Source organism: Leuconostoc suionicum, assembly GCF_001891125.1.
Taxonomy (GTDB): Bacteria; Bacillota; Bacilli; order Lactobacillales; family Lactobacillaceae; genus Leuconostoc; species Leuconostoc suionicum.
In genome coordinates this window covers 1,525,758-1,583,428 of sequence record NZ_CP015247.1, presented here as the reverse complement: position 1 = coordinate 1,583,428, position 57,671 = coordinate 1,525,758, and the positions used below count along the sequence as shown (strand labels likewise).

Sequence of the window (57,671 nt, the reverse complement as noted above, 5' to 3'; positions counted from 1 at the left end):
TTTCGATAGCTAATCATCTTCGAGAGTCTAATCAGTGTCACATTTATTATTTGCAAAATATGCCACCAAATCGTATTACCTATCAAATCCGTAAAAAAGATCCTACCAGTTCTGCTGCTGAAGGATTGCAAATTTTTGATGCTTGTGTAGATTTTTTGCGTCGGGAACAAGTTAACAGAGAAATTTATGAATTATTTACAAACCACACTAACCAAGCAACATAAAGCTAGAGGGCATTTGCAAAATCTTTGTAATTTATTGTGAGCAAAAAAAACCGTTTCTTATTAATTTGGTCAAGCAATTAATAAGAAACGGGTGTTACTACTAAAAAAAATTATGGCGTTTTTTCAGAAATTTCTGATTTGATTTTATCGGGTGTTTCTGGGGTAAACATTGATAATCCACCGTATATAAATAGCGCCGCATTTGTCCAAAAGACCGGTAAAGTACCCAAAGTTCCGCCTAAAGGTCCAGAAATAATTGGCACAGCTACTTGGGCAAATTTATTTACTGCCAAACGAAGACCCAATACTTCGCCGGTCCGGTTTTTAGGAGAAAAATGGTATGCCATTGACATCGATAGTGGTTGACAACAACCTAGTCCTAGCCCCATAACAAATGATAATCCTGCCAGTATGTAAAAGTTTTTAACGAGTGGAATCAAAGCAAAGCCGATTGATGACATTAATAAACAAATACCTAGCAAATGCATTTCACTTAATTTTGCACTTAGTCGAGGCATTACTAACCGAATAATGAAATAAGCGGCAGTGTTAGCACCCAAAATCAAACCAATTAGAGACGTTGAAAGATGAATACTGCGTCCGTACACTGGAAAATAGAACGAGAATAGAAAAACACCTGTTAAGATAATTCCTGAAGTAATAAAAGTTTTGCGTAAATTTCGAGAAGCTAATAAATCAATGAATTTTTCGGATTGTACTTGCGTTTTTTTCTCGTATTTTGGTACTGTGACCAGATTGAATAGAAATACAAGCCCTGAAATGATGGCTAAACTTGCTAAAAAGACATACGTAAAACTGTATCCAATATGATCAATGGCAAATCCAGTCATAACATTACCTAACAGTTCACCAATGGAAGTACCTTGTGATAAAATAGCGTAATTTTTGGAATAATTTTTGGAGTTACTTAAGGCACCTACCAAATTTTGAATAGTGACGATGGTGAAAATTTGAAATAAACCAAATAATGATTGCGAGACTAATAGTATCCAAAGTTGGTTATGGACGATAAATGGTAAGAGGAGAGCAGATCCACAACCAATCATGCCTAATACTAAGGGGAGCTTAAATCCTATTCTGTCAGTGAATTTGCCAGAATATATTGCTAAAAGCATTGGGAATACGGCGCTTAAAGCAACTATGACACCCAAAAAAGCAGAGTGGGCGTGCAAATGCACTGCGTATAGTGTTGTTAAAACAATATTTCCTTGGTAAGCAGTTTGAAACAATAGAGCGAGTAAAACTACTAAGTATATTTGTTTGTTCTTTATCTTTATCACAAAATTGCCTTTCTTAAAAAGAGCCAAATCCACAGGAATTTAGCTCTTAGTTATTACTGAAGGTCTTTAATTCCTTCATATAAGCGGTGAACCAATTCTTCCAAATGTTCTACATCTACGCGTGAAAACGCAATACGTAGATCTGTGTCACCCAGTGCGATTGTACCAACGTTATATTTTTGAAGTAAATGTATTCTGGCTTGATCAGCATTGACACCTTTTACTTTAATGGCAAAGAAGTAACCTGAATTAAAAGGATATAAATCCCATGCATCATCATATTTGCCTGAAGATAGTAACTCATCAATTTTACGAGCGCGCTTTTCCATAATTTCAAATTTATCGGCTTTTTGTTTTGCTAATTGTGGTGATTTGAGGGCATGTAAAATAAAAGTTTGTGATGGGGTTGGCCCGTTAGAAATCGATGTTCTAATGACACCCATTACTTTTTCTTCCAGATATTCATTCATAGCATCACTATTAATTCCAAAGGTTAAAAAACCGACACGAAATCCCCAAGTGTACTCCTCCTTTGTTGCCCCGTCAACTTTGATTGCTAAAACACGTGGATGAATATTGGCTAAACGACCAAATAGTGATTCAGTAATTGAGTCTTTATAAAACAGACCAAAGTAGGCATCATCAGAGATAACGACCACGTTGACACCATATTCAGCAACTTCTTTGATTGCGGCTGCTAATTCGTCTGCTTCATGTGGTAAAGGTGTATATCCCGTAGGATTGTTTGGAAAATTCAGGATAACGATGATTTTTTTCTTATTACGTTGCGATAGCAAAGTTTGTCTAAATGCCTCAGTATCGAAATGGAAATCTTTGTCATACATGGGATAAGTGACCATGTTGGCCTTCTTTGTTTCACTGAATATCATTTTATAGTTTTCCCATTGTTTGTCTGGCAAAATATAAGTGTCCCCCTCATTAACAAATAAGTTAGCAGCCAGATTCAATCCGTGGGTTAGGCCAATTGTTGCAATTGGATTAGAGATCTTTTTATCGTGTAGACTGGGATTTTCCGTATACATTTTTTCTTGCCAAGTGGTACGCAACTCCGGAGAACCCAATGTTGATGAATAGAGGAAGATGTCGGCAGGGTCGTAGTCGGACAGGGTATCAGCCAATAGGGGTAAGTACATTGGTTTGCCGTGCTCGGTAGCGAAACCTGATGTGGCATTGAATTCTTTGGAATACTTTTTAGCATCAGCAATTTGTTTAACGTTCCCGTCTTTTGAAAAGTAAACCTCGCGCCCATAATTTGAAAGCATTTCGTAAACGTAGGGGTTTTCATTCTTTATACCCTCATTTATTTTGACAGCAACTGGATTAAGATTTTGTTGTTCTTTTGTTGTTTCAGTCATATTTTATTTCCTTTTAATCATCTACTTCGATTGTGAAAATGACGTCATTTTCATAAACGACATCGCCTTCTGATAGTTTTATGTCTTTGACAGTCCCAGAAAAGGGTGCTTCCACCGTAAATTCGGCTTTCATTGATTCCAAAACAATCGCCGTTTCCCCAGCGCTAATTTTTTGCCCAAGTGCGATTTCGATTTTCCAAATGGAGCCTGTGATTGGTGAAGTAACGTTATTAATGGTCATATCTTTCTTCCTATATATTATTCTTTAAAAATTCTTTTACAAAGCTGGTATCTAGTTGCCCAAGTTGGTATTTTTCCGAATTTAAAACATCAATTAAAAATGGTATGTTCGTTTTTATGCCAGTAACCTCAAAGTTTTTCAATGCCGTTAATAGTTGTGTAATGGCTTCTTTTCTTGTTGCTGCGTGGGCAATTACTTTGGCCAACATTGGGTCGTAAAACGGAGAAATTGTTGTTCCTTGGGCAAAACCAGTCTCTACTCTAACACCATCGATTTTGGGTATCGAGAATGTTGTTAACTTGCCGGGTGAGGGGAAGAAGGTTTTAGGGTCTTCAGCATAAATTCGGACCTCAATCGCATGCCCTTGATTTTTTATTGGTTTTTGAATGATTTGAGATAGCTCTTCACCAAATGCAGACCTAATTTGTGCTTCGACTAAATCAACACCAGTAATTTCTTCGCTAACACCATGCTCAACCTGCAAGCGAGTATTCATTTCAAGAAAACTATAGTTGCCATGACGATCTCGCAACATTTCTACTGTACCGATGTTATCGTAACCAATATCTGCTAAAATCGTCGTGATTTTATGAGCTAATTGATTTAGTTCGTCACGTTCAATACCGATAGCTGGAGATTCTTCAATTAATTTTTGGTGGCGTCGTTGTATTGAACAATCACGTTCAAAAAAGTGTTGTACATGACCGTGCTGATCGGCCAAAACTTGAAATTCAATGTGTCTTGGGTTTTCAAAATATTTTTCTAAATATAATTCTCCGTCGTCAAAAGCACGTTGCGCCATTGTTCTGGCCTCTTGAACAACCCTTACTAACTCTTCTTCATTGTAGGCCGGTAGCATGCCTATTCCACCACCGCCACCAGCGGGTTTAACTAATACGGGGAATCCTATTTTTTGTCCAGCTTGCTTAATTTTTTCAGGGTCATCAGGCAATGCGCCAGATCCCGTCCCAATTGGCAAGCCATATTCCGCCATGATTGAGCGCGCAACATTTTTATTAGCCATTTTGGCTAACCATTTTGGTGAGGGACCGATAAATTTAGCGCCTGCGTCTTCAACTTTTTGGGCAAAATTGGCGTTCTCTGATAAAAAGCCAAACCCAGGGTGAACTGCGTCAGCACCAGATTTTTTAAGAACATCTAACAAAATGTCTTGATTTAAATAACTTTTTTGAGCTGGTGATGGGCCAATAGGGTATGCTTCTGTAGCTTCTTTAATGTAAGGTAAATCTTGATCTGCTTCTGAGTACACTACTACGGAGGCGATGTTCATTTTTTTCAATGTTTTAAGAACACGACTGGCTGCGTCACCTCGATTAACAATTAATACTTTATTAAACATTTTTGTCTCCTAATCATCTTCTGTATGGTAGTTTATTGAAACGTTTTTTATAAAGATTTCTAGCTTCCTCGATGCTAATATGTTCAAAATGTATTTCGTCACCAGGTCGAGCTTGACCAATCATATCCAAATCAATTAATGGCACAACCCCTATAATGGGATAACCTGCAGTTACCGTTCGACCACGATGTAAGACTACTGCTTGACCAGTTGGAAATATTTCGATTGAGCCGACGCCAACACCACGAGATAATATTTCTGGTGTCTTAAAGTTTTCAACCGCCGGTCCACTTAAGCGAATTCCTACATGGTTACTAACAGGTGAAACACGGTAGGTATTTTTGAAAAATTGTTCGGTGCTTTTGGTAAAAATTTCTGTATCAGGGCCATCACAAACTCTAATGTGCCATGGTGAACCGTAGGAAGGTCGATCTTCTAAATAGGTTGTTTTCATGTTGGTCTTTGTCGGGACGTGTTTTAATTTTAAAGTCATGCCATCTGTTAATTTGGTCCCTAGGTCCAGTATGGTATCTCGAGAAGTGCTCTCTAAAGTTGATTTCGCGTCAATGCCACCTGCAAAGGCGACATAGGCGCGAAGCCCTTTTTTCATCGTGCCAATCGTTAGTTCTTTTCCAGCTGGCAATATGATAGTTTGCCATGGTTTAACAATTCTATGATCAATTTTAAGGTCTGCTTCTGCACCAGTAATTGCGATAGGCACGTCAACAGTCGATGTTAAAGATAAACCAAAAGCCGTAATTTCAATGGCTGGCTCGGCATTATCATTACCGACCAGTTCATTTGCTTTTAGGTAAGCATACATATCGATAGCACCGTTCGCAGAGATGCCATATTGTTCGAAGCCATAGCGTCCGCTGTCTTGAATGTTAGCTAACTTAGCGGAATTAATTGTAATTTGTGCTGTCGTCATTCTTTGACCTCCACATCACTAATCGTCTGTCCTTCGAACTTTGAGTAGTCGTCCTCACCAATAGGATAGAAAGTCATCATATCGCCAGGTTTATAATAAACTGGTGGATTTTGTTCAAATTCCATTTTCATTTGAATGGGTGTTTGACCAAAAATGCGCCAACCTCCGGGAGACTTTTGAATCATAATAGAAATTTGTTCTCCGGCAGCTGTAATTGCTCCAGCGGGTACAGCCGTCCTAGGTGTTTCAAGACGTGCAACTTCTTTTTCAAAATTTGTGCCAAACATCGGACCGCGGTTAACGACCATAATTTGTAATGGCTTTGAACAAAATTGTTCAATTAGTTTTTCGTTGGATAATTGTTGGCTGTCTGCAACATACTCTAAATCAGGACCATACTTGCCACCAAAAACAACTGGAATTTTAAAAATGCGGCCTTCAATTTTTAGATTTTTGTCGTCAATATTTGCTATGTATTGCTCAACTACATGTTGGAGTTTTTCTCGCTTTATGACGAGATAATCATAACTGATAAACAAAGTTGTATAAGTTGGAATGATTCCCAGAATTCCTGGAATATTTTCTTCAAGTAATTGGTTGGCGAGATGGTGCACTTTTTGCCATGCCTGCATTGAGAATACTTTTGAGAATTCAATTAGTACGCTAGCGTCGCCGTAATCACTGAACTTATAGTTTTTTTGGCTCATTAAGAGAACCTCCTGTGAGATTTTTATTATAATTATTAAAGCTTATACTCATGTAACAGGCTTTGTTTTATTTTACTTCACTAAAAGATATCAATAAAATGCAAAAAATCGTTCTAAGATATTGAGAACTTAAATATTAAAATATGGGTTTGAATTGCTTCGGTTAGCAAAACTGCCTAACTTGATGACAAAAAAGAATAATGATAAGATATGAATTAATAGGATTCAATACTTGTTACTTCAACAGTTATTAATGAGAATAATTATAAAAATTAGGGGAATATATTAGATAGACTCAATTGATAAACAAAACAAGATATCTATAATTTTTTCCTTTACCTAACGCAATTTTTGAACACTTAGAAAATATTAAAGGCTGATATATGCAAAACTCAGAATTATTGAATGAATCTATTAATGTATATATGTCAGCATTAAAGAATCTTGAAAAACTAATTTCGCAACCAACGAGCGAATATGGCGCTTCTTTCGAGCAGTGGCTTATTATGGCTGCTGTAGCGGATAGTGATGAGCCACTTACGATGACCAAAATAGCTAAAGATCGCGGTGTAACCAAAGGAGCTGTTGCTCGCCAATTAAAACCATTGTTTGATTGTGGCTACTTAAAACATGTGCCTGATGAAAAAGATCATCGCCGTGTGCTACTAGTTTTGACACCAGAAGGAAGGACTGTTGAAAAGCAGATGACGATGAAAGTGCAACAGCGCTTTCATAAATGGTTGGATATTTTTGGTGTAGAAGAAGGCAAATCCTTCCTTAAAACACTGAAACGCTTCCAAAACTTAATTGTCCAACCAGAGTTAAATAAGAAAAAGATTGAATCTAATCAGGATTTGTGATAGAATATTAACTTGTTTGAAGTCTGCATAAATTACGGATTTCTGTTATAATAAACTATATTATCGGATAAAGAGGATACTAATCATGGCAATCGGCATGAATGATTTAAAGACTGGTTTGACTATCGAATATTCAAACTCAATTTGGCGTGTTTTGGATTTCCAACACGTTAAGCCTGGTAAAGGCGGAGCGTTTGTTCGTTCAAAGTTGAAGAATTTACGTACAGGTGCGGTTAATGAAGTAACGTTCCGTCCTGGTGATAAGTTTGAACAAGCTGATATCACAACACGACCAATGTCTTATTTATATGCTGAAAACGATGGTCGTGTATTCATGGATGTTGAAAGTTATGAACAAATCAATATTCCAGATGAATATTTAAAAAATGCTTTGAAGTTTATGCTTGAAGGTATGGAAGTTAAAATTACGATGTTTGGCAATGAAATTCTTGGTGCTGAATTGCCATCAACTGTTCAACTAAAAGTGACAGAAACACAACCTGGTATTAAGGGTGCAACTGCGACAGGTTCTGGTAAGCCAGCAACTGTTGAAACAGGAGCAACAATCACAGTTCCAGATTTCGTTAATGAAGGTGAAACTATTATTGTTAACTCTGAAGACGGTTCTTATAAGGGCCGTGCTTAATTAAGATGATTGCATGATTGTTACTTACTAAGTTAGAGTAGTATTACTGTGGTAGTGAACGTGTTTATCATAAAAAGTTCCCCCGCGGAACTTTTTATTTTAGAAACTATTTTCGAGGAGCAAATATGGCCAAAGAAATTAAATACAATAAAGCAACTACTAAGAATTTGTTATTAATCACTGAGAGTGAAGTGCCAGGAACCACACAGGTAACGCCAGAGGTGATTGAAGTTATTGCACAAATTGCGGCACAAGAAGTGACTGGTGTTTACTCAATGAGAGGTAAATTAGCAGATCGATTTGCCAGTGTATTTGGATCAACTGCCCGCGGAAAGGGCGTTGAATTACAGCAAACAATTGATGGCTTAGTGATTGAAGCGTATGTTTTTTTGCAATATGGTGTTCCAGTACCAAAAATAGCTTTAAACATTCAGAATGCAATTAAATCTCAAGTTTCGTCAATGACAGATTTAGAAGTAGCGCGTGTTAATGTGCACGTTAGTGGAATTATACCGGAAAAGCCGGATCACACGATTGATCCTGATAATTTATTTGGTGAGAATGAGGTAGCTAATTAATGGCAAACTTAACGCGACATGAGTCACGACAAGCTGCATTTCAAGTTCTTTTTGCGTTAGAAAAAGATCCACAGAGTAATAAAATTGATGATTTATACGAAATTGTGCTAAATGGTAAGGAATTCGATGATTATTTACCACGCTTAGTTAATGGCGTTTTAGGCTCCAAGGCAGATTTGGATGAAAAAATTTCATCACATTTAGCTGAAGGTTGGGCGATTAACCGCATTAATAAAGCTGATTTAGTTATTTTACGATTAGCAATTTACGAATTAACTGCTGTCGAAGCAACTCCATACAAAGTTGCCATCGATGAGGCTATTGAATTAGCAAAAACTTTTGCTGATGAAGATGACCGTAAGTTTGTTAACGGTGTTTTAAAACATTTTGCACGTGATGAAAAAACCGCTTAAGTAGCGGTTTTTTCATTTTAACCGTGTGTATTATTAGTAATGTGCTTATCATGATATACTAAACAAAGAATAATTTATTACTGGAGACTAAAATGGCGATATATGATCCAACTAAAACACCAACAGATAGTTATGATACCCATACACATTTGAATGATGACCAATTATTTCATGATGTGCCAGCGTATATTGGGCGAGCTAATGAGTTTCGTGTAATGGAAATGAATGTGGTGGGATACAATGCACAAAGTAATGAACGTGCATTAGAAATTTCAAACAACCATGATAATATTTATGCAGTTCTTGGTTTTCAACCTGAGGATACAAAAGATTTTGATGATCAGGCGTTTATCACATTGGAACAGCAACTACAACAACCAAAGGTTGTTGGTGTCGGTGAGACGGGGTTGGATTACTATTGGGAAACAACGACTCACGATGTCCAAGTTGCAGCATTTAAAAAGCATCTTGGGTTAGCTAAAAAATTTGATTTACCTGTCATTATCCATAATCGTGATGCTTTTGAAGATGTTTATAAAATACTAAAAGATTCAGGTGTGAAGAAGGGTGTGATGCATAGTTTTTCTGGCACACCAGAGCAGGCTAAGGCATTTATTGATTTAGGAATGCACATTTCTTTTAGTGGTGTTGTAAGTTTTAAAAAAGCCGAAGAAGTTCGTGAGGCAGCAAAAACAATTCCTCTAGATCGTCTCTTGGTTGAGACGGACGCTCCTTATTTGGCTCCCACACCTTATCGTGGCAAAACGAATGAGCCAGCATTAGTTAAGTTTGTCATCGATAGCTTGGCTGAAACATTAGAGATGTCAGCTAAAGACTTATCAGATGTGACACGTGGCAATGCACATCGTTTATTTTTAAATCATGAATGAGTTGCCTAAAATTAACGAAATGGTTGTTGTTGAAGGACGATCAGATACGCAAAATCTTGCGCGTGCAGTTATTGCGGATACTATTGAAACTGGTGGCAGTGCGGTTAATGAAGATGCCATTGAGCGAGCTAAATTAGCAGCTAAAACGCGAGGAATAATTATCTTAACTGACCCAGATTTTAATGGCCAACGTATTCGTCATATGGTTACAGAAGCAGTACCAACAGCTAAACAAGCCTACTTGACGCAGGCAGAAGCACGTGCAACAAAAGATAATCCGCATAAATCATTGGGTGTTGAACACGCAACGCCAGATACGTTGCGAAATGCATTGGCCAATGTTATTGCACCAGTGCACACAATTGGGATAACTTCAGATATTGATCGTTCATTTCTTCTAGATCTAGGACTACTCAGTGGGCCAGAAGCGCGTGTTAAGCGGGCGCTTGTTGGTGAGCAGTTGCATATTGGTTATGCAAACGGAAAACAATTGTTGAAACGATTGCAAGCATTTGGTATTCGACGTACGCAAGTGGAAGATGTATTTAAAGGAAAATATTAAAATGGCACAGACAATTGACATAGCCAATCCAACGAGAACACAGGCTATTTTAAATGAATATGGCTTACGAGCTAAGAAAAAATTTGGTCAAAACTTTTTGACAGATTTAAATGTACTACATAATATTGTCGAAGCAGCCGAAATTACTGCAGAGGATTATGTTATTGAAATCGGCCCAGGAATTGGTGCTTTAACCGAGCAATTAGCTCGCTCAGCTAAAAAGGTGTTGGCTTTTGAAATTGATTCGCAAATGGTTGAAGTTTTAGCTGACACTTTGAAACCTTATGATAATGTTAAGGTAATCGAAAATGATGTGTTAAAGGTCGATTTAGGGACAGTCATTAGCGAAGAGTTCGGTGACAATGCTCATGTAAAAATTGTCGCCAATTTACCATATTATATTACCACTCCTATTCTCATTCAGCTTCTCCGAGCTAATATTAATTGGGATAATATCGTAGTTATGATGCAACGTGAGGTAGCTGACCGATTAAATGCGGTAGTTGGAACGAAAAGTTATGGCGTACTAACGTTAACCATCCAATACTTTGCACAAGCGACGTTAGCAATCAAAGTACCAGCGAGCTCTTTTAACCCATCACCTAATGTTGACAGTGCAGTGGTTAAATTAACTCCACTAAAACCAACCACTGTTGTCGATGATGTTGGTAAACTCTTTGGTGTGATTAAGGGCGGTTTTTCACACCGCCGCAAAAGTTTATGGAACAATATGTTACAAACATATGGTAAAGATGCGAGAACAAAAGAGCAATTAACAGTTGCTTTGAAATCCGCGCAAATTGATCCAGCAATTCGTGCTGAACGACTGAATTTGGAACAGTTTACGCAATTGTATTTGGCATTATGTGATCAAAATCTAATACAATAAACGAATAATTATTCGACAATATGTTTTAATATTCGCAGAAAATTGCAAACATTCCTTATTTGTGGTATAATTTAACTAGCTTTTACACGAAAGGTGGTATAAAAATGCCAAGTAGTTTGCAAGATATTAAAACAAAGATTGACGCTCATGTGGGTCAAGAAGTGACGATTATTGCCCAAGCTGGACGAAAGAAAATCACGGAGCGCTCAGGAATTCTTCGTTCAACATTTCCTTCATTGTTCGTTGTCGAATTAGATGAGGATGCTAATTTTGAACATGCTTCATATAGTTATACAGATATTTTAACAAAGAATATTGACATTACATTCGCTGATGAGTTGCCCGCTTAAGGGCTTTTTTTATAGCGATTACAGATCCTACTTTAGAAACGAATGACATGAATAAACAATCCGTTTATGCAATTTTAACGATTATGTTAATTCCTATTGGAATTCTTTTAGTGTGCGCTAAAATGGTTGGCGACACAACTGAAATACAAGATACTGCTGTGAAAATTACGACAGATAATCCAGCCTATCAACAAATTGCAAAAGCTATTGCCGGTAAAAAAGGGCGTGTTAGCCTGATGTCGGGCAATCTCAAAACAGCACAACAGAAAACAAAATTGAAAAAGTCTGAACTACTTTTGACAGATGATCACACGAGTGCGCTGTTAACAGAAGCTCAAAAGTTACATAGTAGCCCTAAGTTAGTAATTGCGAGTGACTATATTCATACAGACTCGTCGACACAGAAGTATTATCTAAGCCCAAATACAACAGTAGTAATGGCCCAACAAATTATGAATTATTTGAGTGACATGGACCCAAGAAATCGTGATACTTATGTCGAAAACAATAAGCAATTTGTGGAAAAAATAAGCGATTTGACTACGCTTTATACAACCCTAAAAAAAATAAAAGATATTCGGTATGTCGCTACAAACAACTCACAGCATTTGCTTATGACACAGTTGGGATACGCTGCCGAAACAGATGATGTATCTAAATTAACGGATAAGCAAATGTCAGATCTTGAAAGTAAATTAGCTGATAAAAAAATTCAGTTTATTTTTACAACGTCACAGGATACAACTGAAAAGAAACAAAAACTTGTGACTATGGCAAAAAAAGATGATATTCCTGTCGTCACATTTAGTCAATTTACGCCTGACAGTACGAAAATTTGGACTTGGCAATTAACGCAACTCAAAAAAATTCAAAAGGCATTAGATAAATGAATACAATCATTAGCACGAAAGATTTTATGGTTCGGTATGGGGAAAAAGTTATTTTATCGCATATCAACATTGAAGTACTGGCTGGACAGTTTCTGGCTGTTTTAGGAGAAAATGGTGCCGGTAAAACAAGTTTCATTAAAACACTCACTGGACAAAATAAGCAAACAGAAGGCACATTAACGGTAGCGACTAATCATATTGGATATGTTCCACAATTCAGAGATATTTCTCGTGATTATCCTTTAAGTATATCTGAATTTGTCGGACTGAATTTCAATCATGGTAGCCGCTTATGGTTTACTAAAGAAGAAAAGCAGTTAATAACTCAAGCTTTAAAGCGTATGGACTTAAATCACATGAGTGATCAGCGATTAGGACTAGCATCAGGGGGACAAAAACAACGCGCATTTGTAGCTCAAGCCTTAGTAAAAAATCCTGATTTGTTAATTCTAGATGAGTCCACTGCTAGTTTGGATCATGAACACAAAGTGCAATTATTGGAAAATGTCCGTACCTTACAACAAGCCACAAATATGACAGTGCTATTTATTACACATGAAATCAAGCTAGTCACTGATTTTGCGGATGGCTATCTTTCTTTTGAAAATGGTAAAGTACAACAAGGAGATGCTACCCAGTTACAAACACTGACGATGGATATGACGTCTAGGCACAAAGAAGATGAGGTGCGCCATGTTTAGTTATGATTTTATGCAAAATGCTTTCATAGCAGGTACGATTGTCAGCATTGTTGCTGGGGTTATCGGTACATTTGTTGTGGCGCGAAATTATGCTTTTTTAACGCACTCTTTGAGTGAAATAGGTTTTGCCGGTGCAGCTTTTGGCTTATGGATTGGTTGGCCGGCTTTATTGGGTATGATGATTGCAACTTCTGTTGCTTCAGTGGCCATTGGCGCCTTGGAATCAACATATACGAAGCATGATAATGTCACAAGTGCTGTATCTGCATTAGCTATTGGTTTGGGAATATTATTTTTAGCACTGGGTCATACATCATCCAATGCCGCTACTGGCATTCTGTTTGGTTCGGTTCTTGGAATTAGTCATCGTGATTTATACTTGCTCATAATTTTAGCCTTAATTGTATTAATTACGCTACTATTCAATTACCGCTCCTTGCGTCAATTAGCATTTGACGAAGCAGGTATTTTTCTTCAAACATGGAAACAAAAATCAGTGCGCTATACCTTTTTAATCATGATTGCATTATCGATTAGTATTTCATCACAATTGGTAGGATCCTTACTTATATTTGTGCTGGTAACATTACCAGCGGCGAGCGCAAAATATTATGCTAAAACGACGTTGCAACTTATGGGGATGGCCATTGTCTTCGCTTTGTTCGGTACGTGGATTGGCTTGACAATTGCTTATTTAACAAATTTACCAACCAGTTTTTTTATAGCTATTATAGAGGTAATAATTTATCTTGTTTCAATATGGCAATTTAAACGAAATGCCTAGTTTCCGAACAATTAGAAAATAAAAATGGTATAATTAGTCGTAAATATTAATAAAAGTTTAGGAGGAAACGAACTAAAATAACTTTTTTGGTTCGTCACACATCATGAAAACACGTCGTTCTGACCGGTTAGTCGATATGGCGCGCTATATGCTTGAGCGCCCACGCAAATTGATATCTTTATCTTATTTTTCCAAAAGGTATGAATCGGCTAAGTCATCAATTTCTGAGGATCTATCAATACTCAAGCGTACATTCCAAGAACGTGGTACAGGTCTATTGGAGACGGTGCCTGGTGCTGCTGGTGGAGCACGTTTTATTCCTTATATGACTGAGTCCGAAGCAGCAGAGTTTATTGACGATATTTGCCGGTTAGTAAATGATGAGACACGCGTATTGCCTGGGGGGTATGTCTATCTATCTGATTTATTAGGTCGTCCTGATATTTTACGACAAGCTGGGCGTTTAATTGCAACACAATATATACGTGATGATATTGATGCTGTCATGACTGCAGCGACTAAAGGCGTTCCGTTGGCACAAGCTGTTGCTGATCAGTTAAATGTACCATTTGTAATTGTTCGCGACGATGCGAAAGTTACCGAAGGTCCGACTGTGTCTGTCAATTATTTGACTGGATCATCAAAGCGTGTCGAAAAAATGGAATTGTCTCGTCGCTCATTACGTACAGGGTCACGTGTGCTGGTCGTAGATGACTTTATGAAAGCTGGTGGAACAATTCAAGGGATGCAAACCTTGGTCGGTGAATTTGATGGTACGGTGGTTGGTACTGCAGTATTTGCTGAAGGCCGTTCAACAACCAGATTACTTGATCACTTCACATCATTATTGCATGTCGACACAAACTTAAAAAATGGTGATCCAATTTTGGTTACGCCGGGTAATTACTTGAACGAAATATTTAAACATGAGGCTTAATTAAACATGAGCAATATAAACGTATTAATATTGGCAGCAGGAAATGGCTCAAGAATGAAGTCAACAACCCCAAAAGTGTTGCATAGTGTGGCTGGGCAAACGATGATTGACTGGGTACTAGACGCTGTCGAACCACTTAAGACGGATAAGTTAATCACTGTTATTGGGGTTGGCGCTGAACGTGTCCAAGAACATGTCGGTGATCGTAGTTCATTTGTACTTCAATCTCAACAACTTGGTACTGGTCATGCTGTGCGTCAAGCTGAAGCAGCACTTAAAGACAGCGATGGTGTCACCCTAATTATGTCTGGTGACACGCCAATGTTTCGTTCAGAAACCTTACAAGGTTTCATTGCAGAGCATGAACGTTCAAATAACGCTGTGACTGTACTAACTGCCATTGCTGATGATCCTACTGGGTACGGTCGCATTGTTCGCGGAGAAGATGAGACAGTTCAGAAAATTATTGAACAAAAAGATGCTAGTATCACAGAACGTCGTATTAAAGAAATTAATACTGGCGTATATGTATTCAATAATCGTTTATTATTTGAATCACTAGCAAAAGTACAAAATAATAATGCGCAAGGCGAATACTACTTACCTGACACGCTTAACATTCTGCGACGCTCAGGAGAACAGATTGGTGCACACACACTCCAAGACTTTACAGAGTCATTAGGAGTTAATGATCGAGTAGCATTGGCAACAGCTAACCGCGTCATGCACGAAAGAATTAATCATCAATTAATGGTTGATGGCGTTGAACTATTAGATCCAGCGAATACATATATTGATTCAACAGTTAAAATAGGTCCTGACACCTTAATTGAGGGTGGTGTAACTATTTTAGGCAAAACAACCATCGGCGTAAATAATACCATTACACAAGGGTCACGAATCGTAAATAGTGTGGTTGGTGACAATAATGTGATTACATCATCGCACATTGAAGATGCTATCCTACAAAATGGCACGACAGTGGGCCCATACGCACATTTGCGACCGGCTGCTCACTTAGATGATAACGTTCATGTTGGTAATTTCGTTGAAGTCAAGAATGCTAAATTGGGTAAAAACACTAAATCAGGACATCTTACTTACATAGGGAATGCCACTGTTGGTCAAGATGTTAATATTGGAGCAGGTACGATATTTGTTAATTACGATGGGGTGAATAAGTTTAACTCAACTGTAGGAGATCGCGCGTTTATTGGCTCAAATACCAAAATCGTTGCACCAGTTAACATTGCCCAAGAATCTATTACTGCTGCTGGGTCAACAATTACAAATGACATACCAGAACATGCAATGGGGATTGCCCGTACACGTCAGACCAATAAAGAAGATTTCTGGCATCACATGCCACATAAATTTTAAATAAAAAAGAGTTCATTTGAGCTCTTTTTATTTTGGTATTTGTTGTTAATTGTGTTTATAATAGAAAGAAACTTTGAGAAAAATTATTATTACGAAAATAAAAGGGGATTTTTGATGCAAATTACAGGTGAACGTGCATTAGCCAATATCGAAAACGAAACATTCTATACCAAAAGAATAGACGTAGCTGATGACGAAACAATTCCGCTTGATGCGCTTTTTTCAGAAATTGATTCACATATTGAAAATGATGACTTTATACATATTGAGTTGCAGATTAATGGCGGGGTAGAATCCACGGGGACGACATTAAGTGTTGAAACTAATGTCATTAATTTACCCTTACGCTATCAAAACCAATTACGAAAATTGATTTGGCAAGAAAAAGACGCATTAGATGTCAATCTGTATATGATTGCTGAAAATGAATTTGAGAGTCAGTCCCATTTGAAAATTTCATTAGCAAGCTCCGTTGCCACATACATAGATGATTCTGAGAGTGTGAAGGCTAAAATTTCCACATGGTTTAATGACCAACTTGAACATATTGTTGATGAACAAAAACAAGCGGAAAAGGAAGATGTGGTTATTGAGGAATAAGCAACTTTCCTTAGTCGGTCTCAATATAACCAGTTACATGCAAGAGCTTATTATCGTCTAGACAGGTAAAGTCTAAGATATGTTTTGAAACCGTGGTTTTGACATTGTTTAGTTCCCCTAAGTCGTAGGTGTCGATAGTATATTGAGCTAGGTTAGCCTTATCGTTTAAATCAGATATAGGCACAATTAAATCCTCTAAGGCTGTTTTAGTGGGATTAGCAATGCGGTCAATGTATTTTTTTTCAAGCTTCGTTAATTTTATCATGGTTATAATTATAACGATTTGGCTCGTGTGTGTAAACGAAACTACTTGTTTGGTTATACTGAAATAATTAGAATAGTTTTTGACTATTTTATGATTTATTGATATAATTAAAGCATGCGATGAGTCGAAGCGCTTGAAAAATTAGCGCTGATTGCGGCCTACTGTGTTCAATCACAAGTCTCGTATAGATGTAGGTGATGGGTGTTGTTGTGGAACTCGCTCATCTCACTTGACTAACAGTGCTTGCACTGTGGTGACGCGACTTTGTTATTGATGTGACAATCAATAGCCGCCAGCCAGAGCGAATCTGGCATGCCAAACTAACAACTAACTTAGGTTAGTTGTTTTTTTATGCAGATTTTAATGTATAATTGTAGTAGAATTTACATGTTATTGAATTAAGTAGGCTTAAAGGAAAAATGGAAAAAGAACAAAATCAGTACTTAACGGTCAGTGCATTGAGTGCTTATTTAAAAAGAAAATTTGATGCTGATCCGTATTTAGCCAAAGTCTATGTTACCGGTGAAATTTCTAATATGGGTCGCCGTCGCGGCCCACATTTATATTTTTCTATTAAGGATAGTGAAAGCAATGCTGTGATTAATGCATCAATGTTTGGCTATGAACGGCGCATTAAATTTCAGCCTGAAGAGGGAATGAAGATTAATGCGATTGGACGGGTGGAAATATATGAACCACGGGGCTCATATTCCATTATTTTGGAATCAATGACTCCTGACGGCGTTGGTGAACTCTTTTTAGCTTATGAACAACTAAAGCGCAAATTACAGACCGAAGGATTGTTTGATTTGCCCAAAAAACAAATACCGTTATTCCCTAAAAAAATAGCGGTAATTACTTCACCAACTGGGGCAGTTATTGAAGATATTGCTCGTACGGTGCAACGACGTTTTCCAAGTGCTCAGGTTATTTTATTTCCAGCAGTGGTGCAGGGCGAAAAGGCAGCGCCAACAATTATTCGGCAACTCCAACGTATTGATAATATGGATTTTGACACGTTAATTGTTGGACGTGGCGGTGGTTCTATTGAAGATTTGTGGGCTTTTAATGATGAAAATTTGGCGCGAACTGTTGCTAGTATGCAGACTCCGGTGATTAGTTCAGTTGGACATGAGACAGATAATACCTTAGTTGATTTTGTTTCTGATCGACGTGCGGCTACGCCGACGGCCGCAGCTGAATTAGCGACACCGGTAACATTACAACAATTGACCACTCGTTTGCAAGAATTACATTTACGGCAAATATCACGGATTAAACAGATGATTGACATGAGACAACAACGATTAAATCGAGTTGCAACGCATGTTATTTTTCAGCAACCGGATCGTTTATACACGGGGTATAATCAACGAATAGATCAGTTATCGCATTCACTGCAACAGCTAACAAAACAAAAAGTAATTAATGAAGAACACAAATTGTCGGCAATATTGCAACGACAACAACAGTTACAACGTAGTTTATTGCAACCTGTACAAGAAAGATTACAATTATTAAGTACTAAATTAGACTTAGTAAGCCCTTTGAAAATATTATCCAGTGGTTATGCAATTGTTGAGCATAACAATAAAGTAGTTCGTAGCACAACAAGTATTAAATTTAATGATGAAGTCGACATGCGCTTTTCTGATGGGCATGCCACGGCAAAAATAACAGGAGTACAGCATGAGTGAACAACCTACATTTGAAGATAAGTTACAACAATTAGAAAGTATCGTTAGTCAGCTAGAAAAGGGCGATCGTCCCTTGGAAACGGCTTTGGCTGACTTTCAAACCGGCGTTGGTTTAGTTAAAGATTTACAAAAGACATTGAAGGATGCTGAGGATACATTGGCAAAAGTTATAGATAATGATGATGAATTATCAGATTTGGAATTAACTAATGATTGATTTAAAAAGTTTCCAAAAAGAATGGCTCCCAAAAATTAATCAACAATTGGAAGATGATTTATCAATGGCTTCCCTGGATTCCGATTTAGTTGCTATGATGAAGTATGCAGTTTTGAATGGTGGTAAAAGACTCCGGCCATTGCTGACATTAGCAGTTGTTGCAAGTTTTGGAAAATCAATCACACCAAGTATATTGAAGGTAGCAACGGCAATTGAATGGGTTCATTCATATTCCCTTGTTCATGATGATTTGCCGGCAATGGATAATGATATGTTTCGGCGTGGAAAACCCAGCGTTCATGCATTATATGGTGAGGCCAATGCTATTTTAGTCGGTGATGCGTTATTAACTGGTGCCTTTGAAGTCATAGCGACTGCCAATAGTTCATGCAGTGCTGAGGATTGTCTTCCAATTGAAGAACTATTATTAATTACCCAAAACTTAGCTCGCGAAGCAGGTGGATCAGGAATGGTTTTAGGACAACTCCATGATATGGATAATCACACTGAAGAACAAAATGTTAGTCCAAATTGGCTGTTAAATGATGTTTATAGCATGAAGACTGCAGCATTGATAAGATATACAACAACGTTGGGCGCAATAGTGACCCATCAAAATGGCAATGTTGAGGATACTCATTTTGATTCGAAGAAGGCAATGTATGATTTTGGTGAAAAATTTGGATTGGCCTTTCAAATTCAAGATGATTTAGACGATTATCAGCAAGATCAATTAGAAGATGTGAACTCATTGCCACATATAGTGGGTGTTAAAGAGGCACAAAGCATGCTTGACCAATACCTCTTCTCAACACAAGAAATATTAGCTAATATTGTTGAACAAGATCAACAATTTGATCGACGTTTGCTAGATGATTTTGTTAGTTTAATTGGAGATAAAAAATGAGTATTGAAAAAGAACGTGTTGATATATTGCTGGTCCAACAAGGATTGTTTCAGTCACGTGAGCAAGCAAAACGTGCTGTGATGGCTGGTCAGATTCTTGGCAATAACGAAGAACGTTTAGATAAAGCGGGTGAAAAAATTCCCGTGACAACGGAACTACATTTCAAAGGTGAACAGCTAAAATATGTATCCCGTGGGGGATTGAAGTTAGAAAAAGCATTGAATGATTTTGATATTACCGTTGAAAACAAAACGGTGTTAGACATTGGCTCTTCCACGGGCGGTTTTACTGATGTTTCCCTTCAAAATGGTGCTAAACTGGTTTATGCGCTGGATGTGGGTACGAATCAACTAGCGTGGAAGTTGCGAAATGATGATCGTGTGAAAGTTATGGAAAATACAAACTTTCGCTATTCAAAATTAGCTGATTTTAAATACGGGCAACCAGAATTTGCTACAATCGATGTTTCATTTATTTCTTTGGGACTTATTTTACCAGCACTAGCTAATATTATTACTATGAATGGTAATGTTGTGGCCTTAATTAAACCACAGTTTGAAGCTGGACGTGAAAATGTTGGTAAGAACGGTATTATCAAAGATACAGCTGTTCATAAACAAGTTTTACAAAAAGTAACACAAATGATGGTTAATGATGGTTTTAGCATTACGGACTTAACTTACTCGCCAATTAAGGGGGGACAAGGGAATATTGAGTTCTTAGCAGTATTGAAACGATCAAATCAAGCCGAAATTAGCGGACATATTAATATTGACAGGCTACTTGAACGCACTTATGAGCAACTCAATCATAAGGAGAATGATCATGAATAAAAAAGATCGCCAAAAAGCCTTGTTGTTGCTCATTAAAGAGCATCCTGTGGGTCGTCAGGAAGATATTGTTGCGCATTTTGAAAAGATTGGCGAAAAGGTTACCCAAGCAACAATATCGCGTGATATTAATGAGTTAGGATTAATTAAAGTTCCAAATTCCCATGATGGCTTTTTATATCATTTACCAAAATCTGACGACAGGCCATACTTACAGCGATTACGTCGAGCGCTACAGCAATCATTTTTGAATTTGCGTGCGCAGCGTGGAATGATTATGATCAAAGTTCAACCTGGAAATGGTCAATTGGTAGCAAACTTGATTGAGCAAGTGCAGCTACCGGAAATATTTGCAACCATAAGCGATGATGGTTCGGTTCTCGTATTATTAAAAGATGGTATTCCTACGGCAAAAGTGATTAACATTATTCAAAAGTTACTTGAAAAATAACAACGTATAGCATGTACTACGTTGATGGAGTTACTTATGTTAGAAAATCTAATTATAGAAAATTTTGCGATTATTGAAAAAGTGGATCTTCAGTTTGAAGAAGGAATGAGCGTTTTAACCGGTGAAACTGGTGCTGGAAAATCAATTATTATTGATGCACTTTTCATGTTAACTGGTGGTCGTGCGAATTCTGAAATGGTTCGTCATGGCAGTAAAAAAGCTGTTCTACAGGCAGTTTTCAGTGTTCCGGATAATCAAAAGCTAAGAGATCTAATTGCTCGAAGTGGTGTAGCAGGTGATGATAATGAGCTTATTATTTATCGTGAATTAAATCAAAATGGGCGGAGTATTATTCGAATCAATGGTGTTCTTGTCAATTTGAAAACTTTAGCGGCTATTGGTCGTTACTTAGTTGACATCCAAGGACAAAATGACGCACAGCAATTACTAAATCCAGAGGAGCATTTGCCGTTATTGGATGCTTTTGGTGGTGAAAAAATTTCCCAATTTAGAAATGATTACCAAGAACTTTTTCAAAAATTCCGTTCTATCACCACTCGGATTAGAAATATTCAAACGTCACAACAAGAAATTACACAACGTTTAGATCTTTTGAAGTTTCAACAAGAAGAACTGCAGGAAGCCAATTTGCAGCCAAATGAAGAAAATGACTTATTAGATGCACGTGATAAGTTGCGTAATTTCAAAAAAATTGCTGATCGGCTTCAGTTAACGCAGACGGCACTAAGCGGCGAGCAAGGTGGCGCGATAGATTCCCTTGCTGAAGCAGTTCATCAACTACAAGATATTGCAGAATATGATGATCAGTATGCTGAGCTAGCAAAAACGATTTCCGAAGCTTATTACACAGCCCAAGATGTTGGCCGTGATGTTGACGAACAACTGAGTGAGTTAACATATGATGAGGCAGAACTAATTCGCATTGATGACCGGCTTCAGCTAATTCATTCATTAGAACGCAAGTACGGTACGTCGGTTGCAGACGTATTAGATTTTCAAGCCAAAATCGAAAAAGAGCTTTCGCTTATAGATGATGATGAATTTGATGTTGAACGACTGCAGGTCAAACAAAATGACATGCGCCAGTTATTAAGAAAAAAGGCGATTAAATTACGTGAGGCTCGACAAAAAGTAGCCCGAAATTTAGAAAAGAATGTTAATCAGCAACTGAACGATTTATTAATGAGTGGGGCCGAGTTTGCTGTACACTTTGATCCAGTTGAAGGCTATATCTCCTCAGGAATTGATAAAGTTGAATTTTATGTCCAAACTAACGTTGGAGAAGGAATGGCACCCTTGGTCAAGATCGCATCAGGGGGAGAAGCTGCTCGCCTGATGTTAGCATTGAAAACTACATTTGTTAAGCAACAGCATATCATTTCAATTGTTTTTGATGAAGCGGATACAGGTGTTTCCGGTCGTGTGGCTCAGGCAATAGCAAAAAAAATGCTCACAATTTCAACTGATTCACAAGTTTTAGCAATTACGCATTTACCACAAGTTGCAGCAGCTGCAACGCATCATTATTTGATATCGAAGTTAACTGAAAATGATCGTACACTCACCCAAGTGGCACCTTTAGATGAAGATGGTCGAGTTCACGCAATTGCTATGATGTTATCTGGTGACAATATTACTGAAACTGCTCTGGCAAATGCTCGTGATTTACGTCAAAAATTTTAAATTAACAAAATAAAAAAGACGCGAAATTTAAGCGACGTCTTTTTTTGTGTTTCTAATGCGCAATGATCATTAAGAATGCAATGAACATAATCGCTAATACATACATCAGAGGATGTACTTTCTTGATACGACCGGTTGCAATCATTGTGATTGGATATAAGATGAAACCAAGCGCGATACCATCTGATATAGAATAGGTTAGGGGCATACCAATAACAATTAAAAATGCTGGCGCTGCGATAGCTAAATCTTCCCAATCAATTAAGCGTAAGTTTTTGGCCATTAAGACGCCAACTACCACTAACGCTGGTGCTGTGACTTGTGAAGTAACTACAGATAAAAGAGGTGAGAAGAGCAGAGCAAACAAGAAAAATATTCCAGTGAACACGGAAGTTAATCCTGAACGACCACCAACTGCAATACCAGATGACGATTCAACGTAAGCAGAAGTAGGTGAAGTACCAATAACGGCACCTACTGTCATACCAACCGCATCAGCCATTAGGGCACGGCCAGCACGAGGCATTTCATTATTTTTCATGAATCCAGCTTGTGTGGCTAAGCCAATCATTGTACCAGCTGTGTCAAAAAAAGTAACAATCAAGAAGGTGATAACAACTGTGACTAGTTGCAAAGAATTAATATCACCAACATGCATAACGCCGGCACCAAATGTAGGTGCAAGTGAAGGAGCAGGTGAAATAATGGCAGAAGGTAATTTGATTAGACCAGTTAGAATACCAGCAAGGGATGTTAAAACCATACCAATGAATATGGCAGCCGGTGTTTTACGACTGATCAATATAAAAGTAACAATAATTCCAAAAATTGATAATAGCGATGTAGGTGATGATAGATGCCCCAAAGATACCATGGTGTCTTTGTTAGCTACAATCAGCCCTGCGTCATGCAATCCGATAAAAGCAATGAATAGCCCGATTCCTGAAGCAATAGCGAGCTTTAGATTTTGTGGAATAATATTGATGATTTTCTCACGAATTTTGAAAAATGTTAAAACTAAGAAAATCAATGCGGCTACAAACACACCAGCCATAGCAGTTTCCCATTTTACGCCCATACCAATAACAACAGAATAAGCGAAAAAAGCATTTACGCCAAGCCCTGGGGCAATAGCAATAGGGTAGAGTGCAACAACACCCATGAAGATGGTTGCGACAGCTGAAGCAATTGCTGTGGCTGTGAAAACAGCGCCTTTGTCCATACCTGCTGCACCCAAAACGGTAGGGTTAACAAATAGGATGTAAGCCATCGACACAAAAGTAGTTAAACCAGCAATAAACTCAGTTCGAACACTTGTGTTGAGTTCGTCAAGTTTGAAATAATGTGCAATCGTAGACATGATTGCCTCCCAAATATTTAGTTACGAATAACGTACAAATTAATTTTAGCAGTTGTTTACTAATAATTAAATTAAAAATGAGAAAATAAAAGATATTTTCGCGAATAATGGCTAAAAATAATAAGTGAAAGCGCTTAATAAACGAACGCAACATTATAAACGTTCGGAATTTAAAGAAATATGTTGTTCTTTTAACATTTTAACAGTTTTGAGATAAGCTGGAATCATGACCAGAACAGAACCTGTCCAAGCTAACATATTGGCCAAGCTGGCACCGAAAAATCCAAAAGGTCCAACTAAAGTAATTGCTGCTGCTGTTCGCATGACTAATTCAGCAATACCAGCAAAGGTAGGTGTTCTGGAGTCATTAAGTCCTTGCAAAACATATCGTATAATAAATAAAGCGGATAGTATATAGTAGAAGGCACCATTAGCCCAGAAGTACTGTTGCGCTAATGATAATACGCGATGTTGATCAGCACCGACAAACATAGACACGGCAACATGACCAAACGTAATTTCTAAAATACCCATAAACAGACCAAATCCCATGCTCATAAACAGCGCATGTCTTACCCCGATTAAAATGCGTTGATATTGTTTGGCACCATAGTTTTGCGCAGCGAAGGTTGCCATTGTTATACCAAATGACATCATAGGTAGTGTAGCCACTTGATCAATACGCTGCGCAGCCGTGGTTGCTGCAACTGCGTCTGTTCCTAATGTATTCAATGCACCTTGTAAAACTAATGAACCAATCGCTATAATTGAACTCTGAAAGCCCATAGGTAGACCGGCGTGTAAATGAGTGCGAATGTCTTTTGCGTCCCATTTTAAATCATCACGATCAACACGAAGCTGGGGCACAAATCTATAAATGTGCCAAAAGCTTAGAATCGCAGAGACCAATTGTGCGATAACAGTTGCAATAGCCGCTCCAGCAACACCAAAACCAAGACCTAAAATCAACCATAATTCGAGACCAATGTTAACAAACATACCAATAACCAAATAAATTAACGGTGAGCGAGAATCACCCACTGCACGAAGGGCATTAGCGGTGAGATTGTACCCCATCGTAGCAAAAATACCACCTAAGATGATACTAATAAATGTGAATGCTTGATTCAAAATGTCTGGTGGGGTTTGCATGATTTTAAGTAACGGATAGATTAAGAGAAAACTCACCAGGGTAACGATTATAGTGACTATTGCTGATACGATAATTGTTGACGCCATACTTTTGCGCACACCAGCAATATCACGGGCACCATAACGTTGCGCTGTAATAATTGATAATCCGGAAGTGAATCCTTGTACGAATCCTATAACTAGAAACATGATTGAACCAGTTGCTCCAACAGCAGCAAGAGATTTTACACCAAGTGTTTGACCAACAATCAGCGTATCGGAAAAATTATATAATTGTTGGAAAAGATTTCCAATTACGAGTGGAATTGTAAAAAATAAAATTTGCTTTGCGGGAGTTCCCTGAGTTAAATCACGCATATTCTCTCCAATATAGATAAAAATGTCTTGAACATATATTCTAAACGAATAGTGCTAGTTTGACTAGGGTTTTGTTCTAAAATTTATAAGAAAGACATCAGTTTGTAAAAGGCTGGATACACTAGGTTTTTACCAAGAATTTTTTCATGTCTTTTGAATTAAATTCGGAGATAAATTAAAATATCTTCGAGCTGACATCGTCGATAATTGATGTTTCGAATAATGATATAATCATACTAATATTAAAAAATGATCATTTGTGAGCAATCCAATATTTGCTTACGTAGCTTTAAAATGATTGAAACGATATAATGGGAAGAGTATAAAAAAAGGAGTTGCATATGGCTGCTAAACTTGTGTTAGTTCGCCACGGAGAGTCAACAGCAAACCGTGACAATGAATTTACCGGATGGACTGACGTTCCACTGACCTTAAAAGGGGTTAGACAAGCGAACCGTGTTGGTGAAGTTTTGAAGCGACATGGTTTGCAATTTGATGTATCATTTACTTCTTTTTTAAAGCGCGCAATAATAACTGACAATATTATATTAGAAGAAATTGAGCAGTTGTGGTTACCACTCCATAAGGCTTGGCAACTCAATGAGCGGCACTATGGTGCATTACGTGGTTTGAACAAAGATTATGCTCGTCAACAATATGGCGCAAATAAAGTTGCCTTATGGCGACGTAGTTATACGGCTACGCCACCTCTATTAGAACACGTTACTCCAGATAGACGTTACCCAGAAGGCCTAGAACCACGCGGTGAGAGCTTGAAAATGGCCAGCGATCGGCTTGTTCCTTATTGGCATTCAAAAATTTTGCCTCAGATTCAGCAGGGTAAAAACGTCTTAATCGTCGCACATGGTAGCTCCCTACGGGCTTTAGTCAAATATATAGAACATATCAGTGATGAAGACATAGACGGTCTTGAGATTGACAATGGCGAACCAATTTTGTACGAGTATGAAGAAGGATTTAGTGAAAGGATTTATTTAGAATGAATGATAGAACATGGGCTCGTGTAAAAAAGTATACAGAACTACAAGGCACTTCTGGCCAAGAACATGCTATTCGTCAATCTTTCCGTTCTGATTTGGAACCATTGGTTGATACAATCCACCAAGAGGGACTTGGTGGTGTTTACGGTGTTAAAGAGGGACAACAAGGTCCACGTGTAATGTTTTCAGCGCATATGGATGAAGTTGGATTTATTGTGACAGATATTCTGCCTAGTGGTGCACTTAAAGTGGCCGCTCTTGGTGGATGGAATCCAGCAGTAATTAGCTCGCAAAGATTTACTTTGTTCACAAGTAAAGGTAATTATCCTATTATTTCAAGTTCTGTGTCACCGCACTTATTACGCGGCAGCGCTCACGGCCCACAGATGCCAACCGTAGAGGATGTTCTATTTGATGGCGGATTTTTGGACAAGGATGAAGCGTGGTCATTTGGTGTCCGTCCTGGGGACTTTATTGTGCCACAAGTATCAACAGTTATGACAGCGAATAAAAGGCGTGTAATATCTAAATCATGGGATAATCGATTTGGACTTGTGACAATATTAGACGCTTTGGAAGAACTCGAAAATGTTCAAACACCTAATACCTTGATAATGGGTGCCAATGTTCAAGAAGAAGTTGGGCTACGAGGTGCACATGGCGCCGTCAATTTACTGAAACCAGATATTTTTTTCGCAGTTGATTCTAGTGCTGCAGATGATACTTCAGGACAAATTGGACATCAAGGAATCCTAGATCAAGGAACGTTATTACGTGTTTTTGATCCAACTGTTGTTATGCCGCTGCGCTTAAAAGAATTTTTGTTATCTGTGGCTGAAGATAATCATATTCCTTATCAGTACTTTGTTTCCAAGGGGGGAACTGATGCAGCAGCAGCTCAAACTGAGTTAACTGGTGTGCCAGCCGTTGCATTAGGTGTTGCTTCTCGTTACATCCACACCCACCAAACAGTTTGGTCAATTAAGGATTTTGAGGCATCTAAAGCGTTTGTTGTGGCCATTGCCAAAAATTTGGATGATGCAAATCTTAAAACTATTATGGGCGATTAATGTTTAAAAAAATCAGAAAATTAGATTATTGGATTGCGGTACCATTTGCCATACTCAGTTCGTTGGGTGTGGTAATGGTTTTTTCGGCGAGCTTAACGAATTCAGCAATGATAAACTTCTACAAACAACTTCTTTTTGTTTTCATTGGTTGGATTGGTGCGTTTACTTTATTTCATTTTAATATTAACAATTGGCGCAATGAAAAATGGATAAAGGTGATGATGTTTGGTATAATTGGACTTTTAATTATTGCCAGAATAATGCCAGCAGTTAATGGCGCTCATGGTTGGATTCCGCTGGGAATTATTACTTTGCAACCGGCTGAGTTTTTAAAATTAGTTTTGATATTATACTTTGCTGACTTTTTTGCTAAACATCCATGGCAACCACACGTTAAATTATTACAACAGCCAATTGGCCAACTCAATGCTTGGCTTTTACCTTTTTCATCTCTATTTTTGCTATTTATTATGCCAGACAACGGTAATATGATTATTGCTGCCCTCATTATGCTAACCATTGTACTTGCAGCTGGTGTGTCTAAAAAGGTTACCGTTGCCTGGTTTGCTATCGCGGGCATTGGGTTTGGACTTTTACAACCAATCATTAATTTGATGGATAAAGTATTTCACCTGACTGGTAGTACGCATTATGGTATTTTAAGATTAATTAATTTTGTTAATCCTTGGGCTGACCCAGATCAAAGTCGTCAACTACTATATGGTTATTACGCCATAGCTCATGGTGGCATGTTTGGTGTTGGTTTAGGAAATTCTCTCATAAAACCCTATCTACCTGAATCAAATACGGATTTTATTATGGCAGTAATGACAGAGGAATTAGGGGCAGTAGTGACCGTAATTGTGTTAATTTTACTATTAATAATTATTACACGACTTATTATTTTGGGTATTAGACAAAAACGGCAATACCAACGATTAGTTATGTATGGTGTAGCGACCTTATTGTTTATCCAAGCCTTTGTTAATTTAGGTGGTGTTATTGGTGTGTTACCAATAACGGGTGTTGTTTTTCCATTTATTTCTGGTGGTGGATCATCATATATAGCTTTTAGTGCTGCTATTGGCTTAACGTTGAATATTGCTGCGCAACAGAAGAAAAAACCAGTCATTCATCCAAATGATACAGTGGCTAGAAAGGATTATCGATGACATTTCAAATACAACCACGCCGTGCAATTTACATCTATATCAATAATATAAGGCATGTACAACAGCTTAAGAAGTTTGGTCAAATTACTTACATATCTCGCAAGATGATGTTTGTGGGTTTATATGTGAATGATGAAAATGTTGAACAATTAGTTGAAAAAATTAAGCAATACAAGTTTGTAAAAAAAGTCGTTATGTCGCCACGTCCGGAAATTAATCCTGATTTAGACAATTTGCATGATGACATTTTCTTTGAAAATTATGATGAAGGAGGAAATACAAACTAAGGGGTTTGTATATCGTATAATCATGCGGGTAGTATCAGGAAGATTTCGAGGGACACGCCTTGAAGCAGTCAATGGCGACAAAACACGTCCGACAACGGATAAAGTGAAAGAAGCCATGTTTAGCATGTTAATGCCGTATTTAGACGGCGGGAATGTACTTGATTTATATGCAGGTACAGGAGGCCTGAGCATTGAGGCTGTTTCAAGAGGAATGACGCATGCTACGTTAGTAGATCGACAGTTCCAAGCAATTAAGGTCATTCAAGAAAATATTGAGAAGACACATTATGCTGATGAGTTTACGGTCCTAAAGTCGCCAGCGCAACAAGCTTTGCTTAATTTTGTAGCCAATTCAAAAAAATTTGATTTGATTTTTTTGGATCCACCATATGCTAAAGAAACCATTGCTGCAGATATGTCGTTTATGGCAGAAAATGGGTTATTAAACTCGGGTGCCATTATATTGGCTGAAAGCAATGATGAGGCAAATTTACCAAATGAAAGTGATGATTTCTCAATCATTCAACAGAAACATTATGGTATAACCGTAGTGACGATATATCAATATGAGGGCTAAATTATGAGTATAGCAGTATTTCCTGGTAGTTTTGATCCGTTAACCAACGGTCATTTAGACATTATTAAACGTGCTAGTGGCATATTTGAAAAAGTAATCGTAGGTGTTGGTAATAATACAAGCAAAGCAGCGCTGTTTACACCAAAAGAAAAAATGACATTAATTAGTACTGTCGTTAAAGATTTACCAAATGTTGAGGTAGCAATCATGAAGGGACTAACAGTTCAATTCATGAACGAAGTTGGTGCTAAATATATTGTTCGAGGGCTTCGAAATGGTAAAGATTTCGAGTATGAACGTGATATTGCAGGAATGAATAGTGCTCTGGCAGATGTTGAGACCGTTTTACTACTTGCAAAACCGGAAAATCAAAATATTTCCAGTTCTATGGTCAAAGAAATTGGTAGCATGGGTGCTGATAATATGGTAAAGTTTGTCCCAAAGACCATCGTTGAAGCACTAAAGGAGAGGCTGAATGCGCAAAAAAAGTAAAATAATTCTTGCCATTGTATCCCTTTTGGTGATAACTGGAATCGTAGCTGGTGTTTGGCCATTGAGTGGATACATTGAGTCACCCGGTGAAGCCGATGATTTATCGAAATTTGTTAAAATTGACGGTAAAAAAGACACTTCTAAAGGTCAGTATAGAATCACATCTGTTTATTTATCACAAGCCAATGGCTTTAAATATTTAGAAACTAAGATTAATCCTCATTTGTCATATGCAACAGCGGAGGATGTTACAGGCGGTCAAAGTTCTGCCACTTTTAGTAAGGTTCAAGACTTTTATATGCAAAGTGCAGTCGCCAATGCTGAGCAGGTTGCATTTAAAAAGGCTAATAAACCTATTACGACAAAGTATCGTGGTATCTACGTATTGAGTGTCTCTTCTAAATCTCATTTCAAAAAGAGTATCAAGGTAGGGGATACAATTACTGCAATCGACGGTCATCACTACGAAAACTCAGATAGCTTTATTAAATATTTAGCCAATAAATCCAAGGGAACCAAGGTCACTGTTGACTACACTCGTGATGGTAAAAAAGGTCAAGCAACTGGTGATACAATTAAGCTCGCTGGTACCAAGACGACGGAATATCCAAATGGACGTGCTGGAATAGGTATTGTGCTGACGGATAATGTGGCTGTTACAACGACGCCAAAAGTTAGCGTCAATGCTGGTCAAATTGGTGGACCTTCTGGTGGCTTAATGTTTACCATACAGATTTATGATCAATTGACTGGCGATTTATTAGCTAAAGGACGTAATATTTCTGGTACTGGTACAATGAGTGCTGATGGCTATGTGGGTGAAATTGGTGGTATTGATAAAAAGATTATGGCTGCTAAGGCAGCCGGATCAACAGTGTTCTTTGCCCCATATGTAAAGCCAAGCAAAGAGTTACTCAAGTATGAAGAGCAACATAAAACTAACTATATGCTAGCTCGAGACACGGCTAAAAAATATGCACCTAAATTAAAGGTTATTCCTGTGCAAACATTTGATGATGTAATCAATTATTTGCAAACAGGGAAAGTAATTAAGACAACTGACAGTGTGAAATAAAGCTTATCTGCTATGGTAAGCTTTTTTATTTTGAAATTCGTACTATGAAAGTAGAGGAATTGAAATGTCAGACATGTTAGAAATTGTAAAAGAAAAATACTATGAGTATAAAATTTGGATATTCATCATTTTACTTATTCTCGCTGCTATTATTTATTGTGCATATTCTCATCAGACCAAAGAAGTACAGCAGACATCATTGTCTTCTTCAATAAGCAGTACAAGTGGTGTAAAGAAATCTGAATCTAGCCACGAAAATAGGTCAATTGTAATGGTTGATGTTAAGGGAGCTGTTAAAAACCCCGGAGTTTACAAAATTACTAGTTTTGCACGTGTACAAACAGCCATTGCACAGGCTGGTGGAACCCTAGAAGAAGCAGATATGCAGCAAGTTAATTTAGCCCAAAAATTGACGGATGGACAAATTGTGTACGTACCGATGAGAGGAGAGACATCTTCTACTCCTGTAAACAACGGTAGTACGTCAGCAATGTCTACGACAGATAATGAAGTTATTAATTTGAATACTGCTACGGTAGTGGAGTTACAAAAATTAGATGGAATTGGTGTCAAGAAAGCGGAACAAATTATTGCATATCGTGAAGAACACGGTGAATTTAAATCTATTGAGGAAATTAAACAGGTTTCCGGCATCGGTGAAAAAAGATTTGAAGCTTTGAAAGATAAAGTGACTGTTTAATATGGCGCGGGTTTTAATGTTTGCTAGTTTGTTGATAGCAAGTTTAACTGGCATTATCTATTATTCATGTGCAATTACTTGGTTCCTCTTTTCTTTTATGGTCGTACTGTGTTTTTGGCAACGGAAAATTGATCTTTTGTTCAAAATTTTACTGTTGACACTACCTTTTATGGTTTATTTTATTTATAATTCGCATTGTTTACAGCAACAAATCAGTCAAAAAAATGATAAGCAACATCATGTAGCAGGTATCATTTTTCCAGATGACATTCAAATTGATGGAGCAAATTTCAAGGCCACAGCTCAGTTAGATAACCATGAGAAAGTCAAATTATATTGGATTTTTCCAGATGAAAAGATAAAAAACATGTGGCTTGAAAACAATAAAGTCATTTCTTTTCAAGCAGAAACTGAATTCACGCGTATACCTGAACCAACTAATTTTAATCAATTTAACTCTCAAAAATTTTATTTAACAAAGTCAATCACACATCAAATCAATATCAAATCATGGCATACGGAGGGAGCCAAACCGTCAACATTACTACAAAAAATTAGATATCAACTCCATGAATGGCATAGCATGGGTATCCATAATGCCGAACGGCTTCCTTCTCCGCTTAGTGCATATGCAGAGGCTTTAATTCTTGGAACGACACCTCAGTCCTTATATGAAGATAATCCAGGAGTACAAACGTTAGGATTAATTCACTTATTCAGCGTGTCAGGATTCCACGTGACTTTCTTAATGACAATGCTGATGCAAATATCAAGAAGAATCTGGTTACCAAAAGAATATACTATATTGGTGTTGAGTATAATATTGATCGCATATTTTATATTTGCAGGTGAACCCGATGTATTAATTCGTTCTATCGTTTCAGGAGAATTAATATTGTTAAAGGACATAACAAATAAGAGGATAAAAGCTCAGGTTATCTGGGCGTTGAGTCTGTTGTTTAGTTTAGCTATTGTGCCACAAATTTTATTGACGTTAGGAGGACAACTGTCATTTGCCTTAACCTTTTGCTTGACATTTGCACAGCGACTAACATTTTGGCAAGCCAATCTTTTGATGAGCTTAGTTAGTTTTCCGCTTATTATTCAACAACAATATACTTGGCACGTTCTGCAAACGTTGATTAATTTTGCTGCGATTCCTATTTTTGGTACAGTAATTGTTCCTTTGGTTATGGTAGGTTTTTTTGGTCAATTTATTCCACTTTTGACATATATAACCAATCTAGTCATCCGGTATTTTGCTTATATGGTAGATTTTTGTGCAACGTTACCAGGAAATTTTGTGGTTGGTAAAATACCTGACGCACTAGCTGTAGTACTTTTGTTTTTGGCTTTAGGGATGTTTGCGCGTGAACCCAAAATTAAGCATGTCGCGAGAATATCATGGCTAGTTTCCTTTGGTGTAGCCATGATCTGTGTACATCTTCCATATCATGGTGAATTTGCAACTTTTGATATAGGTCAAGGGGATGCAGCAGTGATTCGTGAACCGTACAACAAGACAATTACGTTAATAGATACTGGAGGAAAAGTAACGTTTGGCGAACAGCCAGCGTGGCAAAAACAAAAGTACGTCCGTACCAATGGCGAAACGGTAATTGTTAATTATTTACATAGCCGGGGGATTAGTAAGATTGATAACTTGGTCCTATCACATCATGATCAAGACCATATCGGTAATGCTAAAGTCATATTAACAAAAATGAATGTTAAAAATGTTATTATTCCAGCTGGAATGATGCAGCAATCGTCGTTTAAAACCGAAATTAAACCATACCTTAAATCAGCAAAAGTAACAGAAGTTACCAATAATATTCAAGTATCAAAACTACCGCTTCAAATAATTCACCCGTTTAAAAGTGGTCAAGCAAAAAATGAGGATTGTATCGCGTTATTTGGCAATATTGGAGGGAAAAATATTTTCACTGCTGGCGATTTAGACCAATCAGGAGAAAAAAAGATTGCAAATTTCTTTCCAGATATGCATGTTGACATCTTAAAGTTTGGTCACCATGGTTCAAAAACATCGACAAATCCTGAAGTTATCAACAAATGGCATCCTGAAATTGGTATAATATCTGCCGGACGAAACAATCGCTATAACCATCCAAATAAAGAAACACTTGAAACAGCCCGGAATAATAAAATGACTGTCTTTAATACACAAATAAATGGTATGATGTGTTATGAATATTCAGGATTAAACGGACATTTTAAGGTAAAAATACCCCATGAACCTAAAACAACTACAACAGCAAATTGAAAATAATGCCATGGCGAATTTTTATGTCGTGACAGGGGAAGAAGAAACATTGATCAGTCATGTAAAATCAATGTTTAAGGAACTAGTTGATCAAGAAGATCGTGATATGAATTATTCCCAGATTGATTTAACCGAACAGACATTGGATGTAGTGATTAATGATGCTATGTCCGTTCCTTTTTTCGGCAATCGTCGTGTTATTGTGGTTAAAAACCCACAATTTTTGACTGCTACAGGAAAAGTTGGAGACCGCGACCAAGAATTATTATTAAGATTATTTGAGCAACCAGTATTGCAAAATATTGTTGTTTTTTTTGCTAATGATTTAAAATTAGATAAGCGTAAAAAAGTAGTAAAGGTCCTTCTGAAAACGGCTGAAAATATTTCTTTACCAGCTCTTAATGAGCGCCAGGCGCAACAGGCTATCGTCCAGCAACTAAATCAGCGCTCGTATGCCATAGAACCAGAGGCACTTCATGAATTAATGCAGCGTACTAATGCCCAGTACACAGACATGAAAAACGAATTGCCTAAGTTAATAACCTATGCGGAACAAACAAAAAAAATAACACTAGATGTAGTATCGGCATTAGTTCCCAAAACACTGACAGCTAATGCGTTTGATTTGGTAGACGCAGTTATTAAACGACGACCTCAAGAAGCACTAACCCTTTATTACGATCTTTTACAGAGTGGCGAAGCCCCTTTGCGATTAAATGCTGTTTTAACTAATCAATTTAGATTACTTTTGCAGGTAGCAGGATTATCTGGAAATGACCAAGACATTGGGGCGCAACTCAAGGTGCACCCTTATCGAGTAAAATTAGCCAAAGAAGCATTAAGGTCTTATCCGCCACAATTTGTACGAACAGGGTATCTAGGTATGATTGATATCGAAAAACAATTAAAATCCACAGCTCAAGATCCTGAACTTTTATTTGAGCGGTTTATTTTAAAAAATTTTCAGTAATAATTTTTATTGAATAGGAACATTTGTTCCTGTGATAAAATTATAGTATGCCAGAATTTCTTATCACAGCAGACAATAGAAGAATTATTCACGTTGATCTAGATGCTTTTTACGCCCAAATTGAAATGCGTGATCATCCCGAGTTGCGTAATCTGCCGCTAATCATTTCGCGTGACCCTACTGAGTCGAACGGACGTGGTGTTGTGGCGACTGCTAATTACGCCGCCAGAAATTTAGGAGTGCACTCAGCAATGAGTGCTGCCGAAGCCAAAAGATTAGCGCCAGATGCATTTTTCATGCGACCGGATTTTCAGAAATATAAGATGATATCTCAGCAAATTCATCATATTTTTCATCAGTATACTGATAAAATTGAACCTATTGCATTTGATGAGGCATACTTAGATCTAACAGATAGCGTACTTACGGGAGCGACATTAGCGGCAAAAATTCGTCACCAAATTCTAAAAGAAACGCAGTTGACCAGCTCAATTGGTGTTTCGTACAATAAATTGTTGGCGAAGTTAGCATCAGAATTCAATAAGCCAAATGGCGTTACTGTAATAACAAAAGATAATGCATTAGATTTCTTGGCAAGATTACCAATTGCTTCTTTTCGAGGAGTTGGAAAAAAAACACAAGAAAAATTTGCAGTTCTGGGTGTTGAGAATGGCGCCCAATTGCGCATGATTCCTCAAGAAACATTACGAGCCCAATTTGGAAAAATGGGTGAGCATTTGTTTTGGCAGGCTAGAGGGGTTCATTTTGGCGAAGTTCAATGGCATCGTCAAAGACAATCCGTAGGAAAAGAAGAAACATTTGATCAATTTGTGCAAACAAGAGATGAAGTTAATCTAGAGTTCAAAAAATTGGCTGTGGGAATTGTTAAAATCATGAAAAATAAAAAGTTAGTAGGACGTACGCTAAATATAAAAATTCGTGACAGCGAATTTAATACTATCACACGTTCTGTAACTCAAAGTGTGCCTTTCAAATTAGAAGCCGGAAGTATAGTATCTGTAGCACAGACAATATTTGATGAGAATATGAATACGGATTTTTCTATTCGTTTATTGGGAATATCACTTAGCAACCTACAGTCTAGCGGATTTGAGGAAATGACGCTGTTTTAATGTTACAATAATAGAAAATAATAATTAGAAAGTTTAAACATGTCAGTAATCGAAGAACAAATATTAGAACAGATCAAACGTTACGATACAATAATTATTCATCGGCATCAACGACCTGACCCTGACGCTTTTGGTTCACAGTTGGGTTTGAAAGAAATATTAAAAGCAAGCTTTCCAGAAAAAAAGATATATGCTGTGGGTAAAGAAGTTCAAGGATTAGCATGGATAAATGAAGATGATAATTTCATGGATGTTATACCCGACGCTACTTACAACAAAGCTCTTGTCATTGTAACTGATACAGCCAATGCGCCACGTGTAGATGACCAACGTTGGCCAGCTGGTTTAGAAGTTATTAAAATAGATCATCATCCAAATGATGAACCATATGGGGATTGGCAATGGGTTAAAGATGGTCACTCCGCCACAAGCACAATGATTTTTGAGTTTTATGAAAAGCTTAAAGATCAAGGCTTGGTGATGACCAAAAAAGCGGCGCGCCTATTATATATTGGTATTATTGGAGACACGGGTCGATTTATGTATAGCATCGATTCAGAAACGTTCCGTGTGGTGTCAGAACTGTTCAAGTATGATTTTGACTACCAAGAAATTCATCATGCGATGGCTACCATTTCGGAAAACGCAGCAAAATTGTCAGGCTATGTTTTGCAAAACATAAGCATATTGCCATCGGGATTTGCTTATGTTATTTTAACCAAAGAATTGTTAAAGCAATTTGACTTGAAAGACGCCGGGACAGCTTTTGTTGTACCATTGCCATCAAAGATAGATTGTGTGAAATCATGGGCTATTTTTGAAGAACAAGATGAAGGGAACTATCGTGTCAGACTGCGCTCACGAACAATTGCAATTAATAAGATTGCAAACCAATTTGAGGGTGGCGGTCATCCAATGGCTTCAGGAGCTTGGGCGCAAAATCAAGGTGATATAGATCGCTTAATCAATATAGTTGATAGCGCTCTTAGCGAGAAGCAAGACGCAGAAAAGGAAGATTGATGGCTGAAAAAGCAAACCAATTTGGACAATTTAATTTAAAAAAGGAAGTTATTGACGCATTAAGTGCTATTGGTTTTTATGAACCAACTGCAGTGCAAGCAAAACTAATTCCTGATGTTTTACAAGGACGAGATGTAGTCGGACAATCGCAAACTGGTTCTGGAAAGACGCACACATTTTTGATTCCAATCTTGAATCAATTAGAGCAGGATAAAAAATACGTACAGGCAGTGATTACGACACCTTCACGTGAATTGGCGGCGCAAATTACCAAGGCGATGAAAGAATTTTCTAATCAGCTAAATACTGACATTTCTATTTCTGAGTTTGTGGGTGGAACGGACAAACAACGACAAATTAAACAATTAGAAAATCACCAACCACAAATTGTCATTGGGACACCGGGACGGATTAAAGATTTAGTTGAGTCTGGATCATTGAAGTTACATGCAGTTCATACACTTGTTGTAGATGAAGCTGATATGACGTTAGATATGGGATTTTTAAATGAGGTCGATTATATTGCAGGTGCAATGCCTGAAGGACTTCAGACACTGGTGTTCAGTGCGACAATGCCAGAAAAGTTGAAGCCATTCTTGAAAAAATATTTAGATAACCCACATTTTGAAGCCATACCAGTGTCAACGGTCATTGCTGATACAATTGACAATTGGTTATTAGCTACTAAGTCAAAAGATAAGAATGACATTATTTATCAAGTCTTAACCATTGGTAATCCATACTTAGCATTGGTTTTCGCTAATACCAAAGAGCGTGCGAAGGAAATTTCGAGTTTTTTGCGTGGACATGGTTTGAAAGTGGCCGAAATACATGGCGATATTGAACCACGTGAACGTCGACGTGTGATGAAAGCGATCCAAAACTTAGAATACCAATATGTCGTGGCAACAGACCTTGCTGCACGTGGTATTGATATTGAAGGTGTTTCGCATGTCATTAATGATGATATACCTGCCGAATTAGAATTCTTTGTTCACCGTGTGGGTCGGACGGGCCGTAATGGTTTGCCTGGATTAGCCATTACGTTGTATGGCCCAGATGAAGAAAATGAAGTTGCTGAATTAGAAGCCTTGGGTATCACTTTTAAGGCTAAGCAAATTAAAGGCAATGAAATTATTGATGTTAAGGATCGAAGGGCTCGTGTTCAGCGAGTAGCCACAACCAAAAAGTTGGATTCAACTATGGTTGGTATGGTTAAAAAGAAGAAGAAAAATGTCAAGCCAGGTTACAAACGACGCATTAAAAATGCAATCCAGCGTAAAAATCAAATGGATCGTCGGATATCTCAACGACAAGAAATGAGAGCAACACGCAAAGCAAACAAACAACGTGGAGAGCATTAAAAAAAGGGCTTGGAAATTTTTCCAAGTCCTTTTAGTATTCAAGGAAGTAGAGGTTAATTACTTAACGTACTTAGCTAAACGTGACTTTTCACGTGAAGCTTTGTTCTTCTTGATCAAACCTTTTGAGTAGGCGTGATCAATGGCTGAAGAAGCAGCCTTGTATAATTCTGCTAAGTTGTCTGTACCAGCAGCTGCAGCTTTTTCAAACTTTTTTACAGCTGTACGGTAAGCGCTGAGTTGTGGTTCGTTACGGTCGTGTTGCTTCTTAGTAAGACGAACACGTTGAATTGCTGATTCAATAACAGGCATATGTCTTTTCTCCTTAAATTTGATACGAGGTTTTCAAGTAATCCTAAGATTAACGACGCAAACCTAAGCGTTGGATCAATTCACGATAACGTTGAATATCAGTATTGCGGAGGTAACGTAATAAGTTACGACGGCTACCAATCTTCTTCATTAATCCACGTTGTGAGTGGAAATCATGCTTGTGAGCTGCCATGTGTGTGTTCAACTCGTTAATATCAGCAGTTAAAACTGCGATTTGTACTTCAGCTGAACCTGTATCGCCTTCGTGGCGGGCGTATGCCTTGATGATTTCGTTCTTACGTTCTTGTGTAAGTGCCATATTTATATCCACCTTTCTAAAATGTCGCCAGAGACTGCGTAAAGCGATGGTGAGCCGCTCAACAAAGTTACTGGTCGTGTTGTTTGTACAACGCTCTTAATTATACAGGAATACCATTGAAATGCAAGGCGAGAGATTGACAAATATGTGATAAAATGGATTAGTATATAAACACTGAAAGGAAGTGTGCTTACAGAAATGTATGCACCCGCGGAATTTATGGCCGAAACAACAATCACACGTGACGAAGTTGCCCATGTTGCAGGGTTAGCCAAATTAGCTTTTAACGATGCCGATCTTGACCAATTTACAACACAATTGGGTGATATCTTGAATATTTTTGATACGTTGAGCGAGGTAAATACTGATGACGTTATCCCAACTTATTCAGTGACGGAAAATGTTAATCATTTGCGTGAAGATGTCGCAAATAACTGGAATCAAAAACAAGAACTTCTTAATAATGCACCACTTGAAGCTGCAGATTTAATTAAGGTTCCTGCAATTTTGAATGGTGAGGGGGAATAACATGACGATTAATTATTTTGAGCATGATTTAACTTCTTTGCACAATCAGTTGGTAAACAAAGAAGTAAGTGCTGTAGATTTGACGCGTGCATCGCTTGATAACATTTCTAAAACTGATGATAAATTAAATGCATTTATTAGCACAAACCCAGACGAAGCTATAGCACAAGCTCAAAAAATTGATGAAAAATCTGATTTTTCGAATGTCTTGACGGGTCTCCCTTTGGGATTGAAAGATAATATGGCAACCAAGGGCATCCAAACAACGGGTGCTTCGCATATTTTGGAAGGTTTTAAGCCAATTTATAATGCGACAGTGGTAGAAAAACTGCAAAACCTAGGTGCAGTTTCTGTTGGAAAGACTAACATGGATGAATTTGCCATGGGCGGTTCAACAGAAACCTCATACTATAAACAAACATCAAATGCGTGGGATCATAGTAAGGTACCAGGTGGATCATCAGGTGGATCAGCTGCAGCAGTTGCCGCTGGACAAGTGCCATTTGCATTAGGGTCTGATACTGGTGGTTCAATTCGCCAGCCAGCTGCCTTTAATGGAATTGTTGGTTTAAAGCCTACGTATGGTCGTGTTTCACGTTGGGGCTTATTTGCTATGGCTTCTTCACTTGATCAAATTGGGCCTTTCACAAGAACTGTGAAGGATAACGCAACAGTATTAAATGCTATTGCTGGTTTTGACGAGAAAGACTCAACTTCTTCGCAGCGTGAGGTGCCTGATTTCACTGCAAAGTTAAGCGGTGATGTTAAGGGCTTAAAAATTGCTGTGCCAAAAGAATACTTTGGTGAAGGTATTGATCCAAAAGTTGCCAAGCAGGTCAAGGCTGCTATTGCACAATTAGAAGCATTAGGAGCAACTGTTGATGAAGTAAGTCTTCCACACACTAAATACGGTGTGGCTGCATACTACATTATCATGTCTTCAGAGGCATCATCTAACTTACAACGTTATGATGGTGTGAGATATGGTTTCCGCGCCGACGACGTTAAAAACTTGGAAGATTTATATGTTAAAACACGTTCAGAAGGTTTTGGCGACGAAGTCAAGCGTCGTATCATGTTAGGAACGTTCTCATTGTCAGCCGGTGCTTATGATGCATTCTTTAAGAAGGCTGCTAAAATTCGTACATTGTTGATTGAGGACTTTAATAAGGTTTTTGAAAACTATGATGTAATTGTTGGACCAACTGCGCCAACAGCTGCATATGGTCTTGGTGAAGAGGTTGATGACCCTACAGCAATGTACCTAGCAGATGTTTTGACTATCCCAGTAAACTTAGCTGGTTTACCTGGTTTGTCAGTCAATGCTGGATTTGTTGATGGGTTGCCTGTGGGATTGCAAATTATTGGTAAGCCATTTGATGAACAAACTGTTTATCAAGCAGGATATGCTTACGAACAAGCTAGCCGTTTGTTTGAACAACATCCTGACGTTGCGAAAGAATATTAAAGAGGAGGGGCACACATGGGAACTGGAAATTTTGAAACAACGATTGGACTTGAAGTCCACGTTGAAATGCAAACAAACTCAAAGCTGTTGTCACCTTCACCGGTTCACTATGGTGACAAACCAAATACTAATACAAACGTAATTGACTTTGGTTATCCCGGTGTTTTGCCGGTAGCAAACAAAGGCGCATTGGAATATGGTATGCGTGTTGCGCTGGCATTACACGCACAAATTTCGCCATTGATTCGTTGGGACCGCAAAAACTATTTTTATCCTGATAACCCCAAGGCTTATCAAACAACGCAATCACAAACGCCAATCGGTACTAACGGTTACTTAGATGTCACATTAGCCGATGGTACGGTAAAGCGTGTCCATATTGCAGAAATGCACGTTGAAGAAGATGCGGGTAAAAATACACACGGATCTGATGGTTATTCTTATGTTGATTTAAACCGTCAAGGAACACCATTAATTGAAATTGTTTCCGAACCTGATATTGCTTCACCAGATGAAGCTTATGCTTATCTAGAGCAGTTGCGCCAAGTTATTTTATTTACAGGTGTTTCTGAAGCTAAGATGCAAGAAGGTCAAATGCGTGCAGATGTCAATGTGTCACTCAGACCATTTGGATCGGATCAGTATGGAACGAAAGTTGAAATGAAGAATATTAATTCATTCAACTACGTTCGTAACGCCTTGATTTTTGAAGAAAAGCGACAGGCAGAAGTTTTGCGTTCTGGTGGTGTGATTCAACAAGAAACTCGACGTTATGATGAACCAACTAAATCAACAATCTTAATGCGTGTAAAAGAGGGAGCAGACGATTATCGTTATTTCCCAGAACCTGATTTGTCTCCGGTGGCTATTGATCAAAAATGGATCGATGAAGTTGCTGCAGACTTACCAAAATCAGCGAGTGAACGTCGAGAAGCCTATGTAAACGACTTGGGAATTGAGCCTTATGATGCAGAAGTTTTGACACAGACGCTTGCTATGTCTGATTTTTATGATGCGACTGTATCTTCAGGAGCTGATCCAAAACGTGCTGCTAACTATCTAATTGGTGATGTGAATGCTTATATGAATAAGAATCAAGTCGAGTTACAAGACACGCGTTTGACTCCTGAACATTTAGCAGGCATGATTAAGTTGATTGAAGACGGAACAATCTCAACAAAGCAAGCCAAGCAAGTTTTTGAAGCGATTATGGTTGGTGAAGAGCCAGAAGCCTTTGCTAAGCAGCATGGTCTGGTTCAATTGAGTGATCCAGATTTGTTGTTAGGCTGGATTACTGAAGTATTGGACAATAATCCGCAATCTATTGAAGATTTCAAGGGCGGTAAAGACCGCGCTACTGGCTATCTTATTGGGCAACTTATGAAAATGTCCAAAGGGCAAGCAAATCCAAGTGTGTTGAATAAGTTATTGTTGTCAGAGTTGAAAAAACGATAAATTATGAAAATGTAAACTAATCAATAAGCGAGATTTTTCTCGCGTACATATTGTAAGCTGAAAGGAAAAGTGTTTGCCGGCATGAAACGAGCAAGAATTATCTATAATCCAACTTCGGGTCGAGAGGCTATCAAACGTGAAATGCTTGATATCCTCGCAGTTTATGAAAAAGCTGGGTATGAAACTTCGGCTTTTGCCACTACACCAGAACCACTGAGTGCGTCGAGAGAAGCAAGACGTGCTGCCGAGGCTGGTTTTGATCTTATTGTCGCAGCAGGTGGGGATGGAACAATAAACGAGGTTGTTAATGGATTATCTCCCTTAACTAAGCGGCCGATGATGGCAGTCATACCGGCGGGTACAACCAATGATTATGCACGTGCATTAAAATTACCTCGCGATGAACCATTAGAAGCAGCAAAAGTAATTTTGCAAAATGAAACCATTAAAATGGACATAGGCAAAATTGAAAAAGATAATGAAATTAAATATTTTATGAATATTGCCGCGCTAGGAACTATTAGTGAGGTGACGTATGCGGTACCTTCGTTGATGAAATCATTATATGGCTACTTGGCTTATTTAGTTAAAGGAGCAGAACTGATTACTCGAGTTAAAGCAGTTAATGCCAAGGTTATATTTGATGATGGTGAGTATTCAGGAAAAACTTCGATGATCTTTTTGGCACTGACTAATTCTGTCGGTGGCTTTGAGTCCATCGTCCCAGATGCAAAGTTAGACGATGGTCGTTTTACGCTCTTAATCATTAAAGAAGCTAACTTGGCGCAGATGCTACAAATGGTGGCGCAGATGATTAATGGCGGTAAGCATATTGATAATCCTAAGTTAATCTATAAGAAAACCAACAAAGTAGAGATCTTGCCATTAGATAATGATCAAATGAAAGTGAATTTAGATGGCGAATATGGTGGTGATGCGCCAATGAAATTTACTGATTTACAACAACATATTGAATTTGTGGCCAATCGTTCTGGCATGTCAGAAAATTCTGTAAGTGTCGCTAAACGTAAATTTGTTGAAGAAGCCGAAAAACTAGATACAAAGTAACATCAGTAAGGCGCTAATTGTGGCGCCTTATTCTCATTTTAAAGTGCGTGTCAAAAGGCGCAAGAAAGAAGCAAATCATAATGGCGAAGGCTAATCGAGTATATAAAACGAAAGCACCAGTAGTTAAAAATCAGGAAATTGAAGCAACCGTTATTGACATTACATATCAAGGCATGGGTGTTGTTAAGGTTGATAATTTTCCGATATTTGTAGTTGATGCTATTCCGGGAGAAATTGTCCGCGTAAGTGTCACAAAAGTATTAAAAAGCTACGCATTTGGGCGTGTAACAAGACGTATTCAGGAATCCGAAAATCGCGTTCAAAATGCCAACAAAATAGCAATTACCACAGGCATTGCACCGCTAGCTAATTTAAAATATGAGGCACAACTGGCGTTTAAACAGCATCAAATTGAAGAATTATTTAAAAAAGTTAATGTAGATGTTGATGTGGCGCCGACTATTGGTATGGAAAATCCAACAGGGTACCGTAATAAGGCACAAGTACCTGTGCAAATGATAAATGGTAAATTAGAAACAGGTTTTTATCGTCGTGGGTCACATCGTTTAGTGCCAATTGAAGATTTTTATATCCAAGATCCAAAGGTTGATGAAGCAGTTCGTATTACGCGAGATATTTTACGTGAGTTAGGTATTTCCGCTTATGAAGAAGAAACAAAAAAAGGCGTTATTCGTCATATTATGGCACGACGGGGCTATTATTCACATGAATTGATGGTTGTCATCATCACGAATACTAAAAAGCTGCCTAATAGCGACTTAATTGCCGAAAAACTCAGTGCAAAACTACCTGAATTAAAGAGTGTTATCCACAATATCAATAATCACGATACCAATGTGATTATGGGACAATGGAATGAAACAATTTGGGGTGAAGACGATATTCACGATCAATTAATGGGTAAAGATTTTGTTATTGGACCAAACTCTTTCTATCAGGTCAATCCTCAAACCACTTCGACCTTGTATGCGCTCGCAGCTGAAAAGGCTAATTTAAAACCGACTGATGTTGTTGTTGACGCTTATTCTGGTATCGGAACAATTACGTTATCTGTTGCGGATAAAGTGAAAAAAATATACGGGGTTGATGTTGTTGAAGGGGCAATTGAAGATGCTGAAAAAAACGCCAAAAATAATCAAATTACAAATGCCGAATTTGTATTGGCTGACGCACCAGAGCAAATGGCAAAATGGGCGGATGAAGGATTAAAGCCAAATGTTGTCTTTGTTGATCCACCACGCAAAGGGTTAACACAAGAATTGATTGATGCAGTTAAAGCAATGAATCCTGAAAAATTTGTATATATAAGTTGTAACCCAGCAACACTTGCGCGTGATGCTGTTCAAATTTTGGCTGCAGGATTTGGAATCGAAGGTGCAGTTCAACCACTTGATCAATTCCCACAAACAACTCACGTTGAAAGCATTACAGTTTTCAAAAAAGCTGAAAATCAATAATTTAGATTCAAACAATATGCGGTACGCATCACTATGAGATTGCCCTTTCATAGCAGATGTGCACTGCATTTTTCAGTGTGTCACAGAAATGTTTATTTGATATGTTAAAATGTAGTGTATAGAAAGAGGTATTCAACATGGCTAAAGTTGCTGAAACACCAATGATGGTGCAATATCATGAGATTAAAAGTCAATATCCTGACGCATTCGTGTTTTATCGTTTGGGTGATTTTTATGAATTATTTGAAGATGATGCAGTGCTTGGCGCAAAATTGTTGGAGCTAACATTAACAGCACGTAATAAAAATTCTGAAAACCCGGTACCAATGGCTGGTATTCCACACCATGCTGCGCAGAATTATATTGATATTTTAGTTGATCAAGGACACAAAGTTGCTATAGTGGAACAAATGGAAGATCCTGCCACTGCAAAGGGAATGGTCAAGCGTGATGTGGTGCAACTCATTACCCCAGGAACAAAGCTTAATAGTGGTATGGGCAATGATAAGCAAAATAATTATTTGGCTGCGGTATTACCACGCGATAATCGTTATTTTTTGAGTTATATTGATTTATCAACGGGTGAATTAAAAGCCACAACATTAAAACGCTTTAGCGATGTAATTGATGAGCTCAGTTCACTTGAAGTTAAAGAAATTGTGTTATTAAAAGATGATGAAACAACAGAACTAGGGATAGCTAATAAGCTTGCTGAACGGGGATTAGTAATTTCTACTCAATCTGAGGTAAATGTTAATGCTACAGTTAGTTTTTTGACACAGCCCTTGGTACATGAAAATGAAGCGCAAGTCACCACTATTTTATTAAACTATATATTTGACACCCAGCGCCGTAATTTGGATCATATTATTCCGGCTCAAAATTATGAACGTTTGGCTTATTTGAAATTCAACCAAGATACACGGACTAATTTAGATCTTGTAAAAAACGCAAGAACCAAGAAGAAAGCAGGTTCCTTACTTGGTCTAATTGATGAAACTAAAACCGCTATGGGAGGTCGGCTATTAAAACAATGGTTGTTGCGTCCACTTCGGGATACAGAAGACATCAACGAACGTTTAGATATGATTGAAGCATTTCAAAATGAATTTTTTGTACGCGGCGCGCTACAAGATCATTTGAAATCAGTATATGATTTGGAACGTTTAGCAGCTCGTGCTGCTATGGGGACAATGAACGCCCGAGAATTAGTACAATTAAAGCGGTCATTATCTGCAATTCCAGGTATGAAGTCTGTTCTGTCCTCAAGTCAGGGGATCTTAAATCGTGCTAGTCAACGGCTAGAAGACATGAGTGATTTAGCTGGCTTGATTGATGAAGCAATTGTTGATGACCCTCCGATTAGCATTCGTGAGGGCGATATCATCAATGATGGATTCGATTCAAAAATCGATGAATATCGTAATGTTTTGAGCCAAAATCAGCAATGGCTGGCACAGTTAGAATCTGATGAGCGTGTCGCAACTGGCATTAATTCATTGAAAGTTAAGTACAATAAAAACTTTGGATTTTTCATTGAAGTGTCTCGTGCAAATGTTAGCAAGTTAGAAGAAGGGCGCTATGAACGTAAGCAGACCCTGACCAATGCTGAAAGGTTTGTTACACCAGAACTGAAGGAGCACGAGCGTTTAATTAACGAAGCGCAACTCAAAAGAACCGAGCGTGAATACGAATTATTCATTACGATTCGTGAGCGCGTCAAAGCAAATATTTCTCGCTTACAAAAATTGGCACGACAGGTAGCGCAATTAGACGTTCTAGCGAGCTTAGCAGATGTTGCTGACAATCATCGCTTTGTTCGTCCTACATTTACTGACGATAATATAATTAATATTAAGCAGGGGCGCCATCCAGTGGTTGAAGCAATATTAGAAGCCGGTGAGTTTGTTGCTAATGATGTGAATTTGGATCAAAATACAGCAATGCAATTGATCACAGGTCCTAATATGGCTGGAAAGTCAACCTATATGCGGGAGTTAGCCTTGATTGTTATTTTGGGTCAAATGGGCAGTTTTGTTCCGGCCGAAAGCGCTGTATTACCAATATTTGATCAAATATTTACTCGTATTGGCGCCAATGATGATATGGCAATGGGGCAATCGACATTTATGGTCGAAATGGCAGAAGCCAATCTAGCATTGCAAGAAGCCACTGCGCACTCATTAATATTATTTGATGAATTAGGTCGAGGCACGGCAACCTATGATGGTATGGCATTGGCTCAAGCCATCATTGAATATTTAGATGCTCATGTACATGCTAAAACATTATTTTCAACCCATTATCATGAGTTAACGGCATTGGCAGACAAACATGAAAACATCAAAAATGTTCATGTGGGCGCTGTTGAAGATGAATCAGGTGAGTTACACTTCTTACATCAGATTCAGCAAGGACCAGCTGATAAATCTTATGGCATTCACGTTGCTGCACTAGCCGGATTGCCTGACGAATTGATTGCCAATGCAACAACGATTTTATCAGGATTAGAAAATCAAGAAACAATAGTACCTGAACCAAAAGCTCCAGGGTTGTCTGAGCAAGTGGCATTGTTCAATGTTTCAGATGTTGATCCTAAAACAGAAACATTATTTCAAAAATTAGATAGCATTAACATATCAACAATGACACCGCTAGAAGCATTAAATGTATTGGCAGAATTACAAAAATTAAGGAAGTAAGACAGTGCGCATACATGAATTATCGAATTTATTAGCTAACCAAATTGCTGCTGGTGAGGTCATCGAGCGGCCGGCCAGTGTTGTAAAAGAATTAGTTGAAAATGCTATTGATGCAGGAGCAACACAAATTGATGTCATCGTAGAAGAAGCCGGTGAGTCATTAATTCGTGTTGTCGATAATGGTGAAGGAATTAACCCAGAAGATGTACCGTTAGCTTTTACTAGGCATGCTACTAGTAAAATTAGTAATCGACATGATTTGTTTAATATTATGTCTCTTGGATTCCGTGGTGAAGCTTTGCCGTCGATAGCAGCCATTTCTGATGTTACTCTGAATACCACTACTCAAGATGCGCCAAGTGGGATCATGTATCATATTAAAGGTGGTAAGCAAGTTTCTGCAACGCCAGCCAATGGCCGGCGAGGAACGGTAGTTTCTGTTAGAGACCTATTTTACAATACCCCGGCTAGATTAAAATACTTGAAACGACCACAAACAGAGTTGTCTCGTATCGCCGATATTATGAATCGTATTGCGTTGTCGTATACGAATGTTGCCTTCACCGTAACTTCTGACGGACGTAATATTTTGCAAACAAATGGAGATGGTAATCAGCAACGTGTTATCGCTGCGATATATGGACGTGACGTTGCGCAAAAAATGCGTTCAATTGCTGGCGAAGATGATGATTTTAATATTACAGGGTTTGTGTCATTACCAGAGCTTACGCGTGGTTCGCGGGATTACTTAACGATATTGGTTAATGGTCGTTTTATCAAAAATTTTTCCGTATCAAACGCAGTTATTCGTGGATATGGGTCAAAGCTGATGGTTGGTCGTTTTCCAATGGGTGTCATCAACATTAATACAGATCCTTTATTAGTTGATGTTAACGTCCATCCGCAAAAAGCTGAAATTCGATTATCAAAAGAAACCGAACTATCAGCATTAATTATTGATACTGTTAAATCTTGCTTTGCTGATGAAAATTTAATTCCAGATGCTTATGAAAACCTATATGGACAGGCCCAGACTAACAAAATTGAGCCACCAGCACCAAAGCAAGTAGCACCATGGGCTAAGCCAGATATGGAACAAACTATTGCGATCAATACAGGTCTAGATAGCAATGAAGTGGTCATCAATCAAGAGGCAGATTTGATGAACGATGCAGTTAATGAGTTTACTCAAAAATATGCTCACGAACCTAACTTGCCAATATTTGATGATGAAATAACTGTGCAAGTTTCTGAAGATATATCTAGCTATAATAAGCCAGATATATCAACTCAAGAGGAGTTAGACATTTCGCCAAAGAAACCGAGTGGATTCCCCAACCTAGAGTATATTGGACAAATGCATGGTACGTTTTTATTTGCTCAAAGTAGCGAAGGATTCTATTTGATTGACCAACATGCTGCACAAGAACGTGTGAAGTATGAATATTATCGAAAAGAAATTGGTCAGGTTGGCACAGATAAGCAACGAATGTTAGTGCCAATCACCATTAACTATTCTGTATCTGATATGTTGAAGATTGCCGATAAGGAAGCCGAATTAGAGGCTATTGGCTTGACGCTAGAACCTTTCGGGCCGACAACAGTGATTGTTCGTGAACACCCAACATGGTTTGAAAAGGGCCAAGAGACTGAAACGATTAAAGAAATGGTTGATTGGATATTACGAGACGGTAATTTAACAGTTGCCGAATTTCGTGAGCGGACAGCAATCATGATGAGTTGTAAACGATCAGTCCGTGCCAATATGCATTTAAGCGACTTACAAGCTCGGACGTTGCTCGAATCACTTGCCTCGACTGAGAACCCTTATAATTGTCCTCATGGTCGTCCAGTGGTGACGTCTTTTACATTAATTGAAATGGAAAAAATGTTTAAGCGCATTCAAGATTCACATGAGGCATGGGAGGAGTACGATAACCATCCTTATTAATAAGTATCTATAGGCTTTTAGGAGGATTTTTATGATTGAGCGGATAATTAAACTTTCAAAAAAAGAGAACAAAACAAATGAGCAAATGCTTTTAAAGTTATCGGAAGAGGTTGGTGAAGTATCGCAAGCATATTTATCAATGGCACATGCTTCGGGCAGTGATTACAAAGATAAAAACGAAAAAGATTATCAAGAAGAATTAGTTGATAGTTTGATGGTGATTAGTACGTTACTTGTAAAATCAGGAATTTCCAAAGAAGAACTATTAAATTTGTTAGAGAAGAAGTGCAACAAATGGGAAAGTAAGCAAAATAATTAGTCATAGACTTGCTAATCAAACATAAAAGAAAGACATGCGCCTTTTTATTAATATATTTAGTATTTGGTAGGTCTAGAATTTTTCTACAGTATGTTTCTGGGAACCTTTGCGACAATTTCCAAAGCTACTAGCAAAACATATAATCTGAGTTCAGAAGAATTAGCTAATAAAAATGTGCAAATTTTGTTTAAAAATCAAGGTATTTGCAATGGATTAATTGGCGTTGGCGTATTATATTATATTTTTTATAATGTTGTATATTACAATTGTGGGATTATATGGTAGCATACCAAGTGGTAACAAACCTATTGTCTTTAAGCAGGCTGGTCTAGCCATATTAACGATAATTTTATTATTCGTATTTCATTAAAATTGATTTGAAAAGATGTCAGAACGAGGAGCTCTGACATCTTTTTGTGTTCAAGCAAGATTTTGCTGTTTGTTATTTTTACGATAATCAGAAGGCGTTTGTCCGACTATTGCTTTGAAAGTAGTAATAAAGTAACTCTGACTATTAAATCCTACAAATGTTGCAATATCTTGAAAACTTAAATTAGTTGCATAAAGCAAATTTTTGGAAATATCAATTTTTCTTCGACGAATATATTGATTGATTGTTAAATCATATTTGGCTTTGAATTGCAGATTAAGTTCCTTTAATGGCATATGTAAATTTCTTGCAATATCAGATAAAGTTAGAGATTGCGTTATATTACGGTCAATATGATTTTTAATTTTTTGAGAAGATTCTATTTCTGAACTATATGTTTCATTTAGTAGCAAATCAAAAAATAAACAAATTATTTGACTTAATATTTCAGTATTTATAGGATAAGCATTGTTTTCAGCTATTATCGCATATATTTTCTTTTTTATGGCATAAATATCGTTACAAGGATATCCATTGTTTATTATTAAATTACTTAAAAGGGTTGTATATTCGATCAACGTATTTTGAGCATATACACTGTTCAATTCACAAATTAAAATTTTGTTTTTTAATAGTCTATTTTTCCAAAATAAAAATTGATTTTTATCATGATTTAAGATTGTTCGTAATAACTTGATGTTCAATTCATTGAGTGAAAGTGTTTCTTGGTAGATTGTATTCCGCCAATATAAACATCCTCTTTAGGTGCAATTTCATTACTAAATATTTCATATATGAGCTGACAAAGCAATTTCAGTCGTGACAATATGAATAATAAATTTAAATCTTTTTCTAAATAATTAAAAATAGTGAAGTTTGGAACTAATAAAATTAATTGATTTTGATTAATTAAAATACCAATTACAAAAAAATTATTCGAGTTAACTAAACTGTAGGTGTGTTTTTTAGCCAGTTTGGCAAAACGAAATGCGTTTGAAAAATCAAAGTCAAAAGCTGAATAAATTATCTCTTTTTTATTTGTCTGTATATCAAAACTATATGCATTGAAGCCTAAAATACTAGTTAAATACACTAATATATTCCTCATTGTGTTTTTCTCATTCTTAATTTAGTGTGAATTTACTTAATACTATTGAAAATATTAGTCAAAAACAAGGGAAGGATCGGATTGTTAAATGCTAGAACTGAATATGAAATGACAGTAATGTAGTTTATTGATACTTTAGTTAAAGAACCATATTAAGTAAACTGAAAAACAGTTAAGTTTGTTTAATGAACTTAACTGTTTTTCTTTTTAAAATGATAAAGGAATCCATCATGAAAAAATTAGTATCTATTATATACCTTATAAGAATGAGCAAGAATCTCAATTAGCAGTGGTATTATCATCAATAAATAATCAAATCGGTATCAATTTTGACCAAATTGAAGTGATACTGGTATGTGATGGCGGTTATAAATTAAAGTCCATGTTAGTATTTGATATTTTTGATAACATTAATATTAGGTATTATTATAATTCACAATCAAAAGGTCCGGGATTTTCTCGACAATTTGGTATGGACAAAGCATTAGGACAAGATTATATGTTCATGGATGCTGGTGACCAATTACATTTTACTGGGGCCTTATTGGAATTCTTTAACATAATTAAAAATTCGGGTAATCATGAAATAATTATTGCTAGGTACATTGAGCAATATCGTATAAAAGACGGAAGTTTTCGCTATGACACACATCCTCAAAATGATTGGAAAGCATCTTATGGAAAATGGTTTAGTGCGAAATATATTAAATGCATTGGTTTGAGATGGTTGGATAATTTGAGAATATATGAAGATACTTATTTTGTTGGTTTAGCTTGTGAGTTGAGCGCAGATATCTATTATAAAAATTCAGTAGTCTATACATGGCTTTGTAACCCCAATTCAATCGTGCGAAAAAAAGAAAATAAGTTTTATCAACAATTACATCTGTGGGCGTACATGAATAGAAATTATTTTAAATTTCTTAAAAATAAAATGAGCAATCGATTACAAGATGATTTTAATGGTTACTGGGTTGAACTTTTCTTTAAGGAACAAAATTACAATCCAGTTGATCAATCTAAGTATATTCTTCAAAATCAATTGATTTTAGAGGAAAATCAGAAATTATGGTTAGTATGCCAACGTAATCTAATCAGAAATATCAATAAATGGGCAAAGAAAAATAAAAAATATTTGAACCAAGATACTAAAAAGGTTCAAATATATCTAGAAAAATTAAATACAATGGCTCAACATGATAACAATAACGCAACAAATGATATATAAAACATATCCTTTTACAAGTGCTTACAGTTGCGTTATACTTGTCAAACAACATCGAATATTATTCAAGGAGGACGCTCATGTCATTTGAAGAAAAGTTTGATAATGCTAAAGATAAAATTGCCGGTAAGGCAAAAGAACTTGAAGGAAAAATTACCGGTGATAAAGCACGTGAAGTCGAAGGTAAGACCCAAAATGTTAAGGGCGAAGCCAAAGATGATGTACAAAAGGTTCGAGATGTTGCCCATGACGATGTCGATGCCGTAAAAGATGCTTTGAAAAATAAAAAAGATAATCCTGAAAAATAATAAGTTTACAATTGCATATTAAAAAGGCTGGCTAGGGAATTCTGATCGGCCTTTTTTGTATGGTATAATTAGACTTGCGTACACAACTGTCTTTTCTAAAAGGTAGTTTGAAAAGAAAAATAAAAGGAAAATAATAGAGAAAAATAGTTGACATTTGGACAATATATTTTCTATTTACTAGGTTCTACAACAATGGCTTTTAACAATAATGATATAATTATTCGTTTACGTTATGCACTCAACATAAAAAATGCTGATATGATCAAAATTTTTAAATTTGGTGGCGTAACACTAGATGAAGATCAATTACATGATCTATTGACAAAACAAGCAGAAGGTACGAAACGTGATGAGAAGGTCACTACAAAAATACTTGAATCTTTTATGAATGGCTTGATTATTTCACAACGAGGTGAGAAAATTGGTCCCGATTTAAAGCCTGTACCACCAACATTTGATATGGTGAACGAGGCAGCAATAAATAATGTTGTTATTAAAAAATTGAAAATTGCGATGGCCTATACTAGTGATGATTTAATTGGTTTCTTAAAAACGGCAGGTATTCAAATTTCTAATAGTGAGTTAAGTGCAATATTGCGTCGACCGGATCATCGAAATTATAAGCCGGCTGGTGATCGCTATCTACGTAATATTTTAAAAGGTATGGCCATGGAATACCGTCCTGAGGATGTCAAACGCACAGCAAGAAAGTAGTATTGTGAACGCTTTCATATATGTGTACAATTAAGTCAGAGACTTAATTGTAAGGAGGAAATATATGGTAGAACGTACTTTTATGATGATCAAACCAGATGGCGTTTCGCGTGGTAAAATTGGTGAGATTATTCAGCGAATTGAGCATAAAGGCTATGCGATTAAAGCGATGAAAATGGTACAACCTACTCCTGAATTACTGGCAAAGCATTATGCTGAACATGTAGGTAAATCATTTTATCCTTCGTTAGTGCAGTATATGACTTCGGGACCGGTTATTGCGATGATTGGAGAAGGGACCAACATTGTATCAGGGTGGCGAACAATTATGGGAACGACCAATCCCACACTAGCTGCACCGGGAACCATTCGTGGTGATTTAGGTCGTGAATGGGAAGGGGAGGCTGTTATGAATATCGTTCATGGTTCGGACAGTGTTGAAGCGGCCGAATATGAAATCAAATTATGGTTTGCGTAACGCAGCGTAAGATGAATGACGTTTTTAATAGTTGAAGTGAACTGATTAAGCACTCACGGGAATTGATTTAGATTCACTTGGGCGCTTTTTTATTTTGTTTTTTCATTAATATATCAGCAATTTAACATAATTTTAAAGAATTACCTAAAGTTTGGTAAAATAGTACATATGGACTTGGAGACAAAATTTAATGCAATTAGAAAATATTGAAATACTAGAGAATCATTCGCTAGCACCTTATGCTTATACGCAAGCTGGTGGATTGGTTGATTATTTAGCCATCCCAAAAAGTATTCATGAATTGAAAGTGCTGGTGAACTGGGCTAAAGAATTAGACATGCCTGTGCAAGTTTTTGGTCGGCTATCCAATTTAATCGTTCGCAATGGTGGCTTACGGGGATTATCTATCTTACTACATGACTTGCGAGACGTCGTTGTGGATCAAAATAAAATCGTAGCATCAGCTGGCGCTGATTTAATTTGGGTAACTGAGCAAGCGTTTGAACATGGGCTGAGTGGTTTAGAGTGGGGCGCAGGAATCCCAGGGTCAGTTGGTGGAGCGGTATTCATGAATGCAGGCGCTTATGGGGGGCAAGTTGATATGGTTGTGTCATCTGTCACTGCATTAATGCCAGACGGCACTTTACAAAATTTTGGGAAAGATGTATTGGAATTTGGTTACCGAAAATCTGTTTTCCAGAGCAACGGGGGCATTATAATTAGTGCGACTTTTGAATTGCAACCAGATAGTTGCGCTGCTATCAGGACACGAATGGATGAAAACAATTTTAAACGTGCTAATAAACAACCACTAAATTATCCATCGAATGGCTCCGTTTTTAAGAGGCCAGAAGGTTACTTTGCAGGTAAATTGATTATGGATTCTAAACTGCAAGGTGTCCGCCGTGGTGGCGTAGAGGTATCTAAAAAGCACGCAGGCTTTATGGTTAATGTTGCTCATGGTACAGGTAATGATTATGAAGATTTAATCCATTATGTGCAAAAAACGGTTTATGAAAAATTTGGTGTGAATTTAGAAACGGAAGTCAGAATAATGGGAGAGCGTTAAGGAATGGCAATATTAGAATTAATTGTAATATTAATTGTTGCGGTAACCATCTCTAACATTGTGTCGCATTTTATACCTGAGATACCTATCAGTTTATTTCAGATTGCGATTGGTCTCTTTCTAGCACTGGTATGTGGTATTTACGTTGAAGTTGATTCAGAGTGGTTTATGCTATTGTTTATAGCACCATTATTGTTTAACGATGCATGGCGTTTTCCAAAACATGAACTTTGGGAATTGCGTGGACCAATTTTAGGTAATTCAATTATTTTGGTTATCTTAACAACGTTAGTCGGTGGATTTTTAATGCACTTACTAATGCCTCAACTACCAAAATCAGTGGCTTTGGCCCTAGCGGCTGTGATATCACCAACTGATCCGGTGGCTGTGCAAGCCATTGCTCGGCGTGTGAAGCTTCCTGAAAATGTGATGCATATTGTTTCGGGAGAAAGCTTAATCAACGACGCGAGTGGGTTGGTTAGTTTTAATACGGCGATTAAAGCTACCATCGCAGGTACTTTTCTAATTGGTGAAGCCATTGGAAACTTCTTTTGGATGACTATCGTTGGATTAGCTATTGGGTTAATTCTAGGTAGTTTTGTTAGCTGGCTACGTGACTCTTTTGATCGTGCTGGCTTGAATGATGTGGTTTTTCATACGGTTGTGACTTTGTTAATGCCGTTTGTTATTTACTGGGTTGCTGAGGACATTTTTCATTCTTCTGGTGTAATTGCAGTTGTGGCTGGTGGCGTTTTATCGAAAATTTTGAGCGATCAGCATATGAACGCGCGTTCACCTGAAATAAATGTGGTTACAGTGCGCACCTGGGAAGTATTTGTTTATTTGCTAAATGGCACAATTTTCATCTTATTAGGCATTGAACTTCCTGCTGCCATGAAAGATATCGTGCGAAGTACGCAGGTTCATACGGGTATGGCCATCTTTTATGGTGTTGCCGTTTGGTTTATCATTTTTGCTATTCGTACATTTTGGGCGTACGGCACGCAAATTACGTATCATTTAAAACATAAGGAACGTGCCATTTCTTTTCGAATGGCGATCATATCGGGTCTTACTGGTGTTCGTGGTGCGGTTACAATGGCTGCTGTTTTAACTGTTCCATCGACTATTGCAGACGGATCGGCCTTTCCACAACGTAATTTACTCGTTTTTGTGGCGGCAGTGGTAGTAATTATTAGTCTGTTGGTGGCCACAATTATGTTGCCAATTGTTACCAAACAACGAACCACGCATGACTTTACACAACCAGAAGTAGGCGAAGTTGAAACATCAAGTACCCATGAATCTAAAGTTGACTTAACTGAGGCACAAGCAAGAATATTTTCCATTCGAATTGGTATACAAGTTCTCCGTGAGCAACAAAATGATCATAATAGAATTATTGTCTATGAATTAATTGGCAGAAAACAACAAATTATTGATCAGATTTATCGACAATTAAACAAAAGTAATGATCATAAAGTCAATATTGAAGATGATCGAGAATTGCGACGCGTCGCATTGGAAGCGCAGCGAAATTGTTTACGACAACTGCTCGCCGATGAAAAAATATCTATACTAACTTATTCTTCTCAAAATCGACGTTTAGATCGTCTAGAGAATATGATTGATTCTGATAAACACTATCATCTGTCTACCCAGTGGATTATTATATTGTGGCGGCGTACGCTAAGAAGTATTCGTATTTGGATTTCGGATGAGTCAACTGACCAATTTCGTGAAGAGAGTTCAATGGCCACTAAAGAAATGGCCAAGGAAGCTATTCAGTCTTTGTCTGAATATATGGAAAAGTATACAGGTGACACTGTTTCACATCGAATGGAACGCCAAGCGGCTTATAATTTGATTATATTTTATCGTAATCAGATTGAGAAAGAACGTCACCCTGATACACCAGAACAACGTGAACTAGATGATAGATATCGAATGGAATTGGAAATCAAAGCATTAAATGTGGAACGTGAAACGATTCAGCAACTTTATGAACAGGGGCGTATTTCAAGGCAAGCGGGCGTGAACATACGTCAGTTTATCAATTATGCTGAAACAGCTGCTCTAGCAGGAAGGGATGAGGAA

The 57,671-nt window shown here is 37.5% G+C and carries 61 protein-coding genes and 1 pseudogene (2 of these 62 cut by a window edge); 49 read left to right on the top strand and 13 right to left on the bottom strand.

Annotated elements, in window-relative coordinates; genetic code table 11:
- Positions 1-224, top strand: the 3' portion of a protein-coding gene (locus A6B45_RS07890; protein WP_072614082.1) for a LysR family transcriptional regulator. The gene continues 709 nt to the left of window position 1, outside the view; only the last 224 of its 933 coding nucleotides appear in the window; its start codon lies beyond the left edge, outside the window; it ends in the stop codon at positions 222-224.
- A gap of 110 nt (positions 225-334) precedes the next feature.
- On the opposite strand, the gene A6B45_RS07885 is transcribed toward A6B45_RS07890, so the two are convergent.
- The 6 genes from A6B45_RS07885 to A6B45_RS07860 are packed head-to-tail and all read right to left on the bottom strand — an operon-like array spanning position 335 to position 6,140.
- Positions 335-1,525: an MFS transporter gene (locus A6B45_RS07885; protein WP_157884978.1), complete on the bottom strand. Its 1,191-nt coding sequence runs from the start codon at positions 1,523-1,525 to the stop codon at positions 335-337.
- 53 nt (positions 1,526-1,578) lie between these two features.
- Positions 1,579-2,901, bottom strand: coding sequence for an aminotransferase class I/II-fold pyridoxal phosphate-dependent enzyme (locus tag A6B45_RS07880; RefSeq protein ID WP_072614080.1), 1,323 nt, complete (start codon positions 2,899-2,901; stop codon positions 1,579-1,581).
- A 13-nt stretch (positions 2,902-2,914) separates the two neighbouring features.
- Complete coding sequence (locus tag A6B45_RS07875; RefSeq protein WP_197704146.1) at positions 2,915-3,142, bottom strand: acyl-CoA carboxylase biotin carboxyl carrier protein subunit; 228 nt, start codon at positions 3,140-3,142, stop codon at positions 2,915-2,917.
- 10 nt (positions 3,143-3,152) lie between these two features.
- Complete coding sequence (locus A6B45_RS07870; RefSeq protein ID WP_072614079.1) at positions 3,153-4,502, bottom strand: acetyl-CoA carboxylase biotin carboxylase subunit; 1,350 nt, start codon at positions 4,500-4,502, stop codon at positions 3,153-3,155.
- Between the two features lie 13 nt (positions 4,503-4,515).
- Complete coding sequence (locus tag A6B45_RS07865; RefSeq protein ID WP_072614078.1) at positions 4,516-5,433, bottom strand: 5-oxoprolinase subunit C family protein; 918 nt, start codon at positions 5,431-5,433, stop codon at positions 4,516-4,518.
- Complete coding sequence (locus A6B45_RS07860) at positions 5,430-6,140, bottom strand: 5-oxoprolinase subunit B family protein (protein ID WP_072614077.1); 711 nt, start codon at positions 6,138-6,140, stop codon at positions 5,430-5,432. The genes A6B45_RS07865 and A6B45_RS07860 overlap by 4 nt, the downstream gene beginning before the upstream one ends.
- A gap of 383 nt (positions 6,141-6,523) precedes the next feature.
- Between A6B45_RS07860 and A6B45_RS07855 the strand changes: the two genes are divergently transcribed.
- The 14 genes from A6B45_RS07855 to A6B45_RS07790 all read left to right on the top strand — a co-directional run bounded on the left by A6B45_RS07855 (position 6,524) and on the right by A6B45_RS07790 (position 16,620).
- Positions 6,524-7,000 carry a MarR family winged helix-turn-helix transcriptional regulator gene (locus A6B45_RS07855; protein WP_072614076.1) on the top strand — a complete coding sequence of 159 codons (477 nt, stop codon included), beginning with the start codon at positions 6,524-6,526 and terminating at the stop codon, positions 6,998-7,000.
- An 85-nt stretch (positions 7,001-7,085) separates the two neighbouring features.
- Complete coding sequence (gene efp, locus A6B45_RS07850; RefSeq protein ID WP_072614075.1) at positions 7,086-7,646, top strand: elongation factor P; 561 nt, start codon at positions 7,086-7,088, stop codon at positions 7,644-7,646.
- Positions 7,647-7,771: 125 nt separating this feature from the next.
- Positions 7,772-8,224 (top strand): Asp23/Gls24 family envelope stress response protein, encoded by a 453-nt coding sequence (locus tag A6B45_RS07845; RefSeq protein ID WP_072614074.1) that lies wholly within the window; start codon positions 7,772-7,774, stop codon positions 8,222-8,224.
- Positions 8,224-8,637 carry a transcription antitermination factor NusB gene (nusB, locus tag A6B45_RS07840; protein WP_072614073.1) on the top strand — a complete coding sequence of 138 codons (414 nt, stop codon included), beginning with the start codon at positions 8,224-8,226 and terminating at the stop codon, positions 8,635-8,637. Before A6B45_RS07845 ends, nusB begins: the two co-directional genes overlap by 1 nt.
- Positions 8,638-8,729: 92 nt before the next feature.
- Positions 8,730-9,527, top strand: a complete 798-nt coding sequence (locus A6B45_RS07835) for a TatD family hydrolase (RefSeq protein WP_072614072.1) — start codon at positions 8,730-8,732, stop codon at positions 9,525-9,527.
- Entirely contained in the window at positions 9,520-10,089 is a 570-nt protein-coding gene (rnmV, locus tag A6B45_RS07830; RefSeq protein WP_072614071.1) for a ribonuclease M5, read from the top strand. Before A6B45_RS07835 ends, rnmV begins: the two co-directional genes overlap by 8 nt.
- A gap of 1 nt (position 10,090) precedes the next feature.
- The gene (rsmA, locus tag A6B45_RS07825) at positions 10,091-10,978 is read left to right on the top strand and encodes a 16S rRNA (adenine(1518)-N(6)/adenine(1519)-N(6))-dimethyltransferase RsmA (RefSeq protein ID WP_072614070.1); all 888 of its coding nucleotides are present in this window, start codon (positions 10,091-10,093) and stop codon (positions 10,976-10,978) included.
- A 104-nt stretch (positions 10,979-11,082) separates the two neighbouring features.
- Positions 11,083-11,328, top strand: a complete 246-nt coding sequence (locus A6B45_RS07820) for a Veg family protein (RefSeq protein ID WP_002815378.1) — start codon at positions 11,083-11,085, stop codon at positions 11,326-11,328.
- A gap of 47 nt (positions 11,329-11,375) precedes the next feature.
- Positions 11,376-12,218, top strand: coding sequence for a metal ABC transporter substrate-binding protein (locus A6B45_RS07815; protein ID WP_072614069.1), 843 nt, complete (start codon positions 11,376-11,378; stop codon positions 12,216-12,218).
- The gene (locus A6B45_RS07810) at positions 12,215-12,919 is read left to right on the top strand and encodes an ABC transporter ATP-binding protein (RefSeq protein ID WP_072614068.1); all 705 of its coding nucleotides are present in this window, start codon (positions 12,215-12,217) and stop codon (positions 12,917-12,919) included. Before A6B45_RS07815 ends, A6B45_RS07810 begins: the two co-directional genes overlap by 4 nt.
- A complete protein-coding gene (locus A6B45_RS07805) occupies positions 12,912-13,703 on the top strand; it encodes a metal ABC transporter permease (protein WP_072614067.1) in 792 nt (263 codons plus the stop codon). The genes A6B45_RS07810 and A6B45_RS07805 overlap by 8 nt, the downstream gene beginning before the upstream one ends.
- Before the next feature lie 103 nt (positions 13,704-13,806).
- The gene (gene purR, locus A6B45_RS07800; protein ID WP_011680260.1) at positions 13,807-14,640 is read left to right on the top strand and encodes a pur operon repressor; all 834 of its coding nucleotides are present in this window, start codon (positions 13,807-13,809) and stop codon (positions 14,638-14,640) included.
- Positions 14,641-14,646: 6 nt separating this feature from the next.
- Positions 14,647-16,020, top strand: a complete 1,374-nt coding sequence (gene glmU / locus A6B45_RS07795) for a bifunctional UDP-N-acetylglucosamine diphosphorylase/glucosamine-1-phosphate N-acetyltransferase GlmU (RefSeq protein WP_072614066.1) — start codon at positions 14,647-14,649, stop codon at positions 16,018-16,020.
- 114 nt (positions 16,021-16,134) lie between these two features.
- Entirely contained in the window at positions 16,135-16,620 is a 486-nt protein-coding gene (locus A6B45_RS07790) for a hypothetical protein (protein ID WP_072614065.1), read from the top strand.
- Between the two features lie 10 nt (positions 16,621-16,630).
- Here the strand turns inward: A6B45_RS07790 and A6B45_RS07785 are convergent, their stop codons facing one another.
- Positions 16,631-16,885, bottom strand: a complete 255-nt coding sequence (locus tag A6B45_RS07785) for a hypothetical protein (protein WP_072614064.1) — start codon at positions 16,883-16,885, stop codon at positions 16,631-16,633.
- 419 nt (positions 16,886-17,304) lie between these two features.
- On the opposite strand from A6B45_RS07785, the gene xseA reads away from it, so the two are divergent.
- The 6 genes from xseA to recN are packed head-to-tail and all read left to right on the top strand — an operon-like array spanning position 17,305 to position 22,691.
- A complete protein-coding gene (gene xseA / locus A6B45_RS07780) occupies positions 17,305-18,582 on the top strand; it encodes an exodeoxyribonuclease VII large subunit (RefSeq protein ID WP_072614063.1) in 1,278 nt (425 codons plus the stop codon).
- Complete coding sequence (locus A6B45_RS07775; protein WP_002815368.1) at positions 18,575-18,799, top strand: exodeoxyribonuclease VII small subunit; 225 nt, start codon at positions 18,575-18,577, stop codon at positions 18,797-18,799. The genes xseA and A6B45_RS07775 overlap by 8 nt, the downstream gene beginning before the upstream one ends.
- Positions 18,792-19,706: a polyprenyl synthetase family protein gene (locus tag A6B45_RS07770; RefSeq protein WP_072614062.1), complete on the top strand. Its 915-nt coding sequence runs from the start codon at positions 18,792-18,794 to the stop codon at positions 19,704-19,706. Before A6B45_RS07775 ends, A6B45_RS07770 begins: the two co-directional genes overlap by 8 nt.
- Positions 19,703-20,539 carry a TlyA family RNA methyltransferase gene (locus tag A6B45_RS07765; protein ID WP_072614061.1) on the top strand — a complete coding sequence of 279 codons (837 nt, stop codon included), beginning with the start codon at positions 19,703-19,705 and terminating at the stop codon, positions 20,537-20,539. Before A6B45_RS07770 ends, A6B45_RS07765 begins: the two co-directional genes overlap by 4 nt.
- On the top strand, positions 20,532-20,987 hold the full coding sequence (locus A6B45_RS07760; protein WP_072614060.1) for an arginine repressor: 456 nt from the start codon (positions 20,532-20,534) through the stop codon (positions 20,985-20,987). Before A6B45_RS07765 ends, A6B45_RS07760 begins: the two co-directional genes overlap by 8 nt.
- Before the next feature lie 36 nt (positions 20,988-21,023).
- Entirely contained in the window at positions 21,024-22,691 is a 1,668-nt protein-coding gene (gene recN, locus A6B45_RS07755; protein ID WP_072614059.1) for a DNA repair protein RecN, read from the top strand.
- A 52-nt stretch (positions 22,692-22,743) separates the two neighbouring features.
- On the opposite strand, the gene A6B45_RS07750 is transcribed toward recN, so the two are convergent.
- Positions 22,744-24,051: an NCS2 family permease gene (locus tag A6B45_RS07750; RefSeq protein ID WP_072614058.1), complete on the bottom strand. Its 1,308-nt coding sequence runs from the start codon at positions 24,049-24,051 to the stop codon at positions 22,744-22,746.
- Positions 24,052-24,204: 153 nt separating this feature from the next.
- The gene (locus tag A6B45_RS07745; protein ID WP_072614057.1) at positions 24,205-25,560 is read right to left on the bottom strand and encodes an MATE family efflux transporter; all 1,356 of its coding nucleotides are present in this window, start codon (positions 25,558-25,560) and stop codon (positions 24,205-24,207) included.
- 341 nt (positions 25,561-25,901) lie between these two features.
- On the opposite strand from A6B45_RS07745, the gene A6B45_RS07740 reads away from it, so the two are divergent.
- The 13 genes from A6B45_RS07740 to A6B45_RS07680 all read left to right on the top strand — a co-directional run bounded on the left by A6B45_RS07740 (position 25,902) and on the right by A6B45_RS07680 (position 38,705).
- Positions 25,902-26,564, top strand: coding sequence for a 2,3-bisphosphoglycerate-dependent phosphoglycerate mutase (locus A6B45_RS07740; protein ID WP_072614056.1), 663 nt, complete (start codon positions 25,902-25,904; stop codon positions 26,562-26,564).
- A complete protein-coding gene (gene pepA / locus A6B45_RS07735) occupies positions 26,561-27,631 on the top strand; it encodes a glutamyl aminopeptidase (protein WP_072614055.1) in 1,071 nt (356 codons plus the stop codon). The genes A6B45_RS07740 and pepA overlap by 4 nt, the downstream gene beginning before the upstream one ends.
- Positions 27,631-28,803, top strand: coding sequence for an FtsW/RodA/SpoVE family cell cycle protein (locus A6B45_RS07730; RefSeq protein WP_072614054.1), 1,173 nt, complete (start codon positions 27,631-27,633; stop codon positions 28,801-28,803). Before pepA ends, A6B45_RS07730 begins: the two co-directional genes overlap by 1 nt.
- Complete coding sequence (locus A6B45_RS07725; protein ID WP_072614053.1) at positions 28,800-29,090, top strand: YlbG family protein; 291 nt, start codon at positions 28,800-28,802, stop codon at positions 29,088-29,090. Before A6B45_RS07730 ends, A6B45_RS07725 begins: the two co-directional genes overlap by 4 nt.
- A gap of 22 nt (positions 29,091-29,112) precedes the next feature.
- On the top strand, positions 29,113-29,667 hold the full coding sequence (rsmD, locus tag A6B45_RS07720; RefSeq protein WP_072614502.1) for a 16S rRNA (guanine(966)-N(2))-methyltransferase RsmD: 555 nt from the start codon (positions 29,113-29,115) through the stop codon (positions 29,665-29,667).
- 3 nt (positions 29,668-29,670) lie between these two features.
- On the top strand, positions 29,671-30,159 hold the full coding sequence (gene coaD / locus A6B45_RS07715; protein WP_072614052.1) for a pantetheine-phosphate adenylyltransferase: 489 nt from the start codon (positions 29,671-29,673) through the stop codon (positions 30,157-30,159).
- Positions 30,143-31,234, top strand: coding sequence for a SepM family pheromone-processing serine protease (locus A6B45_RS07710; protein ID WP_072614051.1), 1,092 nt, complete (start codon positions 30,143-30,145; stop codon positions 31,232-31,234). Before coaD ends, A6B45_RS07710 begins: the two co-directional genes overlap by 17 nt.
- A 64-nt stretch (positions 31,235-31,298) precedes the next feature.
- Positions 31,299-31,934 carry a helix-hairpin-helix domain-containing protein gene (locus A6B45_RS07705; protein WP_072614050.1) on the top strand — a complete coding sequence of 212 codons (636 nt, stop codon included), beginning with the start codon at positions 31,299-31,301 and terminating at the stop codon, positions 31,932-31,934.
- A 1-nt stretch (position 31,935) separates the two neighbouring features.
- Positions 31,936-34,218, top strand: coding sequence for a DNA internalization-related competence protein ComEC/Rec2 (locus A6B45_RS07700; protein WP_072614049.1), 2,283 nt, complete (start codon positions 31,936-31,938; stop codon positions 34,216-34,218).
- Positions 34,187-35,188 (top strand): DNA polymerase III subunit delta, encoded by a 1,002-nt coding sequence (gene holA / locus A6B45_RS07695; RefSeq protein WP_072614048.1) that lies wholly within the window; start codon positions 34,187-34,189, stop codon positions 35,186-35,188. The genes A6B45_RS07700 and holA overlap by 32 nt, the downstream gene beginning before the upstream one ends.
- 47 nt (positions 35,189-35,235) lie before the next feature.
- Positions 35,236-36,321: a DNA polymerase IV gene (gene dinB, locus A6B45_RS07690; RefSeq protein ID WP_072614047.1), complete on the top strand. Its 1,086-nt coding sequence runs from the start codon at positions 35,236-35,238 to the stop codon at positions 36,319-36,321.
- A 39-nt stretch (positions 36,322-36,360) separates the two neighbouring features.
- A complete protein-coding gene (locus tag A6B45_RS07685) occupies positions 36,361-37,341 on the top strand; it encodes a DHH family phosphoesterase (protein WP_072614046.1) in 981 nt (326 codons plus the stop codon).
- Complete coding sequence (locus A6B45_RS07680; RefSeq protein ID WP_014325045.1) at positions 37,341-38,705, top strand: DEAD/DEAH box helicase; 1,365 nt, start codon at positions 37,341-37,343, stop codon at positions 38,703-38,705. Before A6B45_RS07685 ends, A6B45_RS07680 begins: the two co-directional genes overlap by 1 nt.
- A 57-nt stretch (positions 38,706-38,762) precedes the next feature.
- On the opposite strand, the gene rpsT is transcribed toward A6B45_RS07680, so the two are convergent.
- Together rpsT and rpsO are read right to left on the bottom strand one after the other, a co-directional pair.
- Positions 38,763-39,014 (bottom strand): 30S ribosomal protein S20, encoded by a 252-nt coding sequence (rpsT, locus tag A6B45_RS07675; RefSeq protein WP_002815336.1) that lies wholly within the window; start codon positions 39,012-39,014, stop codon positions 38,763-38,765.
- 49 nt (positions 39,015-39,063) lie between these two features.
- Positions 39,064-39,333: a 30S ribosomal protein S15 gene (rpsO, locus tag A6B45_RS07670; protein ID WP_011680241.1), complete on the bottom strand. Its 270-nt coding sequence runs from the start codon at positions 39,331-39,333 to the stop codon at positions 39,064-39,066.
- A gap of 219 nt (positions 39,334-39,552) precedes the next feature.
- Here rpsO and gatC point away from each other — a divergent pair, with 219 nt between their 5' ends.
- From gatC to A6B45_RS07625, 9 genes and pseudogenes are all read left to right on the top strand, one after another.
- Entirely contained in the window at positions 39,553-39,861 is a 309-nt protein-coding gene (gene gatC / locus A6B45_RS07665) for an Asp-tRNA(Asn)/Glu-tRNA(Gln) amidotransferase subunit GatC (protein ID WP_025268372.1), read from the top strand.
- Between the two features lies 1 nt (position 39,862).
- Complete coding sequence (gene gatA / locus A6B45_RS07660; protein ID WP_025268371.1) at positions 39,863-41,329, top strand: Asp-tRNA(Asn)/Glu-tRNA(Gln) amidotransferase subunit GatA; 1,467 nt, start codon at positions 39,863-39,865, stop codon at positions 41,327-41,329.
- 15 nt (positions 41,330-41,344) lie between these two features.
- Positions 41,345-42,784, top strand: coding sequence for an Asp-tRNA(Asn)/Glu-tRNA(Gln) amidotransferase subunit GatB (gene gatB, locus A6B45_RS07655; RefSeq protein WP_025268370.1), 1,440 nt, complete (start codon positions 41,345-41,347; stop codon positions 42,782-42,784).
- An 81-nt stretch (positions 42,785-42,865) separates the two neighbouring features.
- Complete coding sequence (locus A6B45_RS07650; protein WP_072614045.1) at positions 42,866-43,852, top strand: diacylglycerol kinase family lipid kinase; 987 nt, start codon at positions 42,866-42,868, stop codon at positions 43,850-43,852.
- Between the two features lie 80 nt (positions 43,853-43,932).
- Positions 43,933-45,330, top strand: coding sequence for a 23S rRNA (uracil(1939)-C(5))-methyltransferase RlmD (gene rlmD / locus A6B45_RS07645; protein WP_072614044.1), 1,398 nt, complete (start codon positions 43,933-43,935; stop codon positions 45,328-45,330).
- A gap of 137 nt (positions 45,331-45,467) precedes the next feature.
- Positions 45,468-48,032 carry a DNA mismatch repair protein MutS gene (gene mutS / locus A6B45_RS07640; RefSeq protein ID WP_072614043.1) on the top strand — a complete coding sequence of 855 codons (2,565 nt, stop codon included), beginning with the start codon at positions 45,468-45,470 and terminating at the stop codon, positions 48,030-48,032.
- 4 nt (positions 48,033-48,036) lie between these two features.
- Complete coding sequence (gene mutL, locus A6B45_RS07635) at positions 48,037-49,983, top strand: DNA mismatch repair endonuclease MutL (RefSeq protein WP_072614042.1); 1,947 nt, start codon at positions 48,037-48,039, stop codon at positions 49,981-49,983.
- A 31-nt stretch (positions 49,984-50,014) separates the two neighbouring features.
- Positions 50,015-50,302 carry a MazG-like family protein gene (locus tag A6B45_RS07630; RefSeq protein WP_072614041.1) on the top strand — a complete coding sequence of 96 codons (288 nt, stop codon included), beginning with the start codon at positions 50,015-50,017 and terminating at the stop codon, positions 50,300-50,302.
- 90 nt (positions 50,303-50,392) lie between these two features.
- Positions 50,393-50,672, top strand: a pseudogene (locus A6B45_RS07625) (DUF1304 domain-containing protein).
- Positions 50,673-50,722: 50 nt separating this feature from the next.
- Here A6B45_RS07625 and A6B45_RS07620 read toward each other — a convergent pair.
- Both A6B45_RS07620 and A6B45_RS07615 read right to left on the bottom strand, forming a co-directional pair.
- Positions 50,723-51,376 carry a helix-turn-helix domain-containing protein gene (locus A6B45_RS07620; protein ID WP_072614040.1) on the bottom strand — a complete coding sequence of 218 codons (654 nt, stop codon included), beginning with the start codon at positions 51,374-51,376 and terminating at the stop codon, positions 50,723-50,725.
- A complete protein-coding gene (locus A6B45_RS07615; RefSeq protein ID WP_072614039.1) occupies positions 51,373-51,780 on the bottom strand; it encodes a hypothetical protein in 408 nt (135 codons plus the stop codon). Before A6B45_RS07615 ends, A6B45_RS07620 begins: the two co-directional genes overlap by 4 nt.
- Positions 51,781-52,003: 223 nt before the next feature.
- Between A6B45_RS07615 and A6B45_RS07610 the strand changes: the two genes are divergently transcribed.
- The 6 genes from A6B45_RS07610 to A6B45_RS07585 form a co-directional block, all read left to right on the top strand.
- Positions 52,004-53,008 (top strand): glycosyltransferase family A protein, encoded by a 1,005-nt coding sequence (locus tag A6B45_RS07610; RefSeq protein ID WP_072614038.1) that lies wholly within the window; start codon positions 52,004-52,006, stop codon positions 53,006-53,008.
- 77 nt (positions 53,009-53,085) lie between these two features.
- Entirely contained in the window at positions 53,086-53,313 is a 228-nt protein-coding gene (locus A6B45_RS07605; protein ID WP_011680232.1) for a CsbD family protein, read from the top strand.
- A gap of 192 nt (positions 53,314-53,505) precedes the next feature.
- Entirely contained in the window at positions 53,506-54,027 is a 522-nt protein-coding gene (locus tag A6B45_RS07600) for a YehS family protein (protein WP_072614501.1), read from the top strand.
- 64 nt (positions 54,028-54,091) lie between these two features.
- Positions 54,092-54,505 (top strand): nucleoside-diphosphate kinase, encoded by a 414-nt coding sequence (gene ndk, locus A6B45_RS07595; RefSeq protein WP_002815320.1) that lies wholly within the window; start codon positions 54,092-54,094, stop codon positions 54,503-54,505.
- A gap of 190 nt (positions 54,506-54,695) precedes the next feature.
- Positions 54,696-55,574, top strand: coding sequence for a UDP-N-acetylmuramate dehydrogenase (gene murB / locus A6B45_RS07590; RefSeq protein WP_072614037.1), 879 nt, complete (start codon positions 54,696-54,698; stop codon positions 55,572-55,574).
- A 3-nt stretch (positions 55,575-55,577) separates the two neighbouring features.
- Positions 55,578-57,671, top strand: partial view of a Na+/H+ antiporter gene (locus A6B45_RS07585; protein WP_072614036.1) — the 5' portion only. It continues 3 nt past the right edge of the window; 2,094 of the gene's 2,097 nt are visible here — the first part of the coding sequence; the start codon lies at positions 55,578-55,580; its stop codon lies beyond the right edge, outside the window.

Coding starts and splice junctions, on each gene's coding strand:
- A6B45_RS07785 (WP_072614064.1), bottom strand. CDS start 16,885: ATGATAAAATTAACGAAGCTTGAAAAAAAATACATTGACCGCATTGCT.
- ndk (WP_002815320.1), top strand. CDS start 54,092: ATGGTAGAACGTACTTTTATGATGATCAAACCAGATGGCGTTTCGCGT.
- efp (WP_072614075.1), top strand. CDS start 7,086: ATGGCAATCGGCATGAATGATTTAAAGACTGGTTTGACTATCGAATAT.
- A6B45_RS07725 (WP_072614053.1), top strand. CDS start 28,800: ATGACATTTCAAATACAACCACGCCGTGCAATTTACATCTATATCAAT.
- nusB (WP_072614073.1), top strand. CDS start 8,224: ATGGCAAACTTAACGCGACATGAGTCACGACAAGCTGCATTTCAAGTT.
- A6B45_RS07880 (WP_072614080.1), bottom strand. CDS start 2,901: ATGACTGAAACAACAAAAGAACAACAAAATCTTAATCCAGTTGCTGTC.
- A6B45_RS07605 (WP_011680232.1), top strand. CDS start 53,086: ATGTCATTTGAAGAAAAGTTTGATAATGCTAAAGATAAAATTGCCGGT.
- A6B45_RS07875 (WP_197704146.1), bottom strand. CDS start 3,142: ATGACCATTAATAACGTTACTTCACCAATCACAGGCTCCATTTGGAAA.
- glmU (WP_072614066.1), top strand. CDS start 14,647: ATGAGCAATATAAACGTATTAATATTGGCAGCAGGAAATGGCTCAAGA.
- purR (WP_011680260.1), top strand. CDS start 13,807: ATGAAAACACGTCGTTCTGACCGGTTAGTCGATATGGCGCGCTATATG.
- A6B45_RS07775 (WP_002815368.1), top strand. CDS start 18,575: ATGAGTGAACAACCTACATTTGAAGATAAGTTACAACAATTAGAAAGT.
- A6B45_RS07650 (WP_072614045.1), top strand. CDS start 42,866: ATGAAACGAGCAAGAATTATCTATAATCCAACTTCGGGTCGAGAGGCT.
- A6B45_RS07870 (WP_072614079.1), bottom strand. CDS start 4,502: ATGTTTAATAAAGTATTAATTGTTAATCGAGGTGACGCAGCCAGTCGT.
- rnmV (WP_072614071.1), top strand. CDS start 9,520: ATGAATGAGTTGCCTAAAATTAACGAAATGGTTGTTGTTGAAGGACGA.
- A6B45_RS07855 (WP_072614076.1), top strand. CDS start 6,524: ATGCAAAACTCAGAATTATTGAATGAATCTATTAATGTATATATGTCA.
- A6B45_RS07700 (WP_072614049.1), top strand. CDS start 31,936: ATGGCGCGGGTTTTAATGTTTGCTAGTTTGTTGATAGCAAGTTTAACT.
- murB (WP_072614037.1), top strand. CDS start 54,696: ATGCAATTAGAAAATATTGAAATACTAGAGAATCATTCGCTAGCACCT.
- A6B45_RS07615 (WP_072614039.1), bottom strand. CDS start 51,780: ATGAGGAATATATTAGTGTATTTAACTAGTATTTTAGGCTTCAATGCA.
- xseA (WP_072614063.1), top strand. CDS start 17,305: ATGGAAAAAGAACAAAATCAGTACTTAACGGTCAGTGCATTGAGTGCT.
- A6B45_RS07815 (WP_072614069.1), top strand. CDS start 11,376: ATGAATAAACAATCCGTTTATGCAATTTTAACGATTATGTTAATTCCT.
- rlmD (WP_072614044.1), top strand. CDS start 43,933: ATGGCGAAGGCTAATCGAGTATATAAAACGAAAGCACCAGTAGTTAAA.
- A6B45_RS07600 (WP_072614501.1), top strand. CDS start 53,506: ATGGCTTTTAACAATAATGATATAATTATTCGTTTACGTTATGCACTC.
- A6B45_RS07845 (WP_072614074.1), top strand. CDS start 7,772: ATGGCCAAAGAAATTAAATACAATAAAGCAACTACTAAGAATTTGTTA.
- A6B45_RS07710 (WP_072614051.1), top strand. CDS start 30,143: ATGCGCAAAAAAAGTAAAATAATTCTTGCCATTGTATCCCTTTTGGTG.
- gatA (WP_025268371.1), top strand. CDS start 39,863: ATGACGATTAATTATTTTGAGCATGATTTAACTTCTTTGCACAATCAG.
- A6B45_RS07790 (WP_072614065.1), top strand. CDS start 16,135: ATGCAAATTACAGGTGAACGTGCATTAGCCAATATCGAAAACGAAACA.
- gatB (WP_025268370.1), top strand. CDS start 41,345: ATGGGAACTGGAAATTTTGAAACAACGATTGGACTTGAAGTCCACGTT.
- A6B45_RS07805 (WP_072614067.1), top strand. CDS start 12,912: ATGTTTAGTTATGATTTTATGCAAAATGCTTTCATAGCAGGTACGATT.
- pepA (WP_072614055.1), top strand. CDS start 26,561: ATGAATGATAGAACATGGGCTCGTGTAAAAAAGTATACAGAACTACAA.
- mutS (WP_072614043.1), top strand. CDS start 45,468: ATGGCTAAAGTTGCTGAAACACCAATGATGGTGCAATATCATGAGATT.
- recN (WP_072614059.1), top strand. CDS start 21,024: ATGTTAGAAAATCTAATTATAGAAAATTTTGCGATTATTGAAAAAGTG.
- A6B45_RS07730 (WP_072614054.1), top strand. CDS start 27,631: ATGTTTAAAAAAATCAGAAAATTAGATTATTGGATTGCGGTACCATTT.
- A6B45_RS07685 (WP_072614046.1), top strand. CDS start 36,361: ATGTCAGTAATCGAAGAACAAATATTAGAACAGATCAAACGTTACGAT.
- coaD (WP_072614052.1), top strand. CDS start 29,671: ATGAGTATAGCAGTATTTCCTGGTAGTTTTGATCCGTTAACCAACGGT.
- A6B45_RS07820 (WP_002815378.1), top strand. CDS start 11,083: ATGCCAAGTAGTTTGCAAGATATTAAAACAAAGATTGACGCTCATGTG.
- A6B45_RS07680 (WP_014325045.1), top strand. CDS start 37,341: ATGGCTGAAAAAGCAAACCAATTTGGACAATTTAATTTAAAAAAGGAA.
- A6B45_RS07750 (WP_072614058.1), bottom strand. CDS start 24,051: ATGTCTACGATTGCACATTATTTCAAACTTGACGAACTCAACACAAGT.
- rsmD (WP_072614502.1), top strand. CDS start 29,113: ATGCGGGTAGTATCAGGAAGATTTCGAGGGACACGCCTTGAAGCAGTC.
- A6B45_RS07705 (WP_072614050.1), top strand. CDS start 31,299: ATGTCAGACATGTTAGAAATTGTAAAAGAAAAATACTATGAGTATAAA.
- A6B45_RS07860 (WP_072614077.1), bottom strand. CDS start 6,140: ATGAGCCAAAAAAACTATAAGTTCAGTGATTACGGCGACGCTAGCGTA.
- A6B45_RS07630 (WP_072614041.1), top strand. CDS start 50,015: ATGATTGAGCGGATAATTAAACTTTCAAAAAAAGAGAACAAAACAAAT.
- A6B45_RS07835 (WP_072614072.1), top strand. CDS start 8,730: ATGGCGATATATGATCCAACTAAAACACCAACAGATAGTTATGATACC.
- gatC (WP_025268372.1), top strand. CDS start 39,553: ATGGCCGAAACAACAATCACACGTGACGAAGTTGCCCATGTTGCAGGG.
- A6B45_RS07765 (WP_072614061.1), top strand. CDS start 19,703: ATGAGTATTGAAAAAGAACGTGTTGATATATTGCTGGTCCAACAAGGA.
- A6B45_RS07760 (WP_072614060.1), top strand. CDS start 20,532: ATGAATAAAAAAGATCGCCAAAAAGCCTTGTTGTTGCTCATTAAAGAG.
- A6B45_RS07865 (WP_072614078.1), bottom strand. CDS start 5,433: ATGACGACAGCACAAATTACAATTAATTCCGCTAAGTTAGCTAACATT.
- rsmA (WP_072614070.1), top strand. CDS start 10,091: ATGGCACAGACAATTGACATAGCCAATCCAACGAGAACACAGGCTATT.
- dinB (WP_072614047.1), top strand. CDS start 35,236: ATGCCAGAATTTCTTATCACAGCAGACAATAGAAGAATTATTCACGTT.
- A6B45_RS07770 (WP_072614062.1), top strand. CDS start 18,792: ATGATTGATTTAAAAAGTTTCCAAAAAGAATGGCTCCCAAAAATTAAT.
- A6B45_RS07740 (WP_072614056.1), top strand. CDS start 25,902: ATGGCTGCTAAACTTGTGTTAGTTCGCCACGGAGAGTCAACAGCAAAC.
- A6B45_RS07810 (WP_072614068.1), top strand. CDS start 12,215: ATGAATACAATCATTAGCACGAAAGATTTTATGGTTCGGTATGGGGAA.
- A6B45_RS07745 (WP_072614057.1), bottom strand. CDS start 25,560: ATGCGTGATTTAACTCAGGGAACTCCCGCAAAGCAAATTTTATTTTTT.
- holA (WP_072614048.1), top strand. CDS start 34,187: ATGAACCTAAAACAACTACAACAGCAAATTGAAAATAATGCCATGGCG.
- rpsT (WP_002815336.1), bottom strand. CDS start 39,014: ATGCCTGTTATTGAATCAGCAATTCAACGTGTTCGTCTTACTAAGAAG.
- rpsO (WP_011680241.1), bottom strand. CDS start 39,333: ATGGCACTTACACAAGAACGTAAGAACGAAATCATCAAGGCATACGCC.